The organism is Phycicoccus avicenniae, assembly GCF_050496545.1.
Lineage (GTDB): Bacteria > Actinomycetota > Actinomycetes > Actinomycetales > Dermatophilaceae > Phycicoccus > Phycicoccus avicenniae_A.
Window position 1 is genome coordinate 1 of record NZ_JBNVZV010000030.1, and the last position, 50,547, is coordinate 50,547.

Annotated in this window: 51 protein-coding genes; 24 read left to right on the plus strand and 27 right to left on the minus strand. The window is 74.7% G+C overall.

Features of this window, described 5'->3' with window-relative positions; all coding sequences use genetic code 11:
- Positions 1-58: 58 nt before the first annotated feature.
- Positions 59-1,327, minus strand: coding sequence for a serine--tRNA ligase (gene serS / locus ACQZ2A_RS18795; RefSeq protein ID WP_430214095.1), 1,269 nt, complete (start codon positions 1,325-1,327; stop codon positions 59-61).
- 130 nt (positions 1,328-1,457) lie between these two features.
- Between serS and ACQZ2A_RS18800 the strand changes: the two genes are divergently transcribed.
- Positions 1,458-2,444: a DUF4328 domain-containing protein gene (locus tag ACQZ2A_RS18800; protein WP_430214097.1), complete on the plus strand. Its 987-nt coding sequence runs from the start codon at positions 1,458-1,460 to the stop codon at positions 2,442-2,444.
- A gap of 16 nt (positions 2,445-2,460) precedes the next feature.
- Here ACQZ2A_RS18800 and ACQZ2A_RS18805 read toward each other — a convergent pair whose 3' ends face one another.
- On the minus strand, positions 2,461-3,096 hold the full coding sequence (locus ACQZ2A_RS18805; protein ID WP_430214098.1) for a LysE family translocator: 636 nt from the start codon (positions 3,094-3,096) through the stop codon (positions 2,461-2,463).
- A 202-nt stretch (positions 3,097-3,298) separates the two neighbouring features.
- Between ACQZ2A_RS18805 and ACQZ2A_RS18810 the strand changes: the two genes are divergently transcribed.
- Genes ACQZ2A_RS18810 through ACQZ2A_RS18835 form a run of 6 tightly spaced genes read left to right on the plus strand, consistent with a single transcriptional unit; the run spans position 3,299 to position 10,774 of the window.
- Positions 3,299-4,843 carry an ABC transporter substrate-binding protein gene (locus ACQZ2A_RS18810; protein ID WP_430214100.1) on the plus strand — a complete coding sequence of 515 codons (1,545 nt, stop codon included), beginning with the start codon at positions 3,299-3,301 and terminating at the stop codon, positions 4,841-4,843.
- Between the two features lies 1 nt (position 4,844).
- Complete coding sequence (locus tag ACQZ2A_RS18815; RefSeq protein WP_430214102.1) at positions 4,845-5,822, plus strand: ABC transporter permease; 978 nt, start codon at positions 4,845-4,847, stop codon at positions 5,820-5,822.
- Complete coding sequence (locus tag ACQZ2A_RS18820; protein WP_430214104.1) at positions 5,819-6,730, plus strand: ABC transporter permease; 912 nt, start codon at positions 5,819-5,821, stop codon at positions 6,728-6,730. The genes ACQZ2A_RS18815 and ACQZ2A_RS18820 overlap by 4 nt, the downstream gene beginning before the upstream one ends.
- A complete protein-coding gene (locus ACQZ2A_RS18825) occupies positions 6,730-7,929 on the plus strand; it encodes an anhydro-N-acetylmuramic acid kinase (RefSeq protein WP_430214106.1) in 1,200 nt (399 codons plus the stop codon). The genes ACQZ2A_RS18820 and ACQZ2A_RS18825 overlap by 1 nt, the downstream gene beginning before the upstream one ends.
- Positions 7,926-9,107 (plus strand): serine hydrolase domain-containing protein, encoded by a 1,182-nt coding sequence (locus tag ACQZ2A_RS18830; RefSeq protein WP_430214107.1) that lies wholly within the window; start codon positions 7,926-7,928, stop codon positions 9,105-9,107. The genes ACQZ2A_RS18825 and ACQZ2A_RS18830 overlap by 4 nt, the downstream gene beginning before the upstream one ends.
- Positions 9,104-10,774, plus strand: coding sequence for a dipeptide ABC transporter ATP-binding protein (locus tag ACQZ2A_RS18835; RefSeq protein WP_430214109.1), 1,671 nt, complete (start codon positions 9,104-9,106; stop codon positions 10,772-10,774). Before ACQZ2A_RS18830 ends, ACQZ2A_RS18835 begins: the two co-directional genes overlap by 4 nt.
- 73 nt (positions 10,775-10,847) lie before the next feature.
- On the opposite strand, the gene ACQZ2A_RS18840 is transcribed toward ACQZ2A_RS18835, so the two are convergent.
- Genes ACQZ2A_RS18840 through ACQZ2A_RS18850 form a run of 3 tightly spaced genes read right to left on the minus strand, consistent with a single transcriptional unit; the run spans position 10,848 to position 13,445 of the window.
- Positions 10,848-11,567, minus strand: coding sequence for a type 1 glutamine amidotransferase (locus ACQZ2A_RS18840; protein WP_430214111.1), 720 nt, complete (start codon positions 11,565-11,567; stop codon positions 10,848-10,850).
- Positions 11,560-12,903: a cation:proton antiporter gene (locus ACQZ2A_RS18845; protein ID WP_430214113.1), complete on the minus strand. Its 1,344-nt coding sequence runs from the start codon at positions 12,901-12,903 to the stop codon at positions 11,560-11,562. Before ACQZ2A_RS18845 ends, ACQZ2A_RS18840 begins: the two co-directional genes overlap by 8 nt.
- On the minus strand, positions 12,900-13,445 hold the full coding sequence (locus ACQZ2A_RS18850; protein ID WP_430214115.1) for a DinB family protein: 546 nt from the start codon (positions 13,443-13,445) through the stop codon (positions 12,900-12,902). Before ACQZ2A_RS18850 ends, ACQZ2A_RS18845 begins: the two co-directional genes overlap by 4 nt.
- 56 nt (positions 13,446-13,501) lie before the next feature.
- Here ACQZ2A_RS18850 and ACQZ2A_RS18855 point away from each other — a divergent pair, with 56 nt between their 5' ends.
- Positions 13,502-14,629 carry a diacylglycerol/lipid kinase family protein gene (locus tag ACQZ2A_RS18855; protein ID WP_430214117.1) on the plus strand — a complete coding sequence of 376 codons (1,128 nt, stop codon included), beginning with the start codon at positions 13,502-13,504 and terminating at the stop codon, positions 14,627-14,629.
- 37 nt (positions 14,630-14,666) lie between these two features.
- On the opposite strand, the gene zwf is transcribed toward ACQZ2A_RS18855, so the two are convergent.
- Together zwf and ACQZ2A_RS18865 are read right to left on the minus strand one after the other, a co-directional pair.
- Positions 14,667-16,097 (minus strand): glucose-6-phosphate dehydrogenase, encoded by a 1,431-nt coding sequence (gene zwf / locus ACQZ2A_RS18860; protein ID WP_430214119.1) that lies wholly within the window; start codon positions 16,095-16,097, stop codon positions 14,667-14,669.
- Between the two features lie 94 nt (positions 16,098-16,191).
- On the minus strand, positions 16,192-16,593 hold the full coding sequence (locus ACQZ2A_RS18865) for a hypothetical protein (RefSeq protein ID WP_430214121.1): 402 nt from the start codon (positions 16,591-16,593) through the stop codon (positions 16,192-16,194).
- A gap of 161 nt (positions 16,594-16,754) precedes the next feature.
- Here ACQZ2A_RS18865 and ACQZ2A_RS18870 point away from each other — a divergent pair, with 161 nt between their 5' ends.
- The 3 genes from ACQZ2A_RS18870 to ACQZ2A_RS18880 are packed head-to-tail and all read left to right on the plus strand — an operon-like array spanning position 16,755 to position 18,149.
- Positions 16,755-17,057, plus strand: coding sequence for a hypothetical protein (locus ACQZ2A_RS18870; RefSeq protein WP_430214123.1), 303 nt, complete (start codon positions 16,755-16,757; stop codon positions 17,055-17,057).
- A gap of 16 nt (positions 17,058-17,073) precedes the next feature.
- Positions 17,074-17,787: a hypothetical protein gene (locus tag ACQZ2A_RS18875; RefSeq protein ID WP_430214125.1), complete on the plus strand. Its 714-nt coding sequence runs from the start codon at positions 17,074-17,076 to the stop codon at positions 17,785-17,787.
- On the plus strand, positions 17,787-18,149 hold the full coding sequence (locus ACQZ2A_RS18880) for a hypothetical protein (RefSeq protein WP_430214127.1): 363 nt from the start codon (positions 17,787-17,789) through the stop codon (positions 18,147-18,149). Before ACQZ2A_RS18875 ends, ACQZ2A_RS18880 begins: the two co-directional genes overlap by 1 nt.
- Positions 18,150-18,154: 5 nt before the next feature.
- Here the strand turns inward: ACQZ2A_RS18880 and efeB are convergent, their stop codons facing one another.
- The 4 genes from efeB to ACQZ2A_RS18900 form a co-directional block, all read right to left on the minus strand.
- Positions 18,155-19,420 (minus strand): iron uptake transporter deferrochelatase/peroxidase subunit, encoded by a 1,266-nt coding sequence (gene efeB, locus ACQZ2A_RS18885; RefSeq protein WP_430214129.1) that lies wholly within the window; start codon positions 19,418-19,420, stop codon positions 18,155-18,157.
- A 1-nt stretch (position 19,421) separates the two neighbouring features.
- Positions 19,422-20,564 carry an iron uptake system protein EfeO gene (gene efeO / locus ACQZ2A_RS18890; RefSeq protein ID WP_430214131.1) on the minus strand — a complete coding sequence of 381 codons (1,143 nt, stop codon included), beginning with the start codon at positions 20,562-20,564 and terminating at the stop codon, positions 19,422-19,424.
- Between the two features lie 44 nt (positions 20,565-20,608).
- Positions 20,609-21,469, minus strand: a complete 861-nt coding sequence (efeU, locus tag ACQZ2A_RS18895) for an iron uptake transporter permease EfeU (RefSeq protein ID WP_430214133.1) — start codon at positions 21,467-21,469, stop codon at positions 20,609-20,611.
- A gap of 111 nt (positions 21,470-21,580) precedes the next feature.
- Positions 21,581-22,966 (minus strand): HAD-IB family hydrolase, encoded by a 1,386-nt coding sequence (locus tag ACQZ2A_RS18900; protein ID WP_430214135.1) that lies wholly within the window; start codon positions 22,964-22,966, stop codon positions 21,581-21,583.
- Positions 22,967-22,998: 32 nt separating this feature from the next.
- On the opposite strand from ACQZ2A_RS18900, the gene ACQZ2A_RS18905 reads away from it, so the two are divergent.
- Genes ACQZ2A_RS18905 through ACQZ2A_RS18915 form a run of 3 tightly spaced genes read left to right on the plus strand, consistent with a single transcriptional unit; the run spans position 22,999 to position 25,384 of the window.
- Positions 22,999-23,826 carry a patatin-like phospholipase family protein gene (locus ACQZ2A_RS18905; RefSeq protein WP_430214137.1) on the plus strand — a complete coding sequence of 276 codons (828 nt, stop codon included), beginning with the start codon at positions 22,999-23,001 and terminating at the stop codon, positions 23,824-23,826.
- Positions 23,827-23,835: 9 nt separating this feature from the next.
- Entirely contained in the window at positions 23,836-24,888 is a 1,053-nt protein-coding gene (locus tag ACQZ2A_RS18910) for a 1-acyl-sn-glycerol-3-phosphate acyltransferase (protein ID WP_430214139.1), read from the plus strand.
- A 16-nt stretch (positions 24,889-24,904) separates the two neighbouring features.
- A complete protein-coding gene (locus ACQZ2A_RS18915) occupies positions 24,905-25,384 on the plus strand; it encodes an META domain-containing protein (protein WP_430214141.1) in 480 nt (159 codons plus the stop codon).
- A gap of 235 nt (positions 25,385-25,619) precedes the next feature.
- Here the strand turns inward: ACQZ2A_RS18915 and pheA are convergent, their stop codons facing one another.
- From pheA to ACQZ2A_RS18935, 4 genes are read right to left on the minus strand one after another with little or no spacing between them, the layout of a single operon-like run.
- Entirely contained in the window at positions 25,620-26,576 is a 957-nt protein-coding gene (pheA, locus tag ACQZ2A_RS18920; protein WP_430214143.1) for a prephenate dehydratase, read from the minus strand.
- Positions 26,573-27,001, minus strand: a complete 429-nt coding sequence (locus ACQZ2A_RS18925; RefSeq protein WP_430214144.1) for a DUF4446 family protein — start codon at positions 26,999-27,001, stop codon at positions 26,573-26,575. Before ACQZ2A_RS18925 ends, pheA begins: the two co-directional genes overlap by 4 nt.
- 27 nt (positions 27,002-27,028) lie before the next feature.
- A complete protein-coding gene (locus ACQZ2A_RS18930; RefSeq protein ID WP_430214146.1) occupies positions 27,029-27,550 on the minus strand; it encodes a hypothetical protein in 522 nt (173 codons plus the stop codon).
- Complete coding sequence (locus ACQZ2A_RS18935; RefSeq protein ID WP_430214148.1) at positions 27,543-28,802, minus strand: glycosyltransferase 87 family protein; 1,260 nt, start codon at positions 28,800-28,802, stop codon at positions 27,543-27,545. The genes ACQZ2A_RS18930 and ACQZ2A_RS18935 overlap by 8 nt, the downstream gene beginning before the upstream one ends.
- Before the next feature lie 36 nt (positions 28,803-28,838).
- Here ACQZ2A_RS18935 and ACQZ2A_RS18940 point away from each other — a divergent pair, with 36 nt between their 5' ends.
- Positions 28,839-31,007, plus strand: coding sequence for a hypothetical protein (locus tag ACQZ2A_RS18940; RefSeq protein WP_430214150.1), 2,169 nt, complete (start codon positions 28,839-28,841; stop codon positions 31,005-31,007).
- On the opposite strand, the gene ACQZ2A_RS18945 is transcribed toward ACQZ2A_RS18940, so the two are convergent.
- The 5 genes from ACQZ2A_RS18945 to ACQZ2A_RS18965 are packed head-to-tail and all read right to left on the minus strand — an operon-like array spanning position 30,925 to position 35,488.
- Positions 30,925-32,520, minus strand: coding sequence for a hypothetical protein (locus ACQZ2A_RS18945; protein ID WP_430214152.1), 1,596 nt, complete (start codon positions 32,518-32,520; stop codon positions 30,925-30,927). The two genes, ACQZ2A_RS18940 and ACQZ2A_RS18945, sit on opposite strands and share 83 nt — an antisense overlap.
- A complete protein-coding gene (locus ACQZ2A_RS18950; protein ID WP_430214154.1) occupies positions 32,505-33,248 on the minus strand; it encodes a glycosyltransferase in 744 nt (247 codons plus the stop codon). Before ACQZ2A_RS18950 ends, ACQZ2A_RS18945 begins: the two co-directional genes overlap by 16 nt.
- Positions 33,248-34,138, minus strand: coding sequence for a DUF5926 family protein (locus ACQZ2A_RS18955; RefSeq protein ID WP_430214156.1), 891 nt, complete (start codon positions 34,136-34,138; stop codon positions 33,248-33,250). Before ACQZ2A_RS18955 ends, ACQZ2A_RS18950 begins: the two co-directional genes overlap by 1 nt.
- Before the next feature lie 24 nt (positions 34,139-34,162).
- Entirely contained in the window at positions 34,163-34,660 is a 498-nt protein-coding gene (locus ACQZ2A_RS18960; RefSeq protein WP_430214158.1) for an ATP-binding protein, read from the minus strand.
- A 9-nt stretch (positions 34,661-34,669) separates the two neighbouring features.
- Positions 34,670-35,488 (minus strand): glycerophosphodiester phosphodiesterase family protein, encoded by an 819-nt coding sequence (locus ACQZ2A_RS18965; RefSeq protein WP_430214160.1) that lies wholly within the window; start codon positions 35,486-35,488, stop codon positions 34,670-34,672.
- 145 nt (positions 35,489-35,633) lie between these two features.
- On the opposite strand from ACQZ2A_RS18965, the gene ACQZ2A_RS18970 reads away from it, so the two are divergent.
- Together ACQZ2A_RS18970 and ACQZ2A_RS18975 are read left to right on the plus strand one after the other, a co-directional pair.
- Positions 35,634-36,122, plus strand: a complete 489-nt coding sequence (locus tag ACQZ2A_RS18970) for an RNA polymerase sigma factor (protein ID WP_430214162.1) — start codon at positions 35,634-35,636, stop codon at positions 36,120-36,122.
- Positions 36,119-36,703, plus strand: a complete 585-nt coding sequence (locus ACQZ2A_RS18975) for a methylated-DNA--[protein]-cysteine S-methyltransferase (RefSeq protein ID WP_430214164.1) — start codon at positions 36,119-36,121, stop codon at positions 36,701-36,703. Before ACQZ2A_RS18970 ends, ACQZ2A_RS18975 begins: the two co-directional genes overlap by 4 nt.
- An 86-nt stretch (positions 36,704-36,789) precedes the next feature.
- On the opposite strand, the gene ACQZ2A_RS18980 is transcribed toward ACQZ2A_RS18975, so the two are convergent.
- Together ACQZ2A_RS18980 and ACQZ2A_RS18985 are read right to left on the minus strand one after the other, a co-directional pair.
- A complete protein-coding gene (locus ACQZ2A_RS18980; RefSeq protein WP_430214166.1) occupies positions 36,790-38,361 on the minus strand; it encodes an LLM class flavin-dependent oxidoreductase in 1,572 nt (523 codons plus the stop codon).
- Positions 38,358-38,771 carry a tetratricopeptide repeat protein gene (locus tag ACQZ2A_RS18985; RefSeq protein ID WP_430214168.1) on the minus strand — a complete coding sequence of 138 codons (414 nt, stop codon included), beginning with the start codon at positions 38,769-38,771 and terminating at the stop codon, positions 38,358-38,360. Before ACQZ2A_RS18985 ends, ACQZ2A_RS18980 begins: the two co-directional genes overlap by 4 nt.
- Positions 38,772-38,877: 106 nt before the next feature.
- Here ACQZ2A_RS18985 and ACQZ2A_RS18990 point away from each other — a divergent pair, with 106 nt between their 5' ends.
- Together ACQZ2A_RS18990 and ACQZ2A_RS18995 are read left to right on the plus strand one after the other, a co-directional pair.
- A complete protein-coding gene (locus ACQZ2A_RS18990; protein ID WP_430214169.1) occupies positions 38,878-40,311 on the plus strand; it encodes an MFS transporter in 1,434 nt (477 codons plus the stop codon).
- A 45-nt stretch (positions 40,312-40,356) separates the two neighbouring features.
- Positions 40,357-40,995: a TVP38/TMEM64 family protein gene (locus ACQZ2A_RS18995; protein WP_430214171.1), complete on the plus strand. Its 639-nt coding sequence runs from the start codon at positions 40,357-40,359 to the stop codon at positions 40,993-40,995.
- A gap of 1 nt (position 40,996) precedes the next feature.
- Here the strand turns inward: ACQZ2A_RS18995 and ACQZ2A_RS19000 are convergent, their stop codons facing one another.
- A complete protein-coding gene (locus ACQZ2A_RS19000) occupies positions 40,997-41,485 on the minus strand; it encodes a cupin domain-containing protein (RefSeq protein WP_430214172.1) in 489 nt (162 codons plus the stop codon).
- A gap of 121 nt (positions 41,486-41,606) precedes the next feature.
- Between ACQZ2A_RS19000 and ACQZ2A_RS19005 the strand changes: the two genes are divergently transcribed.
- Positions 41,607-42,596: an LLM class F420-dependent oxidoreductase gene (locus tag ACQZ2A_RS19005; protein ID WP_430214174.1), complete on the plus strand. Its 990-nt coding sequence runs from the start codon at positions 41,607-41,609 to the stop codon at positions 42,594-42,596.
- Between the two features lies 1 nt (position 42,597).
- Here ACQZ2A_RS19005 and ACQZ2A_RS19010 read toward each other — a convergent pair whose 3' ends face one another.
- Both ACQZ2A_RS19010 and ACQZ2A_RS19015 read right to left on the minus strand, forming a co-directional pair.
- On the minus strand, positions 42,598-43,923 hold the full coding sequence (locus tag ACQZ2A_RS19010; RefSeq protein ID WP_430214176.1) for an APC family permease: 1,326 nt from the start codon (positions 43,921-43,923) through the stop codon (positions 42,598-42,600).
- 70 nt (positions 43,924-43,993) lie between these two features.
- A complete protein-coding gene (locus tag ACQZ2A_RS19015; RefSeq protein WP_430214178.1) occupies positions 43,994-44,689 on the minus strand; it encodes a winged helix-turn-helix transcriptional regulator in 696 nt (231 codons plus the stop codon).
- 171 nt (positions 44,690-44,860) lie between these two features.
- Between ACQZ2A_RS19015 and ACQZ2A_RS19020 the strand changes: the two genes are divergently transcribed.
- A complete protein-coding gene (locus ACQZ2A_RS19020) occupies positions 44,861-45,685 on the plus strand; it encodes a class I SAM-dependent methyltransferase (protein WP_430214180.1) in 825 nt (274 codons plus the stop codon).
- A gap of 18 nt (positions 45,686-45,703) precedes the next feature.
- Here ACQZ2A_RS19020 and ACQZ2A_RS19025 read toward each other — a convergent pair whose 3' ends face one another.
- The gene (locus ACQZ2A_RS19025) at positions 45,704-46,657 is read right to left on the minus strand and encodes a DUF808 domain-containing protein (protein WP_430214182.1); all 954 of its coding nucleotides are present in this window, start codon (positions 46,655-46,657) and stop codon (positions 45,704-45,706) included.
- A 101-nt stretch (positions 46,658-46,758) separates the two neighbouring features.
- Entirely contained in the window at positions 46,759-47,025 is a 267-nt protein-coding gene (locus ACQZ2A_RS19030; RefSeq protein WP_430214184.1) for a hypothetical protein, read from the minus strand.
- 156 nt (positions 47,026-47,181) lie between these two features.
- Between ACQZ2A_RS19030 and ACQZ2A_RS19035 the strand changes: the two genes are divergently transcribed.
- From ACQZ2A_RS19035 to ACQZ2A_RS19045, 3 genes are all read left to right on the plus strand, one after another.
- Complete coding sequence (locus tag ACQZ2A_RS19035) at positions 47,182-48,111, plus strand: NADP-dependent oxidoreductase (protein ID WP_430214186.1); 930 nt, start codon at positions 47,182-47,184, stop codon at positions 48,109-48,111.
- 149 nt (positions 48,112-48,260) lie between these two features.
- Positions 48,261-49,070, plus strand: a complete 810-nt coding sequence (locus tag ACQZ2A_RS19040) for a sigma-70 family RNA polymerase sigma factor (protein ID WP_430214187.1) — start codon at positions 48,261-48,263, stop codon at positions 49,068-49,070.
- Between the two features lie 44 nt (positions 49,071-49,114).
- On the plus strand, positions 49,115-50,467 hold the full coding sequence (locus tag ACQZ2A_RS19045; RefSeq protein WP_430214189.1) for a serine hydrolase domain-containing protein: 1,353 nt from the start codon (positions 49,115-49,117) through the stop codon (positions 50,465-50,467).
- The last annotated feature ends 80 nt before the right edge of the window (positions 50,468-50,547 follow it).

Consider the following 50,547-nt stretch of genomic DNA (forward strand, 5'->3'; position numbering starts at 1 on the left):
CCCCCCCCCCCCCCCCCCCCCCCCCCCCCCCCCCCCCCCCCGCGACAGGGGCGCGAGCTCAGCGGGTGGGCGTCAGGACGTCGAGCCCCACGTAGGGCCGCAGCGCCTCGGGCAGGACCACGGAGCCGTCGGCCTGCTGGTGGTTCTCGAGGATGGCGACGAGCCAGCGGGTCGTGGCCAGCGTGCCGTTGAGGGTGGCGGCGACCTCGTTGCCGTTCTCCCCCTTAAAGCGGGTGTTCAGGCGGCGCGCCTGGAAGGTCGTGCAGTTCGACGTCGAGGACAGCTCGCGGTGGCGGCCCTGGCTGGGGACCCACGCCTCGCAGTCGTACTTGCGGGCGGCGGGGTCGCCGAGGTCGCCGGCGGCGGTGTCGATGACGCGGAAGGGCAGGCCGAGCGAGGTGAGGATGTCCTTCTCCATCGCCAGCAGCCGCTCGTGCTCGGCCTGGGCGTCCTCGGGCCGGCAGTAGACGAACATCTCGATCTTGTTGAACTGGTGGACCCGGATGATGCCCCGGGTGTCCTTGCCGTAGGAGCCGGCCTCGCGGCGGTAGCAGGTGGACTGGCCGGCGTACCGGAGCGGACCCGCGGCGAGGTCGAGCACCTCGTCGGCGTGGTACCCGGCGAGCGCCACCTCGGAGGTGCCGATGAGGTACAGGTCGTCGGCCTCGAGGCGGTACACCTCGTCGGCGTGGTGGTCGATGAACCCGGCCCCGGCCATGACGTTCGGCTTGACGAGCGTGGGGGTGACCATCGGCACCAGGTCGTTCTCGAGCGCCCGGTCCATCCCCATCCGGAGCAGGCCCATCTCGAGGCGGGCGCCGACGCCCTTGAGGAAGTAGAAGCGCGCGCCGGAGACCTTCGCGCCGCGCTCCATGTCGACGGCGTCCAGGCCCTCCATCAGCGCGAGGTGGTCGAGCGGCTCGAAGCCCTCGGCCGCGAAGTCGCGCGGCGTGCCGACCTCCTCGAGCACGACGTAGTCGTCCTCGCCGCCGACCGGCACCTCGGGCTCGACGACGTTGCCGATGGTGCGCATCAGCGTGTCGAGCTCGGCCTGCGCCTCGTCAGCGGTGGCCGAGAGCGACTTCACCTCTGCCGCAAGCTCCTTGGTGCGTGCGAGCAGGGCCTGCTTCTCGTCGCCCTGGGCCTTGGCGACCTCCTTGCCCATCGACTTCTGCTCGGCCCGCAGCCGCTCGAAGGCGGTGAGGGAGGAGCGCCGGCGCTCGTCGGCGGCGAGCACGGCGTCGACGACCCCGTCGTCCTCACCGCGGGCGCGCTGGCTCGCGCGCACCGTGTCGGGGTCCTCCCGGAGCAGCCTGATGTCGATCACCCGGGGAGTGTATCGACGGGCCGAGGGGCCTCTCCTCCGAGTTCCGGCCGGGCCGACGGCTCGACGAGTTGTCCACAGGTTGGCGCGAACCGGCTGCGCGCCGCCCGAGGAGGAGGCCACACTGCTCGCCATGAGTACGGGGGAGAGCACGACGACGGGGGACCGGGCGGCCACGCTGCGTCCGGCCGGCTGGTACACGGACCCGGAGGACGCCACGCGCCTCCGGCGGTGGGACGGGCGGGGGTGGACGGACTCGTGGATGCCCAACCGGGCCGCCACCGGCACCGCGACCCCCGCGATGCCGTCCTTCGGGTCCGGGACGCCGGCGGGCTGGCACACCGACCCTGCCGGGGGGCGCTCCTCGCGCTACTGGGACGGCACGCGGTGGACCGACCGCGTTCGGCCCGGCGTGGTCCACCGCGGCCGCAGCCCGCTCGGTCCCGGCTTCTTCACCCTGGCGGCGTGGCTGCGCGGCCTGCTCGTGCTCGCCGGCGTGGTGAGCGGCCTGACGGGGCTCGGTTCGGTGTGGACCGCCCAGGTGCTGGCCCGCTGGTCGGACGACCTGTCGACGGCCACCCTGGCGGAGGGCGAGCGCATCGACTCCCTCACCCTCGTCGGCGGGCTCGTCGACGGTGGGGCGACGCTGGTCACGGGCGTGGTGTTCATCGTGTGGCTCTTCCGCGCCTACGGCAGCGACCGCGTCGACCCCGCGCGCCTCACCCACGGGCGGGGCTGGACGATCGGCGCCTGGTTCACCCCCGTCATCGGGTTCTGGCGTCCCCGACGCCTCGTCCTCGACCTCTGGGAGGGCGCACGGTCGGGCACCCCTCGCGAGGGCGCCGACCCCCTCGGGCGACGTCTCGATCTCTGGTGGGGCAGCTACCTCGTGATGAACACGCTCGCCTGGGTCTCCACCCGTGTCTGGCTCGACGCCGACCTGGAGGCCGACCCGCAGGCGGGCGTCGACGCCCTGCTCTTCTCGACGGTCCTCGACGTGCTCTCCGCCCTCGCGGCCGTCGTCGCGGCCTGGTTCGCGCTGACCGTCGTCCGGGAGGTCACCGACGCCCTCCGGCGACCGGAGTCCAGCCACCCGGTGCCCGAGGCCGCCACCGCCTGAGCGGTGGAGCGGTTCGTCAGTCCGGGCGGCCGGTGACGATGAGCCCGGCGCCGAGGCCGACCATCATCAGGCCCCCCGTGCCGCCGACCCGCGCCATCCGGCGGGGTGAGGAGGCGAACCAGTCACGGAACCGGGAGGCCGCGAGCGCCACCGACCCGTCCATGACGAGGGCGATGACGGCGAACACGGCGCCGAGCACGAGCAGCTGGGCGGCCACCGGGCGCCCGGGGTCGACGAACTGCGGCAGCAGCGCCATGAAGAAGACGAGCGACTTGGGGTTGGTGACCCCGACGAGGTAGCCGGCCCGCACCGCGTGGGCCGCGGGGGCGACGGGGAGCTCGCCGGCGAGCGAGTCGGCGAGGTCGCCGCGGTGGCGGAAGGACTGCACACCGAGCCACACGAGGTAGCCGGCGCCGACCAGCTTCAGGCCCGTGTACACGGCCGCGCTGGACGCGACGACCGGCCCGAGCCCGACGGCGATGGCGACGATCTGGGTGAGGATGCCGCCCGCGTTGCCGAGCACCGTGAGCAGCGCGGCACGGCGGCCCGCCGAGAGGGCGCGGCCGATGGTGAACAGCACCGACGGCCCGGGGATGGCGACGATGACGACGGAGGCCAGCGCGAAGGCCAGCACGCTCGAGAGGGACGGCACGGCGCCAGTGTCGGGCACGCGCACCCCGTCGCGCAGCCGCATTCCATCCCCCGACCGCCCGTGAACCGCCCCCGACGCCTGCCCGCCATGTGAAAAACTTCCGTCGCGTGGCTCTATGCGGGAACTGGTTGACCTAGCATCGACGGCACGTCCGCCCGCTCGCCCGGGCAGACCTCCCGACCCCGGACCGAGGAGCTCGACGATGACCCCCGCCCGCACCCACCGCCGGGCCCGCGCGGCCGCGGCGCTCGCCCTGACCTCGGCCCTGGCCCTCTCCGCGTGCGGGGGTGGCGGCGCCGGCGGCGGCGCGGCGGCCGGCGCGGGCACCATCGTCGTCGGCATCTCGGCCGACCCCACCCAGATGCTGCCGTGGACGGTCACCTCGAAGCAGGCCATCCAGGTGCTCTCGCAGGTCTACAGCACGCTGCTCGACACCGGGCAGAACTCCGAGCCGGTCGCCGGCCTCGCCGACCTGCCGGAGGTCTCGGACGACGGCCTCACGTACACGTTCACGCTGAAGAAGGGCGTGACCTTCACCGACGGCTCGGCCCTGGACTCGGCCGACGTCAAGCACACCTTCGAGACGATCATGGACCCCGCGAGCAAGGCGACCTCGGCGTCGTACTTCGCGTCGGTGAAGGCCGTCGAGGCCCCGGACCCGCAGACCGTCGTGGTCACGCTGGAGACCCCCGACGCCTCCTTCCCCTCCGGCCTCACCGGCACGAACGCGGCCATCGTCCCCTCCGACGCCGACGCCGCCTCGCTCGAGAAGACGCCGGTCGGCTCGGGCCCCTACGCGTGGGAGAAGCGCACCCCCAACCAGTCGATCACGTTGAAGCGCAACGACTCCTACTTCAAGGGCAAGCCCGGCGCGGCCCACCTCGAGTTCCGGGTCATCCCCGACGAGCAGTCGATGGTCTCGGCCCTGCGCACCGGCTCGGTCGACGTCACCGTCTTCGACAACCCCGTCACCGCCCGGACCGCCGGCACCGGCAAGGTCAAGAGCACCGCCGTCGACTCGCTGAGCTACCACGTGCTCCAGCTGCGCGCCGCCTCCCCGGCGCTGAAGGACGTCAACACCCGCCTGGCCATCCAGTGCGCCGTCTCGCGCCAGGAGGTCATCGACTCCGCGGCCCTCGGCGCCGGCGAGGTCACCGGCCCGATCACCTCGCCCGAGTACCGCTCCGACCCCGCCGCCCAGCCGTGCCCCGAGCAGGACCTCGCGAAGGCCAAGGACTACCTCGCCAAGGCCGGCAAGGCGAACGGCTTCACCCTCGAGCTGATGACCTCGCAGGGCCTGTACTCGACCGCGGTCGACGAGGCGCAGGCCATCCAGGCCCAGCTGAAGAAGATCGGCATCGAGGTGAAGGTGCAGTCCCTCGACTCGGGGCAGTACGTCGACCGCTGGCTCGCCGGCGACTTCGACGCCGCCATCGCCCTCAACGGCGGTAGCGCGGACCCCAACACGATGTACGCGCGCTACTTCACCTCGACCGGCAGCTTCCAGAAGGTCGCCGGCTTCTCGACGCCGGCCCTCGACGGCCTCTTCGCCAAGGGCGTCGCCGAGACCGACCCCGAGGCCCGCAAGCAGGTGTACGGCGAGGTCTCCAAGACGCTCGTCGACGACGCCGCGTGGGTGTGGCTGTTCACCCCGAAGCTCTTCCTCGTCGCCGACACCTCGGTGAAGAACCTGGAGGCCCGCACCGACGCCGGCCTGTCCGAGCTGTGGAAGGCCTCGAACGGCTGACATGGCCGCACTGCGCACCACGCTCACCCACCCGGTCCTGCGCCGGGCCGGGGAGACCGTCCTCACCCTGCTCGGCGTCAGCCTGCTGACCTTCGTCGTCCTGCGCGTCGTCCCGGGGGACCAGATCACGGCGTCGTACGGCATCGCCGCCGGAGAGCTGAGCCCCGAGCAGGTCGCCTCGCTCCGGGCCTACTACGGCATCGACCAGCCGCTGCCGGTGCAGTTCCTCGGCTGGCTCGGCGGCGTCGTGACCGGGAACCTCGGGGTCTCGGCGAGCTCGGGACTGTCGGTGACCGCCCTCACCGCCCAGGCCCTGCCGAACACCCTCGAGCTGGCCGTCCTCGCCATCCTCGTGGGCCTCGTGCTCGGCGTCCCCGGCGGGATGCTCGCCGCCAGCCGTCCGGGGCGGGCGCGCGACGGGCTGACCCAGGCGGGCAGCCTGCTCGCGCTGTCGGTGCCGTCCTTCCTCCTCGCCTCGACCGTCGCGACGCTGCTCGCGAACGTGTTCGGGTGGTACCCGAACGGCGAGGGCTACCGGACCCTCCTCGAGGACCCGCTGCTCAACCTCCAGCAGATGCTCCTGCCGGCGCTCGTGCTCGGCATCAGCATCGCCTCGCCGATCCTCCAGACGACGCGCACGGCCATCCTCGGCGTCCGGGCGGAGGACCACATCCGCACCGCCGAGGCCAAGGGCGTGCCGCCGCGCCGGCTCCAGGTGCGCCACGTGCTGCGCAACGCGCTCATCCCCGTCGTGACGATGACCGGCCTCCAGTTCGGCTTCCTCCTCAGCGGTGCCCTCGTCGCGGAGCAGATCTTCGCCATCCCCGGCATCGGACGGCAGGTGCTGCTCGGCCTGGACCAGAAGGAGTACGCCGTCGTGCAGAGCACGGTGCTCGTGATCGCCGCGATGTTCGTCCTCGTCAACCTGCTGACCGACCTCGCGTACCGGTTCGTCGACCCCCGGGTGCGTGTGCGGTGAGCGCCGACACGGGGATCGAGCCCCCCGGGGCCCCGGCAGAGGGGACCGCCTCCGAGGTCGCCGTCGGCTCCTCCGCCCGTGGACGGGCCTGGCGCGCAGCCTTCTTCACGCCGTCCGGCGTCGTCGGCTCGCTGCTCGTCCTCGGGGTCCTCGTCCTGGCCGCGCTCGCGACGCTCGGGCTCACCCCGTCGGCCACCGACCAGGACGTCAGCCGCTCCCTCCTCGGCCCCAGCGGCACGAGCTGGTTCGGCACCGACCAGTTCGGGCGCGACGTCTACGCGCGCGTCGCCGCGGGGCTGGCGGGGTCGCTGCGCGTGGCGGTCGTCTCGGTCGCGGTGTCCGGGGTCATCGGCGTGGCCCTCGGCGTCGTGGCGGGCTACTACCGCGGGGTCGCCGACCGGCTCGTCGGCATCCTCACCAACGTCCTCTTCGCCTTCCCCTCGTTGCTCCTCGCGCTCGCGCTGGCCGCGACCCTCGAGCGCAGCTGGGTGACGGTGAGCATCGCCATCGCCGTGGTCTACGTGCCGATCTTCGCCCGCGTGGCCCGGGCCCCCGCACTGGCGCTGCGGTCGGCCGAGTACGTCGTCGCGGCGACGGCCATCGGGCGCAGCCGCCTCTCGACGCTCGTCGAGCACGTCGTGCCGAACATGGCCGGCCTGCTCGTCGTGCAGACCACCCTGTCGCTGTCGTGGGCGATCCTCACCGAGGCCTCGCTCTCCTTCCTCGGGTTCGGCACGCCGCCGCCGGCCCCGTCGCTCGGCGGGATGGTCTACGAGGCGCAGACCCTCGCCGTCGTCGCGCCGTGGATGCTCGCCTTCCCCGGCGTCGCGCTCGTGCTGGCCGTCGTCGGTCTCAACCTCGTCGGCGACGCGCTGCGTTCGGTGCTCGACCCGCGGAGGGAGCGCTGATGCGCGCGCTCGGGATGATCTCCGGCACCTCGCACGACGGTATCGACGTCGCGGTGGTCGACCTCGAGGCGGACGGCGAGGTGCTGCGGGCGACGTTGCGGCACACCGCCTCCACGCCGTACGACCCCGCGCTGCGCCGGCGGCTGCGCGAGGCCCTGCCGCCCGCGCCCGTCGGGTTCGACGTCGTCTGCGAGCTGGACACCGCGATCGGGCAGGCCTTCGCGCAGGCCGCGGTGGCGGCGGCCGAGGCCGTCGCGGGCACCGGCCCCCTCGACGTCGTGTGCAGCCACGGGCAGACCGTCTTCCACTGGGTCGAGGGCGCGCACGCGCTCGGCACCCTGCAGCTCGGCCAGCCGGCCTGGCTCGCCGAGGCGGTGCCCGTTCCCGTCGTCTCCGACGTGCGGGCCGCCGACGTCGCCGCCGGGGGGCACGGCGCACCTCTCGTCCCGCTGCTCGACCGGCTGCTGCTCGGGCCGCTCGTCGAGGACGGCGCCCGGGCCGGGGCGCTCAACCTCGGCGGCATCTCGAACCTCTCCGTCTGCGCGCCCGGGGTCGACCCCGTCGCGTGGGACATCGGCCCGGCCGGCGCGCTCGTCGACGCGGTGGTCGTCGCGGCCACCGACGGCACGCAGGGCTACGACGAGGACGGCCTGCTGGCGGCGGAGGGGTCGGTGGACCGCGAGCTGCTCGACCTCCTGCTCGCCGAGCCCTACTACGCGCTGCCCACCCCGAAGAGCACCGGCAAGGAGCTGTTCCACGGCGGGTACGTCGACTCCGCGCTGGCCCGGCTGGGCCGCCGGCCGGTCCTCCCGGACCTCGTCGCCACGCTGACCGAGCTGACCGCCCGCACGGTGGCCGACGCCGTCACGGCCGCCCGCCTCGACGCCCTCGTCGCGGCCGGGGGCGGGGTGCGCAACCCCGTGCTCGTCGCGCGGCTCGAGGAGCTCGCCGGCGTCCGGGTGCGCACGACCGACGAGCTCGGCGTCCCGTCCGGGGAGAAGGAGGCGGTGGCCTTCGCGCTCATCGGCTGGGCGACGCTGCACGGGCTGCCGGGCAACGTGCCGAGCTGCACCGGCGCCGCCGGACCCCGGGTCCTCGGGCGGGTGACGCCACCGACCACCGGTGCGTGGGAACGGCCGGAGCCGTTGTCGCAGTGGCCGACCCGGCTCCACGTCGTCCGCGAGGGGACTCCGGTGTGACCTCGCTCGACACGCTCGTCGACCGGATGCTGGGTCTCGGCCACCCCGGGCGGCATCCCGCGGGTGCGGTGGTCGGGGTCCGCAGCCCGACGGGGTCCGAGGTCGCGGCCGGCGGCTGGGCCCTGCTCCCCGCGGACGGCACGGACGGCGTTCCGATGGGCACCGCCTCCTGGCTCGACTGGGCCTCGGTCACGAAGGCGGCCGCGACGACGGTGCTCGTCCTGCGGCTCGTCGAGACCGGCGCGCTCGACCTCGACGACCCCGTCGCGTGGCACCTGCCGGCCTTCACCCGGGACGGGCGCGACGCCGTGCGGCTCGAGCACCTGCTGACCCACACCGCCGGGCTACCGCCGTGGGCGCCGCTCTACTGCCGGACGACCGACCGGGACGAGGCCCTGGCCCACCTCGTCACTGCCGCACCGAGGTCGGCTCCCGGGACGCAGTGGGTCTACTCGGACCTCGGGATGGTGCTCGCCGGCGCCGTCGTCGAGCAGGTGGCGGGCGCGCGCCTCGACGACGCCTTCCGCTCCCTCGTCGCCGAGCCGATGGGCCTCGGGTTGGGCTTCGGCCCGGCGCCGGAAGGTCTCGCCGCGGCGAGCGCGGACAGTGACGTCGTCGAGTGGACCATGGTCGCGACCGGCCGGCCGTACCCGGTCGACGGCGTCGGCCCCGGCGACTTCGACGGGTGGCGACGCGGTCCCGTGCGCGGCGAGGCGAACGACGGCAACGCCGCCCACGCCCTCGGCGGGGTGGCCGGCCACGCCGGCCTGTTCGGCCCGGTCGAGGACCTGCTGGCGCTCGGCGCGGCCCTCTGCGACAGCACGCTCGTGCGCCCCGACCTGCTCGCGCGCTGCACCCGCCCGACCGCCGCCCACCCCGCGCAGGGCCTGGGCTTCCGGTTCCGTGACGCGCCCGGCCCCGACGGCGGCGCGTCGACCTGGCTGTGGCACGGGGGGTTCACCGGCACCGTCTGGGCCCTCGACCCCCGCACCCGCGCCGTCGTGGCGGGCGGCGCGACGCGCCTGCACGGCACGACCGGCCCGCTGCCCGTCGCCGCCGACGGCCATGCCGGGCCCGGCGACCACCCCGACCCGCTCGAGGGCCTCGCGACCGGCGAGGAGCTGGCCGCCCTCGTCCTCTCCGCCGCATCCCCGTCCCCCGAGGAGCCCGCCCGATGACCGCCTCCCCCACCGCCGAGCCCGTGCTCTCCGTGCGCGGGCTCACCGTGGCCTTCCGCACCGACCAGGGGGAGGTCGAGGCCGTGCGCGGCGTCGACCTCGACGTGGCGGCCGGCGAGACGGTCGCGGTCGTCGGGGCGTCCGGCTCGGGGAAGTCGACGCTCGCGGCCTCGGTCAACCGGCTGCTCGCGGGCAACGGACGGATCACCGGCGGCACCGTCACGCTGCGCGGGCTCGACCTCACCGCCGCGGACGAGCGGACGATGCGCGAGGTGCGCGGCGCCCGGGTCGGCATGGTGCCGCAGGACCCGATGACCAACCTCGACCCGGTGATGCGCGTGGGCGCGCAGATCGTCGAGGCCCTGGAGGTGCACGGGCTCGCCACCGGCCGGGTCGCACGTGAGCAGGCCGTCGCGCTCCTCGAGCGGGCCGGCATCACCGACGCCGACGCCCGCTTCGACCAGTACCCACACGAGTTCTCCGGCGGGATGCGCCAGCGGGTGCTCATCGCGATGGCCCTGGCCTGCCGGCCCGAGGTGCTGATCGCCGACGAGCCGACGTCCGCCCTGGACGTCACGGTGCAGCGGCTCGTCCTCGACCAGATGGCCGAGCTCGCCGCCGACCTCGGGGCGGCCGTCGTCCTCATCACCCACGACCTCGCGCTGGCCGCCGAGCGGGCCGACCGGGTCGTCGTCATGCACGACGGCGAGGTCGTCGAGTCCGGGCCGGCGCGGGCCGTCGTGGAGGACCCGCAGCACGAGTACACGCGCCGCCTGCTGGCCGCGGCCCCCGGCATCGCCGAGCGCAAGATCTCGACGTCCCCCCTCGCGTCGAGTGCGCAGGTGGTCGCTCCGGCGGCCACCTCCGCCCTCGACTCCGGGGAGGCACCGCTGCTGGAGCTCACCGGCGTCACGAAGCACTACCGGCTGCGCGGGCGCGCCGCGCCGCTCGTGGCCGTCGACGAGGTCTCGCTGGCCGTCCCGGCCGGGCGGACCCTCGCCGTGGTCGGCGAGTCGGGCTCCGGGAAGTCGACGACGGCGCGCATCGCCCTGCGGCTCGAGGACCCGGATGCGGGCAGCGTCCGCTTCGCCGGTGAGGACGTGACGCGGTTGCGCGGCAGGGCCCTTCGCGCGTTCCGGCGGTCGATCCAGCCGGTGTTCCAGAACCCGTACGCCTCGCTCGACCCGCGGTACACCGTCGCCGAGGTGGTCGCGGAGCCGCTCGTCGTCCACCGCGTCGGCGACACCGCGCACCGTCGAGAGGCGGTCCGTGGGCTGCTCGAGCGGGTGGCCCTGCCGGCGTCGGTGGCCGGCCGCCGGCCGCACGAGCTGTCCGGTGGCCAGCGGCAGCGGGTGGCCGTCGCCCGCGCGCTGGCCCTCGAGCCGCGGCTGGTCGTCATGGACGAGGCGGTGAGCGCCCTCGACGTGCTCGTCCAGGACCAGGTGCTGGACCTGATGGTCGAGCTGCAGCGCGACCTCGGGCTGTCCTACCTGTTCATCAGCCACGACCTCGCCGTCGTCTCGCTCGTCGCGCACGAGGTGTGCGTCATGCAGGAGGGGCGCATCGTCGAGCGCGGGGAGCCGGACCGCCTGTTCGGCTCGCCGCAGGAGGAGTACACCCGCCGGCTCGTCGAGGCGGTGCCGGGCCAGTCCCTCAGCCGCCGCTGACCCACCGGTCGAACGACGAGGACATGCCGTGTGCCGATGCGGCAGCGCGGCATGTTCTCGTCGTTCGACCGGCTCAGCGGGCGGCGTGGGCCCGGACGACGGCGACGAAGGCGTCGAGCAGGGCGCGCGCCGCGGCCTCGGAATGCGGCTCGGCCGCGTCCGCCGCCTCGCGCAGCGCGGCGAGGTCGAACCCCTCGGCGGCCAGGCGCCCAGCGTCCCAGCGGGCCAGTCGGTCGGCCGACGCCTCGGGGTGGAACTGCAGCCCCCACGCGCGGTTACCGACGCGGAAAGCCTGCGCGGCAACCGTGTCCGACGACGCCAGGTGCACCGCCCCGGGTGGCAGGACGGTGATCTCGTCGCGATGGTGCTCGATGGCCGGGAAGGCATCGGGAAGCGCACCGAGCAGCGGGTCCCCGACCGCCGCGGCCGTGCGCTGGATCGTCACCGAGCCGTGCTCGGGGCGTCCGGAGTCGGCGACGACGGTGCCGCCGGCGACGTGCGCCAGCAGCTGACCACCGAGGCAGATCCCCAGCAGCGGGACCCCGTCCTCGAGGCACGCCTCGGCCAGCCGGCGCTCGCGCGGCAGCCACGGCGCCCGCTCGTCGGCGTCCGGCATGAAGCCACCGCCGAGCAGCAGCACGCCGTCGTGGCCGCCGGGCGTCGCCGGCACGTCGTCGCCCGGGACGACCACCAGCTCCACGCCGGCCTCGTCGAGCCACTCGGCGAAGCGGGCCGGGCCGGAGCCGGGGTCGTTGCGGACGGCGAGCAGCCGCAGCGCGCCATCCTCAGGCACGGGCCTGCTCCGTGCCGCCGTCCCGGGCGGCGCGCCGCTCGTCGTTGCGGTTCCCGCGCCGACGGTCGAGCAGGCGCATCACGGGGGTCGCCAGCACGCCGTGGACGAGGACGGACAGGGCGATGGTGAAGCCCACCGTCGACCAGAGCCAGCGCTCCTCGGTGAAGCCGGCCTGGCCGGTCGCGTAGGCCACGTAGAAGATCGAGCCGACGCCGCGGACGCCGAAGAAGGCCACGGCACCACGCTCCCGCGCGTCGAGCCGCCCGTGCTGGTCGCTGCACCGGTACCCGACGAAGGACAGGTACCCGGCGACCGGCCGGATGACGAGGACGAGCGCCAGCCCGACCAGCACGCCGGCGAGGTCGAGGTGGGCGAGCAGACCGGTCGTGATGGCGAAGCCGAGCCCGAGCAGGACGACGAGGGTCAGCAGCGTCTCGAGCCGGTGGATGACGTCATGCATGTGCCGGTGGTAGTCGCTGTCGCGCTCGAAGGACCGGACGACGAGCGCGCACGTGAAGACGGCGAGGAAGCCGTAGCCGCCGACCACCTCGGAGACCCCGTAGGCCAGGAGGAAGGCGGCGATGGCCAGCAGCGGCTCGCCGGTCTCGGCCAGCCGCAGCGAGCGCGCCGGGGACCGGAAGGCCACCTTGGCCAGTCCCCACCCGACGACCGCCCCGGCGGCGACGCCGATCGCGACCTTGCCGACGACGTCCCAGGCCAGCCAGCCGGGGAACCACTCGCCGATCGTCCCGGCCCCGGCGAGCAGCAGGGCGAGGTAGACGGCCGGGAAGGCGAGGCCGTCGTTGAGCCCGGCCTCGCTCGTCAGGGCGAAGCGGACCTCGTCCTCCTCGTCGATCTCGTCGACGTCGCCCTCGAGGGTCGGGCCGCCGACCTGGACGTCCGAGGCGAGCACGGGGTCCGTGGGGGCCAGGGCCGCCCCGAGCAGCACCGCGGCGGGAAGCGCCACGCCCAGGGCGCCCCAGGCCAGCAGCGCGACCCCGGCGACGGTCAGCGGCATCCCGACGGCCAGCAGCCGCCAGGCCGGCGACCACGAGCGCCACGAGGCCCGGACCCGCCAGCGCAGCGGACGGTCGATGGCCAGGCCGACGCCCATGAGCGCGACGAGGACGGTGACCTCGGTGACGTGCTCGATGACGGGCCGCAGCTCGACGGGGTCGATGGCCACCTCGTCCGAGAACGGCAGGAGGCCGACGAGCATCCCCACCGCCACGAGGACGATGGGGGCCGACAGCGCCCAGCGGTGGAGGACCTGCGGCAGCACGGCGGCCAGCAGGAGCGCCCCGCCCAGGAGGACGTAGACGAGCTCGGGACTCACGGGTGGGCGACTCCGACGTCGTGGAGGTGGTGGAGGAGGTCGTGCAGCCCGTAGGTACCCAGCGTGAGGACGGTGAACCGCGACCCGTCCGAGCGCGTCGCCGTGCGCTCCCACCAGGAGCCCTCGACACCGGCGAAGCGAGCGGCCAGCACCCCCGCGGCCTCGACCACCTCGCGCCCGACGACGTGCGGCTCCTGCTCGCCGTAGCGCTCGGTGACGGCGGTCTCGTCCTGGTCCCAGTTGGCGAAGGTCGGGTCGTGCTCGGTGAGCATCAGGTGCAGCCGCTCGTCGAAGAGGCGGCAGACGTCGCGGACGTGGCACCCGTACTCGAGCGGCGACCACGTGGCGGGGTCCGGGCGCACCGCCGCGTCCGGGCGCGCGAGCACCTCGGGCCACGGGTCCGTGGCCTCGGAGACCAGGCGCGCGACGTCCTGCTCGTGCACGTGCGAGGCGTCGTAGCCGCAGTCCGGGCAGGGACGCTCGAGGACCCACGTCCAGTCCTTGGTGTCCGGTTCCAGGGGGGAGCCACCGGGGTCGACCATGACTGCAGACTACGGCGGCGCACCACCCCCTCCGACGCTGCTGTACCTTCCCCTGTGTGTCAGCCGAGACGTGGACCTGGATCGGCATCGGAGTGGCGGTGCTCTTCGCCCTCGTCGGTGCCTACCTCGTCGTCTCCTCCCGCGAGGAGGGCCGGCACGCCTCGAGCAGCCGCCCGGCCCGCGACAGCTTCCGCCAGGGCGAGGACGCACCCCCGCCCCGCAAGCGGGTCGCCGTGGTCGTCAACCCCACCAAGTTCGACGACCTCGACGCCGTGCGCGCCACCCTGGCCCGGGTCTGCGCCGAGCACGACTGGGCCGACCCGCTCGTGCTCGAGACCACCCCGCACGACGTCGGCTTCGGCCAGACCCGCAGCGCCCTCGAGCAGGGTGTCGACCTCGTCTGCGCCCTCGGCGGGGACGGCACGGTCCGGGCCGTCGCCCAGGAGATGGTCGGCAGCGGCGTCCCGCTCGGCCTGCTGCCCGGCGGCACCGGCAACCTGCTCGCCCGCAACCTCGAGATGCCCGTCGACGACCTCGAGCGCGCGCTCGTCGTGGCCCTCACCGGCCGCAACCGGCACATCGACGCCGGCTGGCTGACCCTCGACCCCGACCACCTCGAGCTCGAGGAGGGCGCCGGCGAGGGCTCCACCGCGGGCGAGCGCCGGCACGCGTTCTTCGTGATGGCCGGGCTCGGGCTCGACGCCGCGATCATGGACTCCACCTCCGAGCAGCTGAAGTCGAGGATCGGCTGGGGCGCCTACGTGCCGGCCGGCCTGCGCAACATGCTCACCGACCGGTTCAAGGTGACCCTGACCACCGATGGCGGCCCGCCGGAGACCAAGCGGGCCCGGATGGTCGTCATCGGCAACTGCGGCAAGATCACCGGCGGCATCGACCTGCTCCCCGACGCCGAGCCCGACGACGGCACCCTCGACGTCATCGTCCTCGCCCCGCGCGGTGTCGCGGCGTGGGCCTCGGTGGCGGCGCGGGTCGTCACCAAGAGCGACCGCACCACCGGCAACCTCTCGCGCTACCGCTGCCAGACGGCGCACGTCGAGGTCGACGAGCCGCAGCGCGTGCAGGTCGACGGCGACATCGTGGGCGAGGCCACCCGCCTGGCCGTCGAGGTGCAGCCGCGGGTGCTCGTCGTGCGCACCGAGAACGGTCGCTCGAACGGCTCCTGAGCCCCGTCCCGGGGACTCCTGAGCCGCCGCGGCCCGCTCAGACCTTGCGCTCGCGCCACTTCCGCTCGAACGGCAGCCGCCAGGTGAACGGCGCGATGAGCTGGTGGATCTGGTTGGGGCCGTAGGTCCCCTGCGCGTACGGGTGCACGACCGGGGGGTTGTCGATGAGCGGCTGGCTGATCTCCCACAGCCGCTCGATGCCCGACGCCGACGTGAAGAGCGTTCGGTCGCCCCGGGCGGCGTCGTAGATGAGCCGCTCGTAGGCCTCCAGCACCGACCCGGCCCAGTCGGTCTCGTGCATCGAGAACTGCATCGAGAGCTTGTCGAGCCGGAACCCCGGGCCGGGCCGCTTCCCGTAGAACGACAACGACATCCGCGACTTGTCGGCGAGGTCGAAGGTCAGGTGGTCGGGCCCCTGGTCCCCGACGCCCGAGCCCTTCGGGAACATCGACTGCGGCGGCTCCTTGAACGCGATCGAGATGATCCGCGCCCCCTCGGCCATCCGCTTGCCGGTGCGCAGGAAGAACGGGACACCTGCCCAGCGCCAGTTGTCGACGTAGCACTTCAGCGCGACGAAGGTCTCGGTCTCGGAGTCCGGCGCCACCCCGGGCTCGTCGCGGTAGCCGGTGTACTGGCCGCGCACGACGTCGCTGGGCTGGATCGGCTGCATCGAGCGGAACACCTTGTTCTTCTCGCGGCTGATGGCGGCCGGCTCGAGGGCCGTCGGCGGCTCCATCGCGGTGAACGCGAGGATCTGGAAGAGGTGCGTGACGACCATGTCGCGGTAGGCGCCGGTGGACTCGTAGAAGTCCGCCCGCTGGCTGAGGCCGAGGGTCTCCGGGACGTCGATCTGGATGTGCGAGATGTTGTTCCGGTGCCAGATCGGCTCGAAGAGGCCGTTGGCGAACCGGAACGCGAGGATGTTCTGCGCCGGCTCCTTGCCGAGGAAGTGGTCGATCCGGAAGATCTGCTCCTCGTCGAACACCTCGTGGAGCTGGGCGTTCAGGGCGACGGCCGTGCCGTGGTCGTGGCCGAAGGGCTTCTCCATCACCACGCGGCTGCGCTCGACGAGCCGCGCGTCGGCGATGGTCTTCACGGCCGCGAGCGCCGCCTTGGGCGGGACCGCGAGGTAGTGCAGCCGCAGCTCGACGTCACCGGGCAGCTGCGCCTCGGCACGGCCGACCGCCTCGTGCAGGGCCTCCGGGCCGGCCGAGAGCGGCACGTAGTCGAGCCGCTGGGCGAACTCCTTCCACTCCTCCTCGGAGGTGTCCCGGGTGCTGTGCTCGCGCACCGCGGTGAGGGCGAAGTCGCGGAAGTCGTCGGCGCTCATCTCGTCGAGGGAGGTGCCGACGACGCGCAGGTCATCGAGGAGGCGCGAGAGGAAGAGGTGCAGCAGGCCCGGGATGAGCTTGCGCTGGGCGAGGTCCCCGGTGGCGCCGAAGAGGATGACGGTCGTGGGCGCGGTCATGGTGACCACCTTGGCGCGCCCGCACGGGCCGCGCCACCCTCCGTGACCGGTGATCTCACCGACGTCGCGCCGCCCGCCGGCGCTCCGGGGCCGGTCAGCCGGCCGGGGTACGGCTCGTCCGCGCGGGACCGCGCAGGAGCACGACGACGACGAGGAGCGGGACGATCGCGAACGCGATCCACGGCAGCTCGCCGCGCACCACCGCGAGCGCGACCACGACGAGACCGAGCACGCCCAGCCCGCGCCACGCGAGCGAGACGAACCGCCGACCCGGGGCCCCCTCCCCGTGCCGCAGCCCGCCGGTGAGGACCGCGACCAGGGCCAGGACGAGGAGCGCGACCGCGAGGACGAGGAAGACGCCCACCAGACGGGTCGCGTCCTCGGCGAGGCCCCCGAGCAGGAAGAGCGACAGCGCCAGGAGGAGCACCCCGCCGACGCCGCCGCCCACCGCGACGCGCGTGGCCCGCTCGCGGCTCATCGGCTCGGTCCCCGGCATCGTCGGCTCCTTCGGTCGCGGTCGCGGCGACCCGTGCCGCCGCGGGAGCGCCCACGCTACCCGCCGGCCGGGAGCACGCGCCGGGCCCGGGCCGGGGAGCGCTCCCCATGGGACGAGGCGCCCGGGGGCCGGTATCGTCCGCCGGGACGAAAGGGGAGGACATGACCTTCGAGGTGCAGCCGCAGGCCCTGCGGCAGTTCGCCGGCAAGCTCGACGGGCTCGAGGCCGATGCAGGCAGCGCGCACACCTATGCATCGCACACGAAGCCCCCGGCATCGGGCTTCTCGGCGATGGTGCGCTTCCTCAACTCGTGCCAGGAGGTCGAGCCGACCGTCAAGGACTTCTTCACCCACCTCAAGACCCTGAGCGGGGGCTGTGGCGACGAGATGGTCAAGACCGCCCGGGAGTACGAACGCCTGGACGAGGCCGCACGCGCCCGGCTCGACGCCGACTACCCGAGCTGACCGAGGAGACCGGACGATGCCCGACCCCACCGCAGCCCTGACCACGCCGGTCGCCACCGAGAAGATCCCGCCGCTCGTGGACACCTTCCTCCACATCGGCGACCTCATCTCGCTCGGCCACTGGGCGATGGTCGCCATCGACATGATGGGTGGCCCGAACATCCCCGAGGAGGTCGGCGAGTGGTTCGCCGGCGACTGGGAGGAGGTCTCGAAGTCGGCGAGCGCGCTGCGCAACCTCGGCGACTTCTGCACCTACGCCTCCGAGAACGTCGGGACCGACCTCGACGCGATGCTCGAGAAGTGGGACGGCAAGGCCTCGGCCGCCGCGAGCACCTACTTCCTCCAGCTCGCCGAGAAGCTCGGTGAGCAGAAGACCGCGTTCTACGACATCGCCGACCAGTACGAGGCCACCGCCTTCGGCGTCAAGGAGCTCGCGAACGCGTGCGGCTCGCTCGTGGAGTCGCTGGCCGACTACGCGATCGCGGCGGGCATCAGCCTGCTGGCCGCGGCCACGAACGGCTGGAACCCGTTCGGATGGGGCGCCGGCGCCGCCGCGGCGTACTCGATCTACAAGGGCACCGAGACGGTCCGCAAGATCATCGAGATCCGCGCCAAGGTGTGGACCGCCTGCGAGGCACTGCTGGGGCTCATCGCCGGCTCGCTCGGCTCGATCCAGGGCTTCGAGTCCGTCGCCCTCCCGACGCCCTACGACAACCCCCAGGTCGCCTGATGTCGGTCGACGCCGGCGGCCCGGGCGAGGAGCGCCCCCCGGTCCTGCCGACCCTGCGGAACGAGCCCCGCCTCGAGGCGCACGTCCGGGAGAGCCTGCGGATCCTGCGCGACTCGACCGACGACCCCGCGCTGCGCCGCCGGCTCGAGGACGTCATCGCGGGGCGCGGCTCGCTGCGCGAGCTCGCCCGCACCCCCGAGTTCACCGCGATGGCGGACGCCCGCATCGACCGCGCGGTCGCCGAGTACGAGGCGATCCCCGCGGAGGAGCGCGACGCCGAGCTGCGCCGCGCCCTCGCGGAGGCGCACACCCCGCCGCCGCCTCCGGAGGTCCCGCCCGAGCGGCGCGGCGGCACCTGGTAGCGCCCTCACGCGAAGAGCTGCGTGCCCCAGTCCTGGCCGTCGCCCAGCCCGGGCGGGCAGGCGAAGAGCGCCGAGCCGGTGTGCTCCACGTACTCGTTGAGCCGGTCGGCCCGGGCCAGGGCCCGCTGCATCGGGACGAACTGCCGGTGGGGGTCGCGGACGAAGGCGATGAAGAAGAGGCCGGCGTCGAGGTGGCCCTGCCCGTCGGACCCGTCGGCGAAGGTGTAGCCACGCCGCAGGATGCGGACGCCGCCGAGGTTCGAGGGGTGGGCCAGCGCCACGTGCGAGTCGACCGGGATGCGCGGCCGCCCGTCGGCGGCCCGCGCGGTGAGGTCGGGCTCGGCGAACTCGTCCGTGAGGCCGAGCGGTGCCCCGACCTTCTTGTCGCGCCCGATGGTGTCCTGCTGGTCCTGCAGGGTGCTGCGGTCCCAGACCTCGATGTGCATCCGGATGCGCCGCGCCACGAGGTACGAGCCGCCCGCCAGCCAGGCGGCTCCCCCGGTCGCCTCGGCGGGAGCGACCCACACGTGCTCGTCGAGCGCGGCGGGGTCCTCGGCCTTGATGTTCGCCGTGCCGTCCTTGAAGCCGAAGAGGTTGCGGGGGGTGGCCTGGGAGGTCGAGGTCGAGGCCGTCCGGCCGAACCCCAGCTGGCTCCAGCGCACGGCCACGACACCGAACCCCATCCGCACGAGGTTGCGCACGGCGTGCACCGCGACCTGCGGGTCGTCGGCGCAGGCCTGGATGCAGAGGTCGCCGCCGGAGCGGGCCGGGTCGAGGTCGTCGCCCGCGAAGGCCGGCAGCTCGCGCAGCGCCTCGGGGCGCCGGTCGGCGAGGCCGAACCGGCCGTCGAAGAGCGAGGGCCCGTACCCGATGGTCACCGTGAGGTTCGCGGCGGCGAGGTCGAGCGCCTCCCCCGTGTCCTGCGGCACACCGTACGGCCCGCCGCCGACGACGCCCCCCGGTGCGGCCTCGGCGCCGGCGGTCATCCGCTCGGCCGCCCGGGTCCAGGTGGTCAGCAGGTCGCGCAGCTCCTGCGGGTCCTCGGTGACGACATCGAGGGCGACGAAGTGCAGGCGGTCCTGGGCCGAGGTCGTGATGCCGGCCTGGCGCGCCCCGCGGAAGGGGACGACGCCGTCGGCGGGCGCCCCGGCCGCCCGCGCCCCACCCGTCGCCGCTGCCGGGCGCGAGGCCCAGGTGAGGCCGGCCGCGGCCCCGGCGACGGCCGTGCCCGCCCCGGCGGCGAGCACGGCCCGACGGCTGGAGGCGTCCACGTCAGCCCTTCGCGACCACGCCGGAGACCGTGGCGACCGGCTCGGCGAAGGCGTCGAGGGCCTCGGTGAGCTTCTTGACGTCGGTGGGCGTCAGCTCCGGGTAGAGGACGAACCCGTCGCCGTCGCGGTGGGACTCCAGCAGGTCACCGAGGGCCTTCCCGCGGGTGTCGATGGTCGCCACCAGCTGCGGGTCGGCCTTCTGGAGGAACGGGCGCAGGGCCTGGATGGCGGCCCTGCTGCCCTCGAAGTTGGCCTCGAAGTCCCAGAGGTCGGTGTGGCTGTAGCGCTCCTCCTCACCGGTGATCTTGCCGGTGGCGATCTCGTCGAGGAGCGCCTTGGAGCCGTTGGCCAGCTGGAGCGGGTTCAGGTCGACGGCCTTGGCCTTGGCGACGAGCTCGGTGACGTCGGCGAGCAGCCGGTCGGCCATCGCGGAGGAGTCGGGCTGCAGGCCGCTCTCCCAGAGGTCCTTCTCGAGGCGGTGGTAGCCGGTGAACTCCATCCCCTCCTCGATGACGTCCTCGCGGCCGTCGATCTTCGGGTCGAGGTCCCCGAAGGACTCGGCGACCGGCTCGATGCGCTCCCAGTACGAGCGGGCCGTCGGGTAGAGGGCCTTGGCCTCCTCGACCTTGCCGGCCTTGACCGCCGCGACGAACTTCGTGGTCTCCGCGAGGAAGGCGTCGGACTGGCTGGCCACCCAACGCTGGTAGTCGGTGGTGGCGGCGGTGAGGTTCTCGTCGTCGCTCTTCGCGGCGGCCGAGGCGCCGGTGACCGTGAAGTCGGCCCGGATGCCGTCGCCGACCATGCCGGGCTTGCACGCGGTCTGGTAGGTCCCGGGCTCGGCGAGCTCGACGTGGAAGGTGCGGGACAGGCCGGGGCCGATGTTCTCGACCTCGCCGACGATCCGGTCGCCCTCGGCGTAGACGTAGAACTCGTTGACCTTGGTGCCCGAGTTGCTCACGGCGAACTCGACCGTGCCGGCCGGTGCCTCGACGCGCGAGACCTCGCACGCGGTGTCGGAGGCCGTGACGGTGATCGGGCCCGTGCCGTCCGCCGAGCCCTCGGACCCGTCGGCGGCACCGGAACAGGCGGCCAGGCCGAGGGTGAGGGGCAGGACGAGGAGGGCCGCGCGGGCGCGCTGGGACATCGGTGGGTGCTCCTGGGGCTGCGTGGGGTCGGGGGTGGTGCGGGTCAGGCGGCCGCGGTCTCGCGGGGCGTGGCGTCCGGGCGCTGCGGCGAGGTGCTCCGGCCGCGCGCCGGGCGGAGGAAGAAGAACAGGACCGTGCCGACGTAGACGGTCCAGGCGACGGCCTGGAGCACCGTGGTCTGCGGCGTGAAGTTGAGGACGCCCTTGAGCAGCGCCGCGTACCAGGTGCTGGGGTCGACGACGCCCGAGACGTCGAAGGCCAGGGCGTTCAGGCCCGGCAGGAAGCCGGCCTCCTGGAGGTCGTGGACGCCGTAGGCGAGGATGCCGCCGGCCACGACGACGAGCGCGATCCCGGTGTACCGGAAGAACGTCCCGAGGTTGATCGTCAGCGCGCCCCGGTACATCAGGTAGCCCAGGAGGATCGCACCCGCGAAGCCGAGGACCCAGCCGAGCAGCGGCACGGTGTTGCCGGACCCGGCGGCCTGCGCGGTGGCGTAGAAGAAGATCGCCGTCTCCAGGCCCTCGCGACCGACCCCGAGGAAGCCGACGAGCGCGACGGCCAGCGGCCCGAGGTCGAGGGCGCGGTCGAGCCGGCCCTTGAGCTCGCCGGAGATGGTGCGGGCGGCCGACCTCATCCAGAACACCATGGCGGTGACGAAGCCGACGGCGACGATGCTGGCGGTGCCCCCGACCATCTCCTGGGCCTCGAAGGAGAGCTGGCGGGTGCCGTAGGTGAGCACGGCCCCGAGCGCCACCGAGAGGACGACGGCGGTGCCGACCCCGAGCCAGACGTAGCGGATGCCCCACGTGCGGTTCGTCTTCGTGAGGAAGGCCAGGAGGATGACGACGACGAGCGCGGCCTCGAGCCCCTCCCGCAGCCCGATGAGGGCGTTGCTCGCGAACATCGGGACCTCCGGGTCGAGTTAGGTGTGCCTTACCGGAGTGAGGTAACCCTAAGTCGACCCTCGCGGTCAAATGCCGTTCCGCAGGGCGGTCCGCGCGGGCTCAGGCCGCTCTCAGCGCCCGCGCCCGCCGGGGGTGGCCAGCCGGATCTCCTCCTCGGTGGGGGTCCGGGCCTCACGGGCCTCGGGCGGCAGGCAGTCGACGATGGCCTCCATGATGCGCCGGGTGTCGGCGGCGGCCGAGCGGCCGACGATCTCCACCGGGGGTCCGACCCGCACGCGCACGGTGGGCGGGTCGGTGAGCGAGAGCATCCGGGGCAGCGTCGAGCTGCGCGGCCAGACCTTCTCGCTCCCCCACACGCCGAAGGGGATGACCGGGGCTCCGGTGGCGGCCGCGAGCCGTGCGGCTCCGGTGCGGCCCTTGAGGACCGGGTCGTAGAACTTCTCCCCGCGGGGGATGGTGCCCTGCGGCAGGAGGCAGACCAGCTCGCCGCCGGCGAGGGCCACCGACGCGGTCTCGAAGGACTCCTGGCCGCCCTTGGCGCGGTCGACGGGGATGCCCCCGAGGGCGGACGCCAGGGCCCCCACGACCGGCACGTCGAAGAGCTCCTTCTTCGCGAGGATCCGGCCGGTGCGCCCGGTGCGGCGCATCATCTGGATCATCGCCGGGATGTCGAAGTAGCTGCGGTGGTTGCCGACGAGGATGGCCGGCCCGGTGCGCGGGATGTTCTCGGTCCCGGCGACGTCGAAGCGCGCGTACGGCGTGACGAGCGGCGGGTTGGCGAGGAAGAACAGCCGCTGGAGCTCGACCCCGAGGACGGGGACCTTGACCACTCCCGGCGAGACGTCGAAGTGCACGATGGGCCACCCCCGGGCGAGCGCGTAGACGGTGAGCCGCGGGTCGGGGTTGACCGCGGCGGGGCTGCCGACCGCCGACAGCAGCGGCAGGTCGTAGATCGAGTCCGAGTAGGCGAAGGACTCGGCGAGGTCGATGCCCTCGCGCTCGGCCCACTCGCGCACGGCGGCGAGCTTGCCGCGCGACCACACGAAGCGGCCGTCGAGGGCGCCGCTGAAGGTGCCGTCGTCGCGGAGCGCGTAGCGGGTGGCGACGACGTGGTCGACGCCCAGGCGCTCGGCGAGCGGGCGGATGAGGTGGTCCGGGGTGGTGGTGGCGAGCACGACGGGCCGGCCGGCAGCCCGGTGCTCCTCGATGAGGGTGAGCGCGAAGGGGTGGATGACCTCGGCGATGGTCTCGGCGGCGCTGCGGGCGGCGGCGTCGAAGGTGTCGCCGGCCCGGCCCTTGGCGACGATGGTGGCCTGGCGGGCCAGCGCGATGCTCGGCAGGGTCTCCCCGACGACGTCGAAGGCCTTGTACAGCAACCCTTCTCCGGGCAGCTTCCGCGAGACGACGCCGAGGTCGTACATCGCGCGCGAGAGCAGGGGCCCCGTGCCGCCCTGGAGGAGGGTGCGGTCGAGGTCGAAGATCGCCGCGCCGGACATGCCCGCAGGCTACCGGGCGGCATCATGGGGCCATGACGGACCGCGAGGAGCTCACCGCGTTCGTCCTCGGGGGTGGCGGGGTGCTCGGCGCGACGCAGGTGGGGATGGTCCGCGCGCTCGCCGAGGCCGGCATCGTGCCGGACGTCGTGCTGGGGACGAGCATCGGCGCGCTCAACGGGGCGTTCATGGCGGCCGACCCGACGCCGGCGGGGGCGGCCCGGCTGGCGGACGTGTGGGACGCCGTCGTGCGCGAGGGGGTGTTCGTCGAGAACCCCGTGAAGCAGGCGGCCCGAGCGGTGCGGGCGCGCACACACCTGCTCTCGAACGCCCCGCTGCGGCACGTCGTCGACGAGTACCTGCCGGTGTCGACGTTCGAGGAGCTGGCGGTGCCGTTCCAGTGCGTCGCGGCGTGCATCGAGGACGCGAGCTCGGTGTGGTTCTCCTCGGGAGGGCTCGTCCGGCCCGTGGTCGCGTCGTGCTCGGTGCCGGGGCTCTTCCCGCCGGTGGAGATCGACGGGCGGCACCTGCTGGACGGCGGTCTCGTGCACTCGATCCCGGTCGGTCGGGCCGTTCAACTCGGGGCGACGCGCGTGTTCGTCCTCCAGGTCGGGCGGGTCGAGCAGCCGCTCACGCCGCCGCGCTACCCGTGGGAGGTGGCAACGGTGGCCTTCGAGATCGCCCGTCGGCACCGGTTCGTGCACGAGATGGCCACCCTCCCGGACGACGTCGAGACGCACGTGCTGCCGAGCGGTGCGGCGTCCTCGCCGAACGTCGCGATCCGGCAGGCGCGGGGGTCGCGGATGCGCGAGCGCGCCGAGCAGGCCCACGAGGCCTCGGCGGCCTACCTCGCGGCGCTCTAGGCTCCGGTCATGGGCGCGCGCAGCATCCCTCCTCCCCCGCCGGCGGTGCGTCACGCGCTGGCGCCGGTCTGGCCGCTCGTCGCGGTGCTCGTCACCGGGCTGATGGTGCCGGTCGTGGTGGTGGGCGCCCTGCACTCGCTGGTCGACCGGCGGGCCCGCCTCTTCCGGTGCGCGTGCCTCGCGGTGCTGCTGCTGTGGGTCGACATCCGGATGCTCGTGCGCTGCTGGACCCTCGGCGCCGGGAACCGCGACACCGCCTCGCCGGAGTGGCGCGAGGCCCACGAGGCGCTGCTCTCGGACGCCCTCGACTCGCTGATGTACTACACGCGGCGCTGGCTCGGGCTGGAGGTGCGGCTCACCGACCGGATGCACTTCGGCACCGAGGACCACGCGCTGCTGGCGTTCGCGCGGCACGCGGGCCCGTTCGACTCGCTCGCCGTCGCCTGGCTGCTGGCCCGCACGGCCGGGCGGCTGCCGCGCATCGTCCTCGCCGAGGCGCTGCGCTGGGACCCGGGCGTCGACACGATCCTCACCCGGCTGGACTCGTTCTTCGTGCCCTCGGCCGGGGAGGACCGGCTGGCCGGCGTCCGCGGGATGGCCTCGACCCTCGAGCCGCGCGACGTCCTGCTGATCTTCCCCGAGGGGCAGAACTGGACGCCGACCCGGCGGGCGCGGCTCATCGAGAAGCTGCGTCGCGGAGGTGACCAGCGGCGGGCCGAGCGCGCCGAGCGCCTGGTCAACGTCCTGCCCCCGAAGACCCGGGGCGCGTGGGCGGCCCGCGAGGCCCGTCCGGACGCCGACATCATGGTCGTCGCGCACGCGGGGTTCGGCCAGCTCTCGACGCTGCGCTCGATCTGGGCGGCGATCCCGTTCCGCGACAGGCCGTTCCTCGTGCGGACCTGGACGTGGAGGTCGGCCGACGTGCCGGACGACGCGGAGGGCTTCGCCGCGTGGCTCGATGCGCGCTGGGACGAGGTGGACGCGTGGGTCACCGAGCACACGGTCGAGGACGGCCTGCCCGAGCGGCACCCGCCGGGTGACCCCGGAACCCTCGCCGTCTGACCGGCGTCGCAGCGGCATGAGTCGCCCCCGCCCCGCGGTGCTCGTGGCCGCCGCCGTCGTGATCGTGCTGGCCCTCGCCGGTGGGGCGGTGCTCGTGCAGCGGCGGCTGGAGGCCACGGGCAGCGCCAACGGGTCGGCGCCGGTGCGGGACGTCGACGAGCTGGCCGGGCGGTGGACGCCCGTGAACGTCGTCCGGTCGCCCGACCCGTTCGACGGGCTGGAGCTCGAGGTGGACGGCGACCGGCTGCTCGTCCGCACGGGGTGCAACAGCGGTGGTGGGGAGGTGGCGGTCGAGGACTCGCGGCTCGTGCTGCGGGGTGACGGCCTGGCCCTGACGGAGATGGCGTGCGTGGACCCGAGCCGGTCGGCCGCGGAGCAGCGGGCGGTCGAGATGCTCACGAGCCGGCCGAGGATGGAGCGCTCCGGGCCGTACCTCTTCCTCCACTGGGGCGAGGGCGAGCGGTACTGGCTCGGGCTGGAGCGCGTCGGCGGCTGAGCCCGGGCGCGTCGTGCGGCACCGAGAGGGGCCCCGGCTGCGTGGGTGAGCACCGACGGGAGCACCGGGTGCGGTGGGGTGTGCTGCCGAGAAGCGGTCGCCGCGACCGGGATCGCGGTCGTGGCGACCGGTATCGCGGTCGTGGCGACCGGGATCGTGGTCGTGGCGACCGGGATCTCGGGGAGCACGATGTGTGTCGCGGTCCGGGAGGGCTTGCCGCTCCCGCCCCCGGGTCTCAGGCCCGCCCGGAGCGCAGCCCGACGATCCAGTCCCGCGCGGCCGCGAAGTCGGCGTCGGTCGCGCGCGGCCCGATGCTCGCCGGCTGCCGGTCGGCCCGCGGGTAGGACCCCAGGAAGCGCACCTCGGCGCAGATCCGCTTCAGCCCCATCAGGGCCTCCCCGAGCCGCTCGTCGCGCACGTGCCCCTCGACGTCGACCGAGAAGCAGTACGACCCCATCGAGGCCTTGGTCGGACGCGACTCCAGCCGCGTCATGTTGATGCCCCGGGCCGCGAACTGGTCGAGCAGCTCGAGCAGGCCGCCCGCGTGGTCGTCGCGCTGGAAGAGCACGACCGTCGTCTTGTCCGCTCCGGTCGGCTCCGGCAGCGACCCCGGCCGCGCCACGAGGACGAAGCGCGTCACCGCCGCCTGCATGTCGCCGATGCCCTCGGCGAGCACCTCGAGCCCGTGCAGCGTGGCCGCCGCCGGGGCGCAGACCGCGGCGTCGAAGGGCGCCGGACCACCCGCGGCCGTCCGTGCCTCGTGCCCCCCGCCCAGCGTCTCGGCCGCGGCCGCCGTCGAGAGGGTCGGCACGTACGCCGCCCCGGGCAGCCGGTCGCCCATCCAGCCGCGCACCTGGGCCCACGCGTGCGAGTGCGTCCCCACCGCCCGGACCTCGTCCAGCGTCGTCCCGGCCGGGGCGGCGAGCACGAACGTGACCGGCACCATCACCTCGCCGGTGACGAGCAGCGGGTCGCCGCTGGCCAGCGCGTCCAGTGTCGCCGACACGCCGCCCTCGACGGAGTTCTCGATCGGCACCATGGCGCCGTCGACCTCGCCGGCCCGCAGTGCGGCCAGCGCGGCGTCGACGGACCCGAAGGCCACCCGCTCGGCACCGGCGGACGCCGGCCACCGGTCGAGGGCCATCGATGTGAAGGTCCCCTCGGGTCCGAGGTAGCCCAGGCGCGTGGTCATGGCTGCTCCTTGCCGGTGCGGGCGGCCGCGAGGGCCTGCTGCTCCTCGGGGGTGAGGGTCGCGTCCGACGAGCCGCCGACGACCCCCTTGGCGTAGGTGCGCGACTCGCCGCGCGCGTGGATCGAGCTGAGGACGAGGCCGTCCCCGTCGTCGTCGACGAGGGCGGCGCTGAAGCTCAGCCGCCCACCCATGTCGCCGAAGGCGTCGTACCGGACGACGGCCACGTGACGCAGCGACTGGGCCATCTCGGCCCGCAGCGCGGCGAGGTCGGCGGGCCCGGCGGGACGGTGCGCCTCGAGGGCGGCGACCCGACGGCGCAGCGCCCCGTGACCGCGCACGATGCGCGCCAGGGCGAGGAGGACCCACGCCACGGCGAGCAGCGGCACACCCACGAGCAGCAGCTCCCAGCCGTTCAGCCCGAACATGGCCCTCAGGCTAGGGGGGCCCGACCCTCAGCGCAGCGAGGCCCGGATGCCGAGCACCCGGCGGTGCACGTCGAACCCGCCGGAACGGACCTCCTCGACGAGCGCGTCGAGCCGGGCGCGGGGGTCGGCGCCCGCCGGCAGCCGCTCGCTGTGCAGCACCCACTGCCCGCGCGGCGCACGGCCCGGGTCGGGAGCCACCACGCCCACCTTCCAGCGCTCGCTCGCCCGGCGCACGGCCCACCGCTGGACCGGCGAGACGAGGCGGTGCGCCAGCCACGCGGCGACGAGCGCCGCCAGCTGCACCAGCAGCATGACCGGCCCGGACGGCTCCTCGCCGGCCGGGTCGTCCCACGTGAGCGCCGCGAGCAGGCCGATCCCGGCGACCAGCAGGGTGAGGCTGAGGGCCATCGGCCGCACCCGGTAGGGCAGGCCCACCCGCTCGGCCACCACGACCACCTCCACCCCGCTGCGGGTGTGCAACGCCACCTCGGTACCGGGCACCGTCGGCGGCAGGAGCACCTCGGGGCGCAGGGCCTCGGCATCAGCCACGGGGCACCAGGGTCGCCTCGACGGCCGGCTCCCCCTCGGCCGTGGGTGCACCGGCCTCCCGGGAGACCCACCAGAGCAGCACGAGGCAGGCCAGCCCCCCGGCCACGTCCGCGTTCTGGAGGATGCGCGCCGGCCACTCCGGCCAGTCCCGGTGCGCCAGCCAGTCGATGCCCCACCACGGGAGGCGCAGCGTGAAGAACACCGTCACCCCGACCGCGGCCCACAGCCGCCGCCGGTCCCGCCACGGCTGCGTGCCGAGCAGGGCCAGGATCACGACGACCACCCAGTGGTAGTGGTGCACCCACGACACCGGCGAGACGAGGCAGGCGACGATGCCGACCACCGCCAGCTCGCCGACCGGGTCCCCGGCGCGGTACTGCTGCGCCGCCAGCCGGAAGCCGAACCACGCGATGCCCGCCACCACGACGAGCCAGAGCAGCGTCCCGGGCAGCCCCTCGGGCCCGAGGCGCAGGAGGAAGCCACGCACCGACTGGTTCGCGGTCCCGGCGTTGGGCCCGAGCCGTGTGGGGTCCCGCAGGGCCGAGGTCCAGTAGAGCCAGGACGTCTGCGGCAGCACGGCCGCGGCGAGCAGCGTGGCCACCGCGGCGGCCGCCACCGCCGTCGCCGCCTCCTTGTACCGCCGCGTGACGAGGAAGTGCACGACGAAGACGCCCGGCGTCAGCTTCACCGCCATCGCCAGCCCGATGAGCGCACCCCGCGGCAGCCAGCGCGCGAGGCGCGGCCGGGGCTCGACGAGGTCCATCACGCACGCGAGCACGATGAAGGCGTTGACCTGCCCGAACCGCACGCCGTCACCGACCGGGTGCAGCCACAGCATCGGCGCGGTGAGGGCCGCCAGGGCCAGCGGCATCCACGGCCCGGCCCGCCACAGCAGCCGGCGCGCGGCGTACCAGGTGATGGCCGTCGTCGCGACGACCTGGAGCCCGGTCCACAGCCAGCCGACCACCCCGAACGGCAGGAACGCCAACGGCACCGCGAGGAAGGCCGCGAACGGCGGGTACGTGAACGGCAGCAGCTGCGGCGCCTCGGTCATCGCGGAGTAGACGGGCCGGCCGGTGAGCAGCGAGACGCCGGCGTCGCGGTAGACGTCGACGTCGACCTGCCACTGGTCCAGCGGCCAGAAGATGAGGTAGCGCAGGGCGAGCGGCGAGGCGGCGAGCGCGATGACGAGCGCGGCCAGCAGCCACCGGTGCCGGGGCACCGGGACGGGGGTCGGGGAGGGGGCGCTCACAGGACCATTGTCACCACGTTGCGTACCCTGTCCGGCGTGACCCGCAGAGCCCTGGCCGCCGTGCTCGCGGTCCTCGCCTCGATCGGCGGCCTGCTCCTCCTGGTCCCCGGGCCCCCGGCCGACGCCGCGGCCGAGCCCACCGGGGCGGTCGTGGTCATCGGCACCGGTGGCCTGAGCTGGTCCGACGTCGACGAGGAGCGCACGCCCAACCTGTGGCAGATGCTCCGCGACGGCTCCTCGGCCGCCCTGGGCATCCGCTCGGTGTACGCCAACACCTGCCCCGTCGACGGCTGGCTCGGGCTGTCCGCCGGCGGACGCGCCGCGCCGCCGCGCACCGGGTCCGAGCCCGACCCCGCGGACCGGGCCTGCCCGCCGGCCCCCACCGTCCGCGACGACCGCGTCACGCAGTGGGACTCCTACGTCGCCGCGACCCAGGCGCAGAAGTTCGACACCCGGCTCGGGCTGCTGGCCCAGGAGGTCGACGACGAGGGCATGTGCGTCCGGTCGCTCGGCCCGTACGCCGCCGCGGGGGCGGCCCTGCCGGACGGGCGGGTCGGCCAGTGGTCGGACCTGGCGTCGGAGGACCTCCTCGTCGACCTCAACACGTGCCCGGTGACCCTGGTCGACGTCGGCGTGGTGCGGGACCGTGACGACGTCGCCGGGAGCGAGGACGTCGCTCGCTCGCGCGAGGAGCAGGTGCGGGCCGTCGACCAGCGCATCGGCCAGGTCGTCGAGGCCGGCCCGAACGGTGCGGACTTCGTCGTGGCCAGCCTGTCCGACGCCGGCCGCTCCGAGCGCCTCCGGATGGTCCTCGCCCGCGGCCCGCACTTCGGTCCCGGGACCCTGTACTCCGACTCGACCCGGCAGGCGGGGCTGGTGCAGTCGGCCGACCTCACGGCGACCGTCCTCGACGGCGTCGGGCTCCCGGTGCCCGCGGCGGTCGGTGGCTCGCCCCTGACCACCGAGCCGGCGCCGGACAACTCCGAGCGGCGGGCGCGGGACCGTCTCCAGTCCCTGCGCGACCTGGACGAGGCGAGCCACGACGTGCACGGGCTGGTCGAGCCCTTCTTCCAGGTCTTCGCGTACGGCCAGGTCGCCGTCTACCTGCTCGTCCTCCTCGTCTGGAAGGGGCGGATCGGCTCGGAGGAGTCGCGCACCACGGTGCTCTCGCGCGTGCGGGCGCTCTCCGTCGCGGCGGCCTCCGTCCCCGTGTCGACCTTCCTCGCGAACCTGGTGCCGTGGTGGCGCTTCCCCGTCGAGATGCTCGCCGTCGTCGTCACCGTCGCCGCCTTCGTCGCGGTCATCGCCGGGGTCGCCCTCAAGGGTCCGTGGCGCCGTTGGCCGCTCGGGCCGATGGCCGTCGTCTCGGCCGTGACGGTCGTGGTGCTCGCCGTCGACGTCATCACCGGCTCCCGGCTCCAGATCTCCTCGCTCATGGGACTGCAGCCGGTCGTCGGAGGCCGCTTCTACGGGATGGGCAACCCGACGTTCGCGCTGTTCGCCACCGCTGCACTGCTGCTCGCGGTCGCCGCGTCCTCCGCGCTCGTGCTCGCGGGTCGGCGACAGGCCGCGGCGGTCGCGGTGGGCGTCATCGGCGTGGCCGCCCTCGTCGTCGACGGCGCGCCGTTCTGGGGAGCCGATGCCGGCGGCCCGCCCGGGCTCCTGCCCGCCTTCGCCTTCCTGGTGCTGGCCGTGCTCGGCATCCGGATGACCTGGCGCCGCTGGCTGCTGGTGGCCGCCGCGGTCGTCGGCGTCTTCTTCCTCGTCGCCGGGGCGGACTGGCTGCGCGCCCCGGCCGACCGCAGCCACCTCGGCAACTTCGTCCAGGCGATGATCGACGGCACCGCCGACGACATCGTGGTCCGCAAGGCGCAGCAGAACTGGGAGCTGCTGCAGCTCAACGCACCGCTCTCGCTGCTCGTCCCGGTGGCCCTCGTCGTCGTCGCGTTCGTCCTGGCGCGGCCGACGTCGTGGGGCTCGCGGGCGATGCAGCGCTCCTACGACGGCGCGCCCACCCTGCGGCCGGGGCTCATCGGGCTCGTCCTGATGCTCGCGATCGGGTTCGCGGTCAACGACTCCGGCGTGGCGATCCCCGCCGTCGGCGCCACCCTCGCCGTGCCGCTCATCGTGTCGGTGTCGGTGGGGTTCCTGCTGGAGGAGGCTCGGACGGTCGCTCCGACCCGCCGCGCCCGCCGGCGCCGGTGACCCCGAGCGCGAGCACGGCGAGGCACAGCGCGAGCTCGAGCCAGGGCGCGACCGAGCGGCGCAGGCCGAGCGTCACCGACTCGACCTCCGGGGTCATCCCCAGCACCCGGCCGGGGACGTAGGCCAGCGACATCACGGTGAGCCGGGCCAGGGCGAGCAGGTCGACGGCCCCCGCCGCCACCGCCGGGAGGGCGACCCAGACGAGCAGGTCGTACCAGGGGAGGGAGTAGGGCGCCGCGAGCGAGTAGGCCAGCGACAGGCACGCGACCAGCCACAGCGCGGTCGCGGCCCAGCGCGGTCGCCCGCCGGCCGCCGACGGGTCGGGGCGGGTCACCCGCAGCAACACCGCCGCGAGCGCCACGGCGAGGACGGCGGCCGAGACGGTGACCACCGTGCGGGCCACCTGCTCCCCGAGGTCGGGCCTCAGCACCTCGAGGAGCGGTCGCCACGGGGTGGCCAGCGAGACCGCCTGGCGCGAGCGCAGCAGCTGGTCGAAGACGTGCGTACCGGCCCACAGGTGCAGGGCGCCCGCGACGATTACGAAGCCGAGCAGGGCTGCGCCGCACCGCTGGAGCGCACGGCGCCGGCCGAGCGGGCCGTCGCCCCGCACCAACCACCAGGCGCCGAGCACCGCGACGAGGGCGACGCCGTAGGTGACCTTGGTCGATGCGGCGGCGGCCACGAGCGCGCCGGTACCGAAGGCTCCGAGCGAGCCGGCACGGTGGGCGGTCAGGGCCACCGCGGCGACCACCAGCGCGGCCGCGACGACGTCGACGTGCGCCCCGAGCACCCCGAGGCCGAGGACGAGCGGGTTGAGGGTCCACAGGACGTCGATGCGGCGGTGCTGCGCGGGCGGCAGGGCGGCCCGCAGCGCCGCCCGCCCGCCGAGCCAGGCCAGCACGACGACCACCTGCCAGACCCACACCTCCTGGCGCAGCGAGGGGCCGCCGACCCACGCGGCGAGGCCGTGCAGGAGGGTGGCGAAGGGCCCGTAGACGCTGGGCTCCTCGGTCCACGGCGCCTCGACGCGGCTGGTCACCGGGTCGGTACCCCCGGCCCAGGCGGCGGGGGCCTCGAGCCAGGGGTTCCCCCCGGAGACGAGGATCCGGCCGTAGGCGACGTAGCTGACGTGGTCGGCCGAGCCGAACGGCGCGGTGAGGAGGGCGAGGACGCCGAGCACCCCGGGCACCCGCCAGGCCCGCCACCCGCGCGGGCCCTCGGGACGCGCCGACGCCCCCCGCAGCCCGAGCAGCACGGCCACCGCCCCGAGGACGTAGGCCGCCCACAGCACCGCCGTGACGGCCGCGGGCGAGAGGCCGAGCGGCAGCAGCACCCCCGGCGCCCAGCCCCGCGGCGCCAGGTCGGGCTGCGCGGCGTTGGGCCGGCTCAGGCCGACGAGGAGCAGCAGGGCGAGGGAGGCGGCGACCAGGACCCACCGCACGGCCTCGGGTCGGGACTCCCCCTCCGCACCCCCGGAGCCGTCCGTCCGGGAGCGGCTCAGCCGCGCTGCCACGGCCGCCACCCGCGCCGCACGAGGGCGAGCCAGACGTCGCGGTACTGGCCGGCGCGGTGCACCTGGCCGCGCCAGTCCGAGCCGCTGACGCGGTGCTGGAGCTCGCAGGGGACCTCGCGCACGGTGAGGCCGGCGCGCAGGACGTCGACGGTCAGGGCGGTCTCGACACCCCAGCCGCGGGCGAGCGGGGACGCGGCCTCGAAGGCGGCCGGCGAGAGGCATCGCATCCCCGAGAGAGGTTGCACCGCACGGAAACCCGTGAGCGACTCGATGCCGCGTCGGGCAAGCCCGACGACCAGCCCGCGCCCTCCGCCGGCCGTGATCTGCGCGGGGAGGGTGGCGATGGTCATCGCGGCCGAGCCGTCGAGCACGGCGTCGGCGAGCACGCCGACGTTGGCCGCGGTCTCCTGGAGATCACCGTCGACGAAGAGCAGCGCGGCCGGCCAGGCAGCGCCCGGGTCGGACGCGGCGTCGGCCCGCTCGAGCTCGCGGACCCGGCGCACACCGGTCTCGAGCGCGGCGGCCTTGCCCCGGTTCCGCCCGTGCCGCACGACGTCGGCCCCGGCGGCGCGCGCGACGGCCGCGGTGGCGTCGGTGCTCCCGTCGTCCACGACGACGACCCGGCCGACCGCCGGGAGCGCGGCCAGCGCGGCCACGGTCGCCGCGATGCGATCCGCCTCGTCCTTGCAGGGGACGACGGCGGCCACGCGCGCGGCGAGCGCGCTCATCAGCGGAGCGTCACCTGGCGGCTGAGCAGCCCGGCCCGGGCCCGCCGCTCGTCGGCGGTCAGAGGGGTGTCGACGGCGAGGGCCGCCCGGTAGCGCTCGCCCCAGGCCGCGAGGGCGTCCTCGTGGTCGGCGGCCTCGAGCGTGGGGTCGAGGTCCCAGACCGGCACGAGCAGCCCGCAGGTGCGGAAGGCGCCGAGCAGCCGGGTGTCCTCGCCGAGCCCGTCCTCGCCGGCGGCGTGCAGGCGGGCCAGGGCGTCGGTGGCGACGTCCTCGTCCTCGGGCAGGACGAGCCGGACGTGGGCCCGCTCGCCGATGCGCACCCAGTACGCCGACGGCAGCGCCGCCATCGCGACGGTCGGGACGACGCTCTCGTTGGCGCGCTCGAGCGAGGCCTGGGCGTCGCCCTCGAGCTCCTGGCCCTCGACCCAGAAGTCGAAGCCCTCGTGGACGGTGACCTCGAACCCGGAGTCCTCGGTGAGGACGTCCTGGAGGCGCGGGCTGTCGGCGGTGACCTGCGGGGTGGTGGCGACGGGGACGCCCTGCTCGGCCGCGAGGCCGGCCAGCAGCTGGGCGGCGAGGTCGCGGGAGGCGTCACCGCTGGAGTTGCCGGACTGGGTGCCGATGAGGACGGTGCCGTCGGTGCGGTGCAGCGCCGGCCAGGCGAGCGGGAGGACGGTGGCCACGGTGACCTCGGAGGGCGCGCCGTCGGGGACGTGCTCGGGGCGGACCGTGACGACCGCAGTCGCGGCGGGCAGGATCTCGCGCATCGCGACCCAGTCGGTCTCGTGCGGGAGACCGGCGAACGGCCTCGGCTCGAAGGGCGCGGGCTTCGGCCGCGCGGCCCTCGGGGTGCGGTCGGTGCCGCGCTGACGTCGCGATGCCTTGCCCATGCGCGCCACCCTAGGGGACGGGGGTCAGGTGGCGCGGCGGCGGCTCGGCCCGCCGAGGGTGGCCCACACGACGTTGCCCGTGCGGTCCTCGGTGACGCCCCACTCATGGGCCATCGAGCGGACGATGCGCAGCCCGCGGCCGGAGGACAGCCACACGGTGCGCGGCGCCGGCTTGGGGACGGTGGCCCCGCCGCCGTCGGTCACCTCGATCTCGACCACGTCGCCGCGGATCTTCCAGCGCACCCGGATCGTGCCGTCGGAGAGCGGTCGCGCGTGGCGGACCGCGTTGGTCAGCAGCTCGGAGGCGACGATCTCGGCCTCGCCCACGAGGTCCTCGGGCAGGTCGCGCGCGGAGAGGTCGGTGACGATCTCGTGCCGGACCCGTGCGACCGACGAGGCGTCGGACGGCACGCGCACGGTGCAGATGATGCTGTCGGCACCCGGGCCGGAGCTCTCACCGACGTCGAGGTCGTCGTCGAGCTCGTCGTCGGGCTCCGGGGTGGGGGCGTCCTCCGAGGTCACGGGGTCAAACTACCCCGAGACCCCCATCCGGTCGACGGCCACCCCGGGGCGGTTGGTGATGAGGACGTCGACCCCGAGGTCGCGGCACAGGTCCATGTCCGCCTCGTCGTCGACGGTCCACACGTAGACGAGGTTGCCATGCTTGCGGAAGCGCCCGACGACCTTCGGCTTGCGGCGCACGAGCCGGACGTCGAGCCCCACCGCCCCGATGCCCTTGGGCAGGGTCCCGTCGATGGCCATCGCCGGCACGATGCCCTCGACGAGGTGGACCAGCGGCACCGCCGGCGACAGCTTGTGCACGCGCTGGAGGGCCCTGGCGGAGAACGACATCACCCGCACGTGCGGCCGGCCCGGGTGGTCGCCGCGGTCGAGCTCGAAGTGGCGCAGCAGCTGCACGAGGGTCTTCTCGACGTCGTCGCCGTGCCGGGTCGGGTGCTTGGTCTCGATGAGGGTGACGACCTCCTGGCCGGTCTCGACGAGGGTGTCGAGCAGCCGGCGCAGGGTGAGCAGGTGGCCGCGCTCGGGGTCGGCCTCGGGGCGCTCGGACTCGCCGGGGCCGCTCTTCCACGACGCCCAGTCGAGCTCCTCGAGCCGCGCGAGCTCGAGGCTCGAGACGACGCCGGCGCCGTTCGAGGTGCGGTCGACCCGGCGGTCGTGGACGCAGACGAGGTGGTGGTCGGCGGTCAGCCGCACGTCGCACTCGACGCCGTCGGCGCCGTGCACGAAGGCCTTCCGGTAGGCCCGCAGCGTGTGCTCGGGCTCCTCGTCGCTGGCTCCTCGGTGGGCCACGACGAGTGGGCGGGAGGACGGCCTCTGGGCGGCGCTCACAGCAGACCATCCTGCCGCACCCCGCACCCTCGTCGGCGCGGCCCCCGGCACCGACACGCCGGGTCGGCCGAGGCGCTCCGGCCGTTCGGCCGACACCTCCGCGGGCGCGCGCTCACGCATCCGGCCGCCCTACCGTTGGACCATCGTGAGCCTCCCTCCCTTCCAGCACCTCGTCGACGCGCACTGGCGCGACGTCGCCCGCCTCGCGCACGGCCTCGTCGGCCCGGTGCACGGCGACGACGTGGCCCAGCAGGCGTGGACCCAGGCCCTCGCGGCCTACCCGCGGCTCACCCACGCGCGCAACCTGCGCTCGTGGCTCCTCACGATCACCCACCGCTGCGCGATGGACCACCACCGCGCCGCCCGGCGGACCAGCCCGCACGACGACCCGGCCTCGCTGGCCGAGGCACCGGTCGTCGTGCCAACGGACGCTCCGGACGGCGACCTGTGGGCGCGGGTGGCGGCCCTGCCCGAGCGCCAGCGCGACGCCGTCGTCCTCCGCTTCGTCGGCGACCTGGACCACCGGTCGGTCGCCGCCGCGCTCGGCACGACACCCGGGATGAGCCGCCGCCTCGTGAGCGACGCGATGGCCACCCTCCGACTCGACCTCACCGACCCCGAGGACCTCCGATGACCGCCACGACCGACCCCTTCCGCTCCTTCGCCCCGCCGCTGGCCGGGCCGCCCACGCTCGCGCCGACCGACGTCTCGTACGTCGTCGACGACACCGCCGTCGGTCGGATGCTCCTCGCCGTCCGCGACGACGGCCGGGTGCTGACCACCGCGTACGCGCCCGACACCGAGGTCGAGGACCGCTGGCTGGCCCGCATCGCCGGGACCGTCAGCCCGCGGGTGCTGCGCCATCCCGCCCCGACCGATGCGGTGCGCCGGGCCCTCGAGGAGTACCTCGCCGGGCGGGCGCGGCGGGTCGAGGTCGAGACCGACCTGGTGCTCGCCTCGGACTTCCAGCGCGAGGTGCTCACCGGCCTCGCGGGCTCGGTCGGCTACGGCGAGCGCACGACCTACGCCGTGCTGGCCCGTGCCGTCGGGCACCCCGGTGCGGCCCGCGCGGTCGGGACGGCCCTCGGCGGCAACCCGCTGTGCGTCACGATCCCCTGCCACCGGGTGCTGCCGGCCTCCGGCGGGGTCGGCGGCTACGCGGGCGGCCCGGGCGCCAAGGAGCACCTCCTCGCCCTCGAGTCCCACCCCTGCTAGTCGACTTATTGCGCATCTCCCACCCGAGAAGCCCCGTTCCGGGCTCTCCGAGGTGGCGGATGCGCAATGAGTCGGGGTGACGTGGGTCAGTGGAAGCCGTGGCGGGCGAGGGGGTGCAGCAGCTCGCGCTCCTCATAGGCCAGGTGCGACAGGAGGGCGTCGGTGAGCAGGTCGACGACGTGCCGCAGCCGCTCCAGCGCCCCGGGCTCCTCGGACACCAGCGCGACGAGCGCGCGGTCGACGTCGTCGAGCACGTCGTGGATGACCTCGTGCTCCTCCTCGAGCCGGGCGATGACGGGCGCGGCATCGGGGTCGGTCCAGCGCAGGTGCGGGAAGACCGCCTGGTCCTCGAGCGTGTGGTGCCCGGTGACGATGCGGCAGTACGACTCGCAGTAGGCGCCGAGCGTCCACTGGTTCTGGCGCATCGTCATCGCGTTCACCGCCGAGCGGGCGTCGCCGACGGCCAGCATCCCGCGGGCCACCTGGTCGACGACGTCGCGCACCTGCGCCAGCTCCGAGCGCAGGTGGTCGTGGACGTCGACGAGGTGGCGCGGTCCGGCGAGCTGGGCGTCGCTGTAGCCCGCCTGCTCCTCGGCGCCGGGACCCACGGGGTAGCGCGGCCGCGAGGCCTCGTCCCAGGGCAGGGCGCCGGTGAGCCGCGTCCCGTCGTCCGGCGTCGGCACCACGACGGTGCGCGCTCGGGGCGGGTCCGGGTGCGCCGCAACGGTCTCCACGGCCTCGACGGGATGCTCCGCCGCCACCGCCCCGCCGGATGCCCTCCGCTCGCGCTCGGCGGCGACCAGCTCGCGCAGCGCCGGCCCGACCTCGTGCGCCCACGCCTGCACCACTCCGGGGTCGTCGGTGCCGAGGACGAAGGTCGACATCCCGTGCTCGAGCGTCAGCGACGCCAGCTGCTCGGCCCAGTCGGCAGGTCGTCCGACGAGGCCGCTGCCCCCGGAGCGACCTGGGAAGACGTTGTAGAGCCGCCGGACGTCCTCCGGGGCGCGCCCGGCCCCCGTCGCCGCCTCGTCGATGACCGCGTTCATCTCCCCGAGGGCGTCGGGGTCGGCGTAGCCCATGCTCGGCAGCCAACCGTCGGCGAGCCGGCCGGTGAGGCGCAGCATCCGCGGCTTGTAGGCACCCAGCCAGATGCCGACCCGGTGCGCCGGAACGGGACCCGCGTGCAGCCCGACGACCCGGTGGTGCCGGCCCTCGACCCGCACCGCGCCCTCCCCCGACCACGAGGCGCGCAGCACCGCGATCGCCTCCTCGAGCGCGTCCACGGACTCGCCCGGCGTCAGCCGCGGACCGCCCGCGGCGACGATGGGGTCCCAGAAGGCCCCGGCGCCGAGCCCGAGCTCGACCCGTCCGCCGCTCAGCAGGTCGAGCGAGGCGACCGACTGCGCGAGGACCGCGGGCGGGCGCAGCGGCAGGTTGGCGACGTTCGGCGCGACCCGCACCGAGGTGGTGCGGGCCGCGATGACCGACAGCAGCGTCCAGGCGTCGAGGTGGCGCGCCTGGTACGGGTGGTCCTGGACCGTGACGAGGTCGAGCCCCAGCACGTCGGCGAGCCCGGCGAGCTCGAGCACGCGGTCGGGCGTGGCCGCATCGGGCGTCGGGAAGATGCCGAGCTCGACCTCGTGCCCGTAGTCGGTCACGCCGTCGGGCCGTCCGCGCCGTCCGCGCCGCCGTCGGCCTCGCGGGCCGGCAGCCGGCCCTCGCCCGCGTAGCCGCCGAGCAGCTCGGCCATCGCGAGGTGCGGCCGCGCCTCGGCGGCCCGGCCCTGGCGCTGGAGGGTGCGGCCGAGGAGGAGGTTGGCGTAGGCCTCGTCGGGGTCGTCGGCGAGGATCGCGCGGGTCACCCGCTCGGCCCGGTTCAGCTGGGCGGAGTGGAAGTAGGCGCGCGCGAGCAGCAGCCGCAGCTCGGTGGTGCCGTGCAGCGGCGGCTCGAGCGTGGAGTCGTCGACGAGCGCGCTCAGCTCGTGGGCCGCGGCCTGGTACTCCCCGTGCTCGAAGAGCCCGCGGGCCCGCTGGTAGCGCTCCGCCATTCCGGTCTCGGGGGTCGTCATGGACGCCAGAACGCCCGCCCGCCCCGGCATGTTCCGTGGCCCGGGGCGGACACGGGCGGTGGGCCGGTCCCCCACAGGGTGGCCGGCACGAGGCAGGATCGGAGGCGTGTCCGTTCCTCCCACCACCCCGCCCGAGCAGGAGCCGCGGCCCCAACGGCCCCGACGGTTCGCGGACTCGGCGCGGTCGGTGGGTCGTGGGGGTGCGGCCTCGGCCCGGGCGGTCGGGCGCGGCGGTGCGAGGTCGGCCCGTGCCGTCGGGCGCGGGGGACGCGCCGCCGGCCTGCGCTTCCGGCGCTTCGCCTCGGCCGACGGCGCCGACGACACCGGGCTGGCCCGGCTCACCGAGCTGCACGCCGTCCAGGTCGCCGGGGACGCCGCCGTCACGGTCTCGCTCGCCGGCACCGTCTTCGCGATGCCCACCGACGAGGCCCGTGGCCGGGTGGCGCTCTTCCTCCTGCTGACGATGGCCCCCTTCCTCCTCCTCGCGCCGCTCATCGGCCCGCTGCTCGACCGGTTCCGGCACGGCCGGCGCTGGGCGCTCGGCACGACGCTGGCCACCCGCGCCTTCCTCGCGTGGGTGCTGGCGTCGGCGGTGGTCGAGGACAGCCCGTGGCTCTTCCCCGCGGCCCTCGGCTGTCTCGTCGCCTCGCGCTCCTACGCGGTGGCCCGGGCGGCGGCCGTGCCCCGGCTGCTCCCGTCGGGCATCGGTCTCGTGAGCGCCAACTCGCGCCTCAACATCGCCGGCATCGTCGGGATGGTCATCGGCGGCGGGCTCGCCGGGGCCGCCTCCCGCATCGGCCCCGACTGGTCGCTGCGCGTCGCCTTCGTCATCTTCGTCGTCGCGACGGTGCAGGCCATCCGGCTGCCGGCGCGCATCGACTCCTCGGTCGGCGAGCTCGACGTCGACGGCACCCCCGTCGGCGAGGAGCCGCTCGACGACCCCGAGCGCGGGATGCGGCGGCTGCGGGCGCTGCCCGTCACGGTGCGCTACGTCCTGTGGCTGACGACCGGCGCCCGGCTCCTCTCCGGCTTCCTCACCCTCTTCCTCACCTTCCTGATGCGCGAGCACCCGCTGGCCGGGTACTCCGGGCCGCTCGTGCTCGCCGTGGTCGCGGGGACCGCCGGGGTCGGCAACGCGCTCGGCTCGCTGGTCGGCAACCGCAAGCAGACGCCGGCGCCGGAGGTGATGGCGACGGCCATCACGGCGATCGCCGTCGCGGCCGCGCTGGTCACCGCGATCTTCTACTCGCTCTGGTCGCTGGCGCTGCTCGGCCTCGCGACGGGCGTCTTCGGCCAGCTGGCCAAGCTCTGCCTCGACGCCCTCGTGCAGCGGGACGTCGCCGACCTCGTGCGCGCCCGGGTCTTCTCCTGGTCCGAGACCATCCTCCAGGCGTTCTGGGTGGTCGGCGGCACGCTGGGCATCCTCATCCCGCTCGAGCCGACCCTCGGCTTCTCGGTGGTCACCGTCGTCGTCGTCCTCGCCGTGCTCGTCGCCGTGCGCTCGCGCCGGACCGGGCGCACCCCGCCGCTGCCGGCCTGAGGTGCGGCGCCGGCAGCAGCGACCCGCTGCCTAGGCTGGAGCGCGATGAGCACCTCCGGCCCCCTGCGCGTGCGGCTCCTCGCGGCCGTCGTCGCGCTGGCGCTCGGGACCGGGCTGGCCGTCCTCCTCCTCGGCGGCGACCTGCACGCCGTGCGCGAGGTCGTGGCCGCCAGTGGACCGTGGGGGCCGCTGGTCTACGTGCTGCTCCACGTCCTCGTCACCCTGGTGCCGGTGCCCAAGAACCTCCTCGCCGGCATCGCCGGCGCGCTCTTCGGGCTGGCGCCGGGGGTCGCGCTGTCCTGGGTCGCGGCGGTGCTGAGCGCCTGGGTCACCTTCCTGCTCGCCCGGCGGCTCGGCAGCGAGCGGGTCGCGGCGCTGACCGGGCGCCGGGTCGAGCGGGTGCGCCGGGTCCTGCGCGAACAGGGTCTGCTCGCCGTCGTCATCGCGCGACTCACCCCGCTCGTGCCCTTCACGGTCGTCAACTACGGCGCCGGGGTGAGCCCCGTGGCGGGCCGCGACTACCTGCTCGGGACGGCGGTCGGCGTGCTGCCCGGCACGGTGGCGTACGTCGCGGTCGGGGCCTCGGCCGGGCAGGACGCGCGCACCATCGTCATCGCCGGAGGCGTGGGGGTGCTGCTGCTCGTCGGGGCCGCCCTCGTCGGGCGACGGCTGCGGCAGGACTGACTCAGCCCTCGTCGACCCAGTGGTTGTCGTGCTCGGCCATGAACGCGTCGTACTGCTCGCGCGTCCAGCCGTCGGTGCCCGCGGCCAGCCCCTCGAAGTAGGGCTCGCGCGGTGCGCCCGGCGCGAAGTGCAGGAGCATCTCGGCCGGCCCGTCCTCGTTGCGGAAGCCGTGCAGCCCGCCCGGCGGGACGTGGACGAAGTCCCCCGAGCGGGCCGGCACCCACTCCCGGCCGTCGTAGATGCGGACCGTGCCCTCGAGCACGTAGAAGGACTCGCTGATGGTCCGGTGGAAGTGCGGCCCGGGCCCGCTCGGCGGGCCGGCGAAGGACCAGCGGTAGAGGCCGAACAGACCGCCGGTGGCCTCGCCGCGGGCGACGTACCGGACGCGGTTCCCGTTGGGGTAGACCAGGTCCGGCTCGCGGTCGCCCGGGGTGACCCACGCGGAGACCTCACCGTGCTCGCCGTCGTACAGGACCGGGGGGTAGCTCATCACCCGACCGTAGCCAGTCCCGCCCTCGACGGCGCGCTCACGTGCAGGGCGCGCGTCCGGTGGGTAGGAGGCGCGTGAGCGCCGGTCGACGGGACCGGCCCGACCCGAGGAGGACGGCGGCGTGACGCGTTTCGGCTTCACCCTGATGACCGAGCAGAACGGCCCCAAGGAGCTCGTCGACGCCGCCGTGCGCGCCGAGGACGCGGGCTTCGACCTGCTCGTCTCCAGCGACCACTACTCGCCGTGGCTGACCGAGCAGGGGCACGCGCCGTACGCGTGGACCGTGCTCGGCGCGGTCGCCCAGGCCACCTCGCGCGTCGAGCTCGCCACCTACGTCACCTGCCCGACGCTGCGCTACCACCCGGCCGTCGTCGCGCAGAAGGCCGCGACCCTGCAGATCCTCGCCGACGGCCGCTTCACCCTCGGCCTCGGCTCCGGCGAGAACCTCAACGAGCACGTCATCGGGCAGGGCTGGCCGCCGGTCGCCCAGCGCCAGGACATGCTGGCCGAGGCCATCGAGGTCATCCGCGCCCTGCACACCGGCGAGCTGGTCACCTACCGCGGCGAGCACTTCGACGTCGACTCGGCGCGCATCTGGGACCTGCCCGAGCAGGGCGTCGACATCGGCGTGGCCGTGAGCGGCCGGGAGGGCATCGAGCGGTTCGGGCCGGTCGCCGACCACCTCGTCGCCGTCGAGCCGCGGGCCGACCTCGTCGAGGACTGGAACGAGCTGGCCGGGTCGACCATCGGCTCGGGCGCCCGGGCCATCGGGCAGATCCCGATCTGCTGGGACCCCTCGGAGGAGGCCGCGGTCCAGCGCGCGCACGAGCAGTTCCGGTGGTTCGCCGGCGGGTGGAAGGTCAACGCCGACCTCCCGACGCCGGCCGGGTTCAGCGGCGCGAGCCAGTTCGTGCGGCCCGAGGACGTGGCCGAGTCCATCCCGTGCGGGCCGGACCTCGACGGCATCGTCGAGGCGGTCCGCCCGTTCTGGGAGGCCGGGTTCACCGACGTCGCGCTCGTGCAGGTCGGGGGCGGGCACCAGCAGGCCTTCCTCGACGAGGTCGCACCCGACCTCCTCGAGCGGCTGCGCGCCGCGGCGCCCGCCGACTGAGCTACGCGTCCTCGCGCGAGCGCGCCGCCCGGGCGACGAGGAAGAGCACCGAGCCCACGGCGACGTACGCGCCGCTGATGAGCCAGGTCTGCAGCGTCTGCTGGGTGAGCAGCGCGACGCTCGCGACGAGCGCCAGCACCGAGACCACCCGCGGCACCCGGAAGTGCTCGTGCTCGACGCGGTCCTTCTTGAGGACGAGCACCGAGACGTTCGCCGAGATGAAGACGAGCACGAGGAGCAGCACGGTCGTGTCGGCGAGCGTGCCGACGTCACCGACGAAGCTCATCGCCATCGTCGTGGCGCCGATGACGAGGATGGCCACCCACGGCGTGCGCCGCTTCGGCGCCACGGTGCCGAACACCCGCGGCAGCAGCCCGGCCTCGGCCAGCCCGTAGGTCGCGCGGCTGGCCATCACCATGAAGAGCAGGGCGCCGTTGCCGATGGCAACCAGGGCGATGGAGGCGAACAACCACGACGGGAAGGACACCCCGGAGGCGTTGATCACCTCGAGCAGCGGGCCCTCGGAGCTCGCCAGCTGGTCCAGCGGCACGACGAGGACGGCACCGATCGCGATGAGCATGTAGATGACCCCGGCGGTCAGCAGCGCGCCGAACAGCGCCCGCGGGTAGGCGCGGCTGGGGTTCTTCACCTCCTCGGCCATGTTCGCGGCGGCCTCGAAGCCGAGGAAGGAGAAGAACGCGGTGACCGTCGCGGCGAAGGCGCCGTTGAGGGGGGTGATGCCGTCGGCGAAGGTCGTCAGCTGCCCGGCGTCGCTCTCGCCCCGCCCGACGACGAGGGCCGCCACGACGATGATGACCACGAGCCCGGTCATCTCGACGACCGTCGCCCCGACGTTGGCCGCCAGCGACTCGCGCACCCCGCGCAGGTTCACCGCGACGAGCAGCGCGACGAAGGCCAGCGTCACGGGGACCGCGGGCACGTCGACGAGCTCCTGGAGGTAGTCGCCCGCGAAGGCGTTGGCCAGCGCCGCCGACGTCGTGATGCCCGAGGAGAGCATGAGGAAGCCGATGAGGAAGGTGACGTAGGGCTTGCCGAAGGCGCGCTCGGCGAAGCGGGCGGCCCCGCCGGCGTGCGGGTACTTGGTGATCAGCTCGGCGTAGGTGCCGGCCGTGAGGACCGCGAGCACCAGCGCGAGGGTCAGCGGCAGCCAGATGGCACCGCCCACGTCGGTGGCCATGCTCCCGACCAACGTGTAGATGCCCGCCCCGAGCGTGTCCCCGACGATGAAGAAGAACAGGAGCATCGGGGTGATCCCCCGCTTCAGCCTGGTCTCGGTCTCGCCCGTCTCCGTCACCGTCGCCGCCATCCCGGAACCCTGTCATGCCCGAGGGCCCGGTGCGGCCCCGGGTGACGGAGCAGCTCGCGAGGACCCCGTGCTAGACGGGCTGCGGCAGGCCCTGCGGGCGTGGCACGCCGCCGAGCGTGGAGATCCCGACCCAGTCGGGCACGGCCCGGGCGACCTCCCGCGGCGCCTCGACCGCCAGCAGCGAGGAGCGCACCGCATCGGCCCAGGCGCGGTCGCCCCGCCAGATCTCGGTCATCGTCCGCAGCGTCGTCGTGAGCCGGGCGGTGACGTCGAACCCGGGGTCGACGTCGCACACGTCGACGTCGGTCCCGGTGACGACCACCCACCAGCGCCTGGCACCCGGCTCGACGTCGGTGTAGGTGAACTCGACGACGGTGCGCCCGCGCGGCCAGCGGTCCAGGGGCAGGGTCCGCTTGACGTCCCACATCAGCAGGTGCGGGTCGAGGTCCTCCTCACCGAGGTCGGCGACCCAGCGCACGCCCCACGCGCCGAGGGCCTCGACGACCGGCCGCAGCTCCTCGCCGCTCGGCGTGAGGTCGTAGGCCGTGCGGCCCCCACTGCCGGTGCGCCGCACCACGCCGGCCCGCTCGAGCCGGCGCAGCCGCTTGGAGAGCAGGGTCGGCGACATCTTCGGCACGCCGCGGCGCAGGTCGTTGAAGTGCCGGCTGCCCATGAGCAGCTCGCGGACGATGAGCAGCGTCCACCGCTCGTCGAGGACCTCCATCGCCTTCGCGACCGGGCAGAACTGGCCGTACGTGGCGCCCATGACCTCACCTCCCGGGCGGTCGCCGCCGACCGCGTCCCGCGTCCAGTGAAGCGCCGCCCGGGCTCCCACGCCAGTACAGATCGTGGACCGCGTGCGCTCCACATCCGGCACTGGAGGCGCGCCGACCCCCGCCGCGACGCTGGAGGCCCACGACGACGACAGGAGCATCCGATGACCACGCACGCCACCCCCGCACCTCCCGAGGTCAAGGCGCGACAGCGCGCCGTCTGGGCGCTCGGCGACTACCCCGAGGTCGCCGACCGCGTCATCCCCGCCCTCGGACCGGTCCTCGTCGAGGCGTGCGGCGTCGGCCCCGGTGACCGCGTCCTCGACGTCGCGGCCGGGTCGGGTAACGCCTCGCTCCCCGCGGCGCGCGCCGGGGCCGACGTCACCGCCTCCGACCTCACGCCCGAGCTGCTGGAGGCCGGCCGGGCGCGCGCCGCGGCGGCCGGCCTGGACCTGCTGTGGGACGTCGCCGACGCCGAGGAGCTGCCCTACCCCGACGCCACCTTCGACGTCGTGATGTCCTGCGTCGGCGTGATGTTCGCGCCGGTGCACGAGGCCGCCGCCGCCGAGCTGCTGCGCGTCTGCCGGCCCGGCGGGTGCATCGGCGTCCTCGCATGGACACCCGATGGCTTCGTCGGGCGGCTGCTCGCGGCCCTGCGCCCGTGGGCGCCGCCGCCCCCGCCCGGCGCGCAGCCGCCGCCGCTCTGGGGGTCCGAGGACCACGTCCGCGCGCTGCTCGGCGACGGGGTGGGCGACGTGCGTGCCGGACGGCACGACCTCGTCGTCGACACCTTCGCCACGCCCGAGGAGTTCCGCCGGTTCTTCGTCGAGTGCTACGGACCGACGGCGGCGGTGCACCGGTCGGTCGCCGGCGACCCCGAGCAGCGCGCGGCGCTCGACGCGGCCCTGGACGACCTGGCCCGGGACGCCGACGAGGGGAACGGCCGGATGTGCTGGGAGTACCTGCTGCTCACCGCGACCCGGGCCTGAGCCGGCGCGCTCGCGGCGTCAGGCGGTGCGGGCCGAGCGGCCGGCCCGCGCCTTCTGCACAGCGGTGACGACGGCGACGACGACCGCGCCGACGATGCCGCCCGCGACCGCCGACCCCAGCGTGTTGACCAGCCAGCCGAGCACCCCGCCGAGCGCGCCCGTGGCGTCGTGGACGGCCAGCTCGAGGTGGTGGACGATGCCGTACGGCCCGTGCCACCCGAGCTCGTCGGCGCCGACGAGCAGGATGTGCCCGCCGACCCACAGCATCGCGACGATGCCGACGGTCGAGAGCACGGCGAGCAGCGTCGGCATCCCGGCCACGAGCCCGCGCCCCAGCTTCTCGACGGCGCCACCGCGGCCCGACTCGGCGAGCCTCAGGCCGATGTCGTCCATCTTGACGATGAGCGCGACGACGCCGTAGACGAGCGCCGTGATGAGGACGGCGACGACGAGCAGGATGATCGCGCGCGACACGAAGCGCTCGGTGTCGACCTCGTTGAGCGCGATGACCATGATCTCGGCGGAGAGGATGAAGTCGGTGCGGATGGCGCCGGCCACCATCGTCTTCTCCTGGTCCTCGCCCTCGGCGGCCGCGGGCTGCTCGTGCTCCTCGTGGTGCGCGAGCTTCTCCCAGATCTTCTCGGCCCCCTCGAAGCACAGGTAGGTGCCGCCGAGCATGAGGATCGGCGTCAGCAGCCACGGCAGGAACTGGCTGAGCAGCAGCGCCACCGGGAGGATGACGAGCACCTTGTTGCGCAGGGAGCCGACGGCGATCCGCCGGATGATCGGCAGCTCGCGGTCCGGGGTGAACCCGGTGACGTAGCGCGGGGTGACCGCGGTGTCGTCGACGACCACCCCGGCGGCCTTGACGCTGGCCCGCCCCGCGGCGGCCCCGACGTCGTCGAGGGAGGCCGCGGCGAGCTTGGCGAGCACGGCGACGTCGTCGAGCAGGGCGACCAGCCCACCGGCCATGGGGTCGGCTCCTCTCGGGGTGCGGCGCCGGCCCGGGGCCGCACGCTCACCCCAACGCTACTGGGCCGCGTGGCCCGGCCGCAGGCCCCCCGACGGGCCGGTCAGACCGGGGTGACCGGGAGGGCCGTCGCCACGACCTCGGCGCACACCTCGTCGAGCGAGGCGTAGTCGTGGGTGCGGTCCAGCCCCGCGAGCCGGCGGCACAGCCGGGCCGGCTGGTGGCGCACGAGGCAGGCGGCGATGAGGTCGTCCTGACGGGTCGGGAACGGATGGTCGGCCAGCACCTCGCGCAGCAGCGCGAGGTCGGCGGCGAGGGCCGGATCGCCCGGCTCGTGGACGGTCTGCTCCCCGGCGTGAACGGTCGTCATCCCCCGGACCTCCTCGTCCGTCGACGTCCCCCTGACCTCGGGGGCGCTCCGGAATCTACCCCTCGCCCGGCCGCGGCAAACATCGATTCGTGCAGGTCCGCCGGTCGCGCCCGGGCCGTGGGAATGCACGGGCCGTCGGCGAGCGCTGTCCTCCCCATGCGTGCGACGACCTACGACCGGTACGGAGACCTCGACGTCCTCGAGGTCCGCGACGACCTCCCCGACCCCAAGGTCGGCCCTGGCGAGGCGCTCGTCGAGGTCCGCCGGGCCTCGGTGAACCCCGTCGACTGGAAGCTCATGGGCGGAGGCCTCGACCCGATGATGGAGGCCACCTTCCCCGTCGTGCCCGGCTGGGACGTCGCCGGCGTTGTCCGCGCGGTCGGCCCCGACACCCCGGAGGTCTCGCCGGGCGACGAGGTGCTCGCCTACGCCCGCAAGGACTGGGTGCACGGCGGCACCTTCGCCGAGCTCGTGACCGTGCCGGTGCGGGCGATCGCCCGCAAGCCGGCCGGGGTCGACTGGGACACCGCGGGCGCCCTGCCGCTCGCCGGCCTCACCGCGCTGCGCGTCCTGCGCCGGCTCGAGGTGGGCGCCGGCGACACCGTGCTCGTCCACGCCGCGGCCGGCGGCGTCGGGCTCCTCGCCGTGCAGGTCGCCCGCGAGCTGGGCGCGCGCGTCATCGGCACCGCCTCCGAGGCCAACCACGACCGGCTGCGCGAGCTCGGGGCCGAGCCGGTGGCCTACGGCGACGGCCTGCCCGAGCGCGTCCGCGCCCTGGCGCCCGAGGGTGTCGACGCGGTCGCCGACCTCGTCGGCGGGGTCCTCGAGGACACCCTGGCCGTGCTCCGCGACGGTGGCCGGCACGCGTCCATCGCCGACCCGTCGGTGACCGAGCACGGTGGCACCTGGGTCTGGGTGCGTCCCGACGGCGAGGAGCTCCAGTGGCTCGCCGACCTCGCCGCGCGCGGTGGCCTGACCGTCGACGTGGCGGGGTCCTTCGGGCTCGACGCGGTGGGCGAGGCGTTCGCGCGCAGCAAGGACGGGCACGTGCGCGGCAAGCTCGTCATCGCGGTCTCGGAGGACTGAGGCGCTCGTCCGCCCCTGTCGAACCTTCGTGCACGGAGGGCCCTTCGGGGTCCGCCTGCGGGGTACGGTCGACAGATCGCCCCCGGTCGACACGGGGGCACGGTGGTCGAGCAGCGTGCCGCCGGTCTCTTCCGGACCGGAGGTCTCGAATGGCCCAGCACCACAACCCTTCTCGCACAAGCCCCTCGTCTGCACGGCGCCACGAGCGCTGGGCCGCGAGCGACCTCGAGCCCCTGCTCGCCACGTTCGTCCGGGCGTCGCTGCCCGAGGAGCGGGCCCGCCTGCTCGCCGACCTCGTGGCGATGACGCTCCCCCTCGCCGACGCCCAGGCGATGCGGTACGCCGGCCGCGGCATCGACACCGAGGACCTCGTCCAGGTCGCCCGGACCGCCCTCGTCGCCGCCCTGCTGCGCTACGAACCGGGCGCCGGGCGCGGGTTCGAGGCCTTCGCCGTCCCGACCGTGCGCGGTGAGCTCAAGCGCCACTTCCGCGACGCCGGCTGGATGGTGCGTCCGCCGCGCGGGCTGCAGGAGCTGCGCGCCGAGGTGGTCACCACCGAGGACGCCCTGCGCCAGCGCCTCGGCCGCGACGCCAGCCTCGACGAGCTCGCCGCGTCCCTGGACCGCGAGCCCCGGGAGGTCGCCGAGGCCCGGGCCACCGCCTCGGCCTTCACCCCCACGTCCCTCGACGCACCCTCCCCCGGTGGCGGCACCCCGGGCGAGCGCATCCCCGACCCCTCCGACGCCGTCGACCGCGTGCTGCTGCGCGCCGCCGTGCGGGCCGAGATGGACCGGCTCTCCCCGCGCGAGCGGGTGATCCTCCGGCTGCGCTTCGTCGAGGAACGCACCCAGAGCGAGATCGGCGAGGCGATCGGGGTCAGCCAGATGCAGGTGTCGCGCCTGCTCGCCGGGCTGCTCGAGCGCCTCCGCGACCGGCTGGAGCCGCTGACCGCCGCCTGACGAGGTACCTGACGCCGGGCCCGTCGGGCGGTACCGTCGCCGCCATGCGTGTGCTGCGCCGGGTCCTGGCCCTCCTGCTCGTCGTCCTCGTCGTGGGGGCCGTCCTCGGCTACCGGCACTACCGGCCGCTGCTGGCCACCGGCACCGGGTACGCGGCCCACAACGCGTGCGCGGTGAGCCTGGTGGCCGGCCGCGACGACCCCGACACCGACCTGCCGCCGAACCCGCTCGTGCCGTACCTCACGGGGTACGTCAACGAGGCGGGCAACTCGTCCACCTCGGCCGTCGCGTGGCTGCTCGCGAAGCAGAAGGCCTGGTACTCGCCGGGATACGGGTGCACCGTGTCCGCCGACCGACCCGAGGACCAGGGGCGGGCCACGAAGGTCAGCACGGAGGGCAACCCCTTCGCCGAGGTCCCCACGCCGCAGGCCGGCAAGGCGCTCGACGCCGCGATGGCGCGCGCCTTCGGCGACGACCTCACGGTGGAGGGCAAGAAGGACCTCGGCACGCGCGGCGTCGTCGTCATCCGCGACGGGAAGCTCGTCGCCGAGCGGTACGCCGGCGGGTTCGACGTCGACACACCGCAGCTCGGGTGGTCGATGGCCAAGTCGGCGACCAACCTCCTCGTCGGGCGCTACGTGCTCGAGCGCAAGCTCGACATCACGGAGGACGGCCTGCGCCCGGAGTGGACCGACGAGCGCAAGGCCGTCACGGTCGACCAGCTGATGCGGATGACGAGCGGGCTGCGCTGGGACGAGACGTACTCGCTCGGCACGCCCATCACCCAGATGCTGTACGCCGAGCCCGACATGGCCCGGTACGCCGCGAGCCAGCCGCTCGCGCACCAGCCCGGCACCTACCAGCAGTACTCCAGCGGCTCGACGAACATCGTCTGCTCCTGGCTCAGCTCGCTGGCCGACGTCCCGGACGCCGACTTCCCGCGCACCGAGCTGTTCGCGCCGCTCGGCCTCTCCTCGGCGGTGTGGGAGCCGGACGCCTCGGGCAACCCGGTGTGCAGCTCCTACCTCTGGGCGACACCGCGGGACTGGGCCGCGTTGGGGCAGTTCGCCCTCCAGGACGGCGTGTGGGGCGGCCAGCGGCTGCTCCCCGAGGGCTGGATGGCGTCCTCGACCACCGCGCAGCCGGTCGCGCACAGCGAGGAGAAGGGGTACGCCGCGGGGTGGTGGGTCAACCGCCAGGCCGACGGGTCCCTCGTCTCCCCGGAGCTGCCCGCCGACGCGTACTGGATGAGCGGGCACGACGGCCAGCGGGTCTACGTCGTGCCCTCGCAGCGGCTGGTCGTCGTGCGCCTGGGGTTCTCACCCGAGGTCGACGGGCCGGCCCTGCGCACCGACGACCTCGTCCGCGACGTCATCGCGGCGGCCCCGACCTCCTGAGGCCGTGGGGGGGGGGGGGGGGGGGGGCCCCCCCCCCCCCCCCCCCCGGGGGGCCTCACGAACCACAACGTGCGGGTCCG

Excerpts from the sequence above, each read along its gene's own strand:
- ACQZ2A_RS18800 (WP_430214097.1), top strand. The coding sequence starts at position 1,458 with ATGAGTACGGGGGAGAGCACGACGACGGGGGACCGGGCGGCCACGCTG.
- ACQZ2A_RS18810 (WP_430214100.1), top strand. The coding sequence starts at position 3,299 with ATGACCCCCGCCCGCACCCACCGCCGGGCCCGCGCGGCCGCGGCGCTC.
- ACQZ2A_RS18815 (WP_430214102.1), top strand. The coding sequence starts at position 4,845 with ATGGCCGCACTGCGCACCACGCTCACCCACCCGGTCCTGCGCCGGGCC.
- ACQZ2A_RS18825 (WP_430214106.1), top strand. The coding sequence starts at position 6,730 with ATGCGCGCGCTCGGGATGATCTCCGGCACCTCGCACGACGGTATCGAC.
- ACQZ2A_RS18835 (WP_430214109.1), top strand. The coding sequence starts at position 9,104 with ATGACCGCCTCCCCCACCGCCGAGCCCGTGCTCTCCGTGCGCGGGCTC.
- ACQZ2A_RS18850 (WP_430214115.1), bottom strand. The coding sequence starts at position 13,445 with ATGGTCGACCCCGGTGGCTCCCCCCTGGAACCGGACACCAAGGACTGG.
- zwf (WP_430214119.1), bottom strand. The coding sequence starts at position 16,097 with ATGACCGCGCCCACGACCGTCATCCTCTTCGGCGCCACCGGGGACCTC.
- ACQZ2A_RS18865 (WP_430214121.1), bottom strand. The coding sequence starts at position 16,593 with ATGCCGGGGACCGAGCCGATGAGCCGCGAGCGGGCCACGCGCGTCGCG.
- ACQZ2A_RS18870 (WP_430214123.1), top strand. The coding sequence starts at position 16,755 with ATGACCTTCGAGGTGCAGCCGCAGGCCCTGCGGCAGTTCGCCGGCAAG.
- ACQZ2A_RS18875 (WP_430214125.1), top strand. The coding sequence starts at position 17,074 with ATGCCCGACCCCACCGCAGCCCTGACCACGCCGGTCGCCACCGAGAAG.
- ACQZ2A_RS18880 (WP_430214127.1), top strand. The coding sequence starts at position 17,787 with ATGTCGGTCGACGCCGGCGGCCCGGGCGAGGAGCGCCCCCCGGTCCTG.
- efeO (WP_430214131.1), bottom strand. The coding sequence starts at position 20,564 with ATGTCCCAGCGCGCCCGCGCGGCCCTCCTCGTCCTGCCCCTCACCCTC.
- efeU (WP_430214133.1), bottom strand. The coding sequence starts at position 21,469 with ATGTTCGCGAGCAACGCCCTCATCGGGCTGCGGGAGGGGCTCGAGGCC.
- ACQZ2A_RS18900 (WP_430214135.1), bottom strand. The coding sequence starts at position 22,966 with ATGTCCGGCGCGGCGATCTTCGACCTCGACCGCACCCTCCTCCAGGGC.
- ACQZ2A_RS18905 (WP_430214137.1), top strand. The coding sequence starts at position 22,999 with ATGACGGACCGCGAGGAGCTCACCGCGTTCGTCCTCGGGGGTGGCGGG.
- ACQZ2A_RS18910 (WP_430214139.1), top strand. The coding sequence starts at position 23,836 with ATGGGCGCGCGCAGCATCCCTCCTCCCCCGCCGGCGGTGCGTCACGCG.
- ACQZ2A_RS18915 (WP_430214141.1), top strand. The coding sequence starts at position 24,905 with ATGAGTCGCCCCCGCCCCGCGGTGCTCGTGGCCGCCGCCGTCGTGATC.
- pheA (WP_430214143.1), bottom strand. The coding sequence starts at position 26,576 with ATGACCACGCGCCTGGGCTACCTCGGACCCGAGGGGACCTTCACATCG.
- ACQZ2A_RS18925 (WP_430214144.1), bottom strand. The coding sequence starts at position 27,001 with ATGTTCGGGCTGAACGGCTGGGAGCTGCTGCTCGTGGGTGTGCCGCTG.
- ACQZ2A_RS18950 (WP_430214154.1), bottom strand. The coding sequence starts at position 33,248 with ATGAGCGCGCTCGCCGCGCGCGTGGCCGCCGTCGTCCCCTGCAAGGAC.
- ACQZ2A_RS18955 (WP_430214156.1), bottom strand. The coding sequence starts at position 34,138 with ATGGGCAAGGCATCGCGACGTCAGCGCGGCACCGACCGCACCCCGAGG.
- ACQZ2A_RS18975 (WP_430214164.1), top strand. The coding sequence starts at position 36,119 with ATGACCGCCACGACCGACCCCTTCCGCTCCTTCGCCCCGCCGCTGGCC.
- ACQZ2A_RS18985 (WP_430214168.1), bottom strand. The coding sequence starts at position 38,771 with ATGACGACCCCCGAGACCGGAATGGCGGAGCGCTACCAGCGGGCCCGC.
- ACQZ2A_RS18995 (WP_430214171.1), top strand. The coding sequence starts at position 40,357 with ATGAGCACCTCCGGCCCCCTGCGCGTGCGGCTCCTCGCGGCCGTCGTC.
- ACQZ2A_RS19000 (WP_430214172.1), bottom strand. The coding sequence starts at position 41,485 with ATGAGCTACCCCCCGGTCCTGTACGACGGCGAGCACGGTGAGGTCTCC.
- ACQZ2A_RS19010 (WP_430214176.1), bottom strand. The coding sequence starts at position 43,923 with ATGGCGGCGACGGTGACGGAGACGGGCGAGACCGAGACCAGGCTGAAG.
- ACQZ2A_RS19015 (WP_430214178.1), bottom strand. The coding sequence starts at position 44,689 with ATGGGCGCCACGTACGGCCAGTTCTGCCCGGTCGCGAAGGCGATGGAG.
- ACQZ2A_RS19020 (WP_430214180.1), top strand. The coding sequence starts at position 44,861 with ATGACCACGCACGCCACCCCCGCACCTCCCGAGGTCAAGGCGCGACAG.
- ACQZ2A_RS19025 (WP_430214182.1), bottom strand. The coding sequence starts at position 46,657 with ATGGCCGGTGGGCTGGTCGCCCTGCTCGACGACGTCGCCGTGCTCGCC.
- ACQZ2A_RS19030 (WP_430214184.1), bottom strand. The coding sequence starts at position 47,025 with ATGACGACCGTTCACGCCGGGGAGCAGACCGTCCACGAGCCGGGCGAT.
- ACQZ2A_RS19035 (WP_430214186.1), top strand. The coding sequence starts at position 47,182 with ATGCGTGCGACGACCTACGACCGGTACGGAGACCTCGACGTCCTCGAG.
- ACQZ2A_RS19040 (WP_430214187.1), top strand. The coding sequence starts at position 48,261 with ATGGCCCAGCACCACAACCCTTCTCGCACAAGCCCCTCGTCTGCACGG.
- ACQZ2A_RS19045 (WP_430214189.1), top strand. The coding sequence starts at position 49,115 with ATGCGTGTGCTGCGCCGGGTCCTGGCCCTCCTGCTCGTCGTCCTCGTC.